This is a genomic window from Mesorhizobium sp. M1329, assembly GCF_040318035.1.
GTDB lineage: Bacteria > Pseudomonadota > Alphaproteobacteria > Rhizobiales > Rhizobiaceae > Mesorhizobium.
The window spans coordinates 1-57,225 of the sequence record NZ_JAMYLN010000002.1 but is presented as its reverse complement, the minus strand read 5'-3'; the positions used below and the strand labels follow the sequence as shown (position 1 = coordinate 57,225).

The following is a 57,225-nucleotide window of genomic DNA, read 5'->3' as shown; positions in this document are numbered from 1 at the left end:
CTGATCGCCCTGGTCTGCGGCATCCAGTGGGCCGGCGACCGGCTGGTCGCGAGGCTGGACCACCGCAACTGATCGTTGGCCGCAAATGACGGAAATCCAGGGCCGCGCCGTCAGCCGGCGCGCCTCTTTTCCGTGGCGGTCGATCCCCAATCCATCCGCCGAGAGAGCGACGCCGAACTTTTCGGCGGCTTCTGCGGGCGTGTAATAGCCCAGCGCGACATCCCTCGACACCAGATCGGCGTCCCGTTGCAACGGATCGCCGTAGCCGCCGCCGCCCGGCGTGCCGACGCGCACGCGGTCGCCTGCCTTCAGCGTGATGTCCTGCTCCTTGGAGAGATGCGCAGGCACATGCGCCTCGCCGTCGCGGAACACGGTCACCGTGTTGACCGCACCGTCCTTGCCGCCGAGCGCGCCTTGCGGGCCGAAGCGGCCGTGATCCATGACGAAGGAGGCGCGGGCGTCGCCGCGCAGGATCTCGACCTCATAGGCAAGTCCGAAACCGCCGCGATGCTTGCCGGCGCCGCCCGAGCCTTCGCGCAGGGCGTAGTGGCGGTAGAGCACCGGGAAGGCCTGCTCCATGATTTCGACCGGTGGCGACTTGGAAATGCCGATGGTCGAGCAGCCATTGGTCAGGCCGTCGTGACCGGCATTGCCGCCATAGCCGCCGCCGGAGATCTGGTACATGACATAATCGCGGCCGCGGGCCGGATCGTTGCCGCCGAGCGCGAAATTGCCGCTGGAGCCGGCCGGAGCCGCCGTCACTTTGTCCGGCAGCGCCTGTACCATCGCCGCGAACACCGCCTCGGCGATGCGCTGCGAGACTTCGGCCGCGCAGCCCGACACCGGACGCGGATATTTGGCGTCGAGGAAAGTGCCTTCCGGCCGCTTGACGATCAGCGGCTCGAATGCGCCGGCGCTGATCGGCACGTCGGGGAAAATATGGCGCATGGCGAGATACACCGAGGACAAGGTCGTCGCCAGCACGCTGTTCATCGGCCCGGCACAAGGCTTTGACGACCCCGAGAAGTCGAAGCTGAGCGTGTCGCCCTGTTTTTCGACCGCCAGCGCGATAGTCAGCGGCTCGTTGACCACGCCGTCGGAATCAACAAAAGCCCGCGACCGATAAATGCCGTTGGGAATGGCTGATATGTTCGCGCGCATCTGTTCGGCGGCGCGGCGGCGCAGTTCGGCGATCGCATCGACGACCGTTTCATCCCCGTAACGATCCAGGATTCCGTTCAGTCGATCTTGACCGATCAGCAGTGCCGCGGCCTGCGCCCGGATGTCGCCGATGCGCTGGTCGGCAACCCTGATGTTCGAGCAGATGATGGCGTAGATTTCGCGATCGAGCACGCCCTTCTTGAACAGCTTCACCGGCGGCAGCCGCAAACCTTCCTGCTCGACCGCCGTTGCCGAGGCGGAGAAGCCGCCCGGCACCGAACCGCCGATGTCGGGCCAGTGGCCGGTGTTCGACAGCCAGCAGAATATCTTGCCGTCCCGGTAGACCGGCATGGCGAAGCGCACATCCATCAGATGGGTGCCGCCGAGATAGGGGTCATTGACGATGTAGATATCGCCCGGCTCGGGCGGCAGGCAGCGTCCGTCGGCGATCATCTCGATCACGGTTTTGGTCGAATACTGCATGACGCCGACGAACACCGGCAGGCCCTGGCTGCCTTGCGCGATCAGCGAACCATCGAGCGCCGAATAGATGCCATCCGAACGGTCATTGGCCTCGGCGATGACAGGCGAGAACGCGGCGCGCGAAAACGTCAGGTCCATTTCGTCGCAGACCTGCTGCAGGGCCGCCTGGATGACCGAAAGGGTGATCGCGTCGAGTTTTTCCATCTCAGGCCTCACCGATATCGATGATGATGTTGCCATCGGCATCCGATCGCGCCCGGTCGCCCGGCTCCAGCACGGTGGTGGCGTCCATCTGCTCGAGGATCGCCGGCCCCATGATGACGGCGTCGAGCGGCAGTTTTTCCCTGCTGTAGACCGGCGTGTCGTACCAGCGCCCGCCATACCAGACCGGCCGGATTTCGCGCCGCGCCTCTTCGAGCGTCTTGGCGCGGCCAGCCGGGTCGATCAGCCGCGACAGATCGATCGCCGCCCGCACGCCGGTGACCGAGGTGTTGAGGTTGACCAGATTGGCGCGGATTTCCGGCAGCTGGACCTTGAAGCGGGCGAAATAGGCCTTCTCGAACAGTTGCTGCAGTACCTCGCGCGTCACCGCAGACGACGGCAGCGGCACGTTGATGATATGCGTCTGGCCGACGAACTGCATGTCGGCGGAATGCGTGACGCGGATCGTTTCCGGCTTCACCGCTTCCTTGCCGATCAGCTCTTCGCCTTCGTTTCGGTGCCGTTCCAATGTGTCGTGGAGTTGGGTTTCATCGAGACTGGCCACCGGCTGGTTGACCGTGTTGACGAAGTCGTGCCTGAGGTCGGCGACGACGCAGCCGAGCGCATTGGTAATGCCCGGCCGCGCCGGCACCAGCACCTTGGGCAGGCCGAGCTCGCGCGCCAATGCCGTCGCATGCAGCGGCCCGGCGCCGCCGAAGGCGAACAGCGCGAAATCGCGCGGGTCGTGGCCGCGTGATACCGAAACCATGCGGATGGCGCCGGCCATCTTCACGTTGCCGAGCCGCAGCACCGCACCCGCAGCCTCGACGCCGGATAGGCCGGTGGCGCGGCCGATCCTGTCCTCGAATATGCCGGTGACGCGTTCGACGGTGACCGGGTTTTCCACCGCAAGCAGCTTTTTCGGCGCTAGCCGACCGAGCACCAGATTGGCGTCGGTGATGGTCGGCTCCAAGCCGCCGCGTCCGTAGCAGATCGGCCCGGGATTGGCGCCGGCGCTTTCCGGGCCGATCTGGATCAGGCCGGCCGCATCGACGCGGGCGATCGAGCCGCCGCCGGCGCCGACCGTATGCACCGCCACCATCGGCACATGGATCGGCATGGCATATTCGATCTCGATCTCGTTCGACACCGCCGGCTCGGCGTTGCGGATCAGCGCCACGTCGGTCGAGGTGCCGCCCATGTCGTAGGTGACCAGGTTTTCGAAGCCGGCGCGTTTTCCCGTATAGGCGGCGGCAATGACGCCGGAAGCGGGGCCGGACATGACGGTCTTGGCCGACTCACGTGTGACAAAACGGGCAGAGATCATGCCGCCATTGCCGTTCATGATCAGGAAGTCGCGGGCGTAGCCTTTTGATGCCAGCTCCTTACGCAGCCGCTCGACATAACGTTCGAGGATCGGTTGCACCGAAGCGTTGACCGAAGCGGTCACCCCGCGCTCGAATTCGCGCGCTTCCGAAAGCAGCGCGTGGCCCGTCGTGATGTAGCCGTTCGGCCAAAGCTCGGCGGCGATCTCGGCGGCGCGCCGCTCATGCGCCGGATTGGCGTAGGAATGCAGGAAATGGATGACGAGGGATTCACAGCCGGCCGCGATCAGTTGTGAAATCGCTGTCCGCATCTCGGCCTCGTCGAGCGGGATGCGCACCGCGCCCGAGGCTTCGACCCGCTCCGACACTTCGAGCCGCAGATTGCGCGGAATGATCGGCACGAAGGTGCCTGTCATTCCATAGGGTTGCGGCCGTGTCCGCCGGCCTAGCTCGATCACGTCGCGAAAGCCGCGCGTGGTGATCATGCCGGTCTTGGCCAACCGGCGCTCCAGAACGGCGTTGGTCGTGGTCGTCGTGCCGTGCACGATGAGGTCGATGCCGTCGACGGGAAAGCCGGTGGCACCAAGCGCTGCAACGACGCCGAAGGCCTGGTTGTCGACCGTCGTCGGGGTTTTGGCGATATGCACCCGGCCACCATCACGGCCGTCGATCAGAAGCAGGTCGGTAAAGGTTCCGCCGACATCTATGCCGGCGACGACACTGCCCGCCGAATCCAGAGCTTGCGCCGAAAAATTCTGTTCCATTGTCGAAACCCGAAATGCCCGAACTGCTTACATGCCTCAGTTTGGAAAGCTGTTTTACGGCGGCGTCTTGACGCAAATATCGTTTGTATACTAATAAATTCCGGACACAAGAGCTTACCGCTTCGGAGTGTGCAAACGGCACGCTGGAACCTGACCGGTTCGGGCGCGCAGGTGAAGATTTGGCGCGGGCGCTGAGCTGGCCCGGAAGGTTAGGTTTGATGGACACCACATCCGCGTTCAACACTGCCGGCGCCCGGCCGTTGCAGTTCCCGATACCGGCCAATGTCTATGCCGAAACTGTCGTCTCGGTGAAGCACTATACCGACCGGCTGTTTTCGTTCCGCATCACCCGGCCGCAGTCGCTGCGCTTCCGCTCCGGCGAGTTCGTCATGATCGGCCTGCCAAATGCCGAGAAGCCGGTGTTCCGCGCCTATTCGATCGCCAGCCCTGCCTGGGACGACGAACTCGAATTCTTCTCGATCAAAGTGCCGGACGGCCCGCTCACTTCGGAGCTGCAGAAGATCCAGATCGGCGACACCGTCATCATGCGGCAGAAGTCGACCGGTACGCTGGTGGTCGACGCACTGACGCCGGCCAAGCGCTTGTTCATGATCTCGACAGGCACCGGCATCGCGCCCTTCGCCAGCCTGCTGCGCGATCCCGACACCTATGAGAAGTTCGAGCAGGTGGTCCTGACCCATACCTGCCGAGACAATGCTGAACTCACCTACGGCCAGGAGCTGGTGGCCGCACTGGAGAATGATCCGCTGATCGGCGAGCTGACCGGTGGCCGCGTCACGCTCTACAATTCAACGACGCGTGAGACCTCCGAGTGCATGGGCCGCATCACCGCGCTGATCGGCTCGGGCAAATTCTACACCGATCTCGGCATCGACAAGCTCAATCCCGAGACCGACCGCATCATGATCTGCGGCTCGATGCATATGCTGAAGGACGTCAAGGAGCTGGCTGAAAGCCACGGCTTCCAGGAAGGCTCGCTGCATCATCCGGCAAGCTTCGTCGTCGAGCGCGCCTTCGTCGGCTGAGACGCGGCAGCTCAGCGTCCACTGGTTTGCGACCTTGATTTTGATCATACGGTCAAAAATCGGCTGCCTTGACTGCCTTTTTCCGCTATGACCGCTTGAAGGACTCGTGAAGCGCTGCTTCACGGTCTATCTTCGGCATAAGTCGCTGAACAAGGGGCAGGAGATGAGCAGCACAATCCGCGAAACCGATCTCGGCACGTCCAAGATCACGCCGCTGCCGGCGCGCGCCGCCGCCAATGCGCCGGTGCCGCAGGTCCATGGCATTGCCCGCAATCCCGGCATGAGGCTCGATCTCGGCTTCATGGAATCGGTGCGCAGCGTCAACCGTTCGGCGCTGGAACGCCGCGTCGCCAGCCTGACCAAACGACGCTCGATCAAGGCCGATAACCAGGCCGCCTGGCTGCTGCGCGCCGTCGCTTGCATGGACCTGACGACGCTGAACTCGAACGACACGGAAGAGCGCGTGCGCCGGCTCTGTGCCAAGGCAGTCAACCCGTTCCGCCGCGACATTGCCGAGGGGCTCGGCATTACCGGTGAACAGATCCGCCCGGCGGCGGTCTGCGTCTATCATCCCTTCGTCGCCACTGCCGTCGAGGCGCTGCGCGGCAGCGGCGTCCATGTCGCCGCCGTTTCGACGGCTTTCCCGCATGGCCTTGCCCCACTTTCGACGCGCCTGCAGGAGATCGAAGCATCGGTCCGCGACGGCGCCGACGAGATCGACGTCGTCATCCCGCGCGGCCTGGTATTCGGGGCGAAATGGCAAGAGCTCTATAACGAGATTGTCTCGATGCGCGCCGCTTGCGGCGAGGCGCATCTGAAGGTGATCCTCGGCACCGGCGACCTCGCGACGCTGCGCAACGTCATGCTCGCCTCGATGGTGGCGATGATGGCGGGCGCAGATTTCATCAAGACCTCCACGGGCAAGGAAAGCGTCAACGCGACGCTGCCGGTTGGCCTTGCCATGGTGCGCGCCATCCGCGCCTATTTCGAGGAAACCGGCTATCTCATCGGCTTCAAGCCGGCCGGTGGCATTTCCACGGCAAAAGCCTCGCTCGATTGGCTGGTGCTGATGAAAGAAGAACTGGGCCGGCCGTGGCTGGAGCCGGAGCTGTTTCGCTTCGGAGCATCAAGCCTTTTGACCGACATCGAGCGCCAACTCGAGCATCATCTGACAGGCCACTACTCGGCCAATCATCGCCACGCGATGGCGTGATTCGGAGCGCTTCATGAACATTCTCGAACGCTATCACGCCATGGATTACGGGCCGGCGCCGGAAGCCCGCAACGAGGCCGATGGGTGGCTTGCCGCGCGGGATTTCGGCAAAGCGCTGTTCATCGGCGGCGACTGGAAGGCAGCCAGCGGAGGCAAGACCTTCGACACCAGCGATCCCGCCTCCGGCAAATTGCTGGCCAAGGTGTCGGACGCTGGTGCCGCCGATATCGACGCTGCGGTTTCGGCCGCCACAAAAGCGCTGCCGAAATGGAGCGCCAGCACCGGCTACAGCCGAGCCAAAGTGCTCTATGCCATCGGCCGCGCCATGCAACGTCACCAACGGCTGTTCGCGGTGCTGGAATCGATCGACAACGGCAAGCCGATCCGCGAAAGCCGCGACATCGACGTGCCGCTCGCCATCCGCCATTTCATCCATCATGCCGGCTGGGCGCAGGCGCTGGACAGGGATTTTCCAGGCCATAAGGGCGTCGGCGTCGTCGGCCAGATCATCCCGTGGAACTTCCCGCTCTTGATGCTCGCCTGGAAGATCGCGCCGGCGCTCGCCGCGGGCTGCACCGTGGTGCTCAAACCCGCGGAATTCACGCCGCTCACCGCCATCCTCTTTGCCGAGATCTGCGGACGCGCCGGCGTGCCGAAGGGCGTCGTCAACATCGTCCAGGGCGGGCCGGAGGCGGGCGCGGCCATCGTCAACCATCCCGGCATCCAGAAGATTGCCTTCACCGGTTCGTCCGAGGTAGGCAAGATCATCCGCAAGGCCACTGCCGGTTCGGGCAAGAAACTGTCGCTGGAGCTTGGCGGCAAGTCGGCCTTTGTCGTTTTCGAGGATGCCGACCTCGACAGCGCCGTCGAAGGTCTGGTCGACGGCATCTGGTTCAACCAGGGCCAGGTCTGCTGTGCCGGCTCGCGCCTGCTGGTGCAGGAAGGCATCGCCGACGCCTTCATCGCCAAGGTCAAGACGCGGATGAGCCGGCTGCGCGTCGGCAGCCCGCTCGACAAGAACACCGACATCGGCCCGCTGGTCGATTTGACCCAGCTCGATCGCGTCAAGGGCCTGATCGCCGAAGGCGCCAAGCAGGGCGCGATCTGCTGGCAGCCGGACTCGGCACTGCCCGCCTCGGGCTATTACCATCTGCCAACGCTGGCGACAGGTGTTTCGCCGACTAACATTCTGGCACAGGAAGAGGTGTTCGGGCCGGTGCTCGCCACCATGACCTTCCGCAACACCGAGGAAGCGGTCGAGCTTGCCAACAACACGCGCTATGGCCTGGCCGCTTCGGTGTGGAGCGAGAACATCAATCTTGCGCTGCACGTCGCGCCGCAATTGAAGGCCGGCGTCGTCTGGGTCAACGGCACCAATATGTTCGACGCCGCCTGCGGTTTCGGCGGCTATCGCGAGAGCGGCTTTGGCCGCGAAGGCGGGCGCGAGGGCATGTTCGAATATCTCTCGGCAAAACTGCCGCTCAGCCCGACCATCAAACCGGCAACGTCTTCGGCCCAACCTGTCGAGCAGCCGGAAGGCGACGCCATCGACCGCACGGCAAAACTGTTCATCGGCGGCAAGCAGGTCCGGCCGGACGGAAATTATTCCTTCGCCGTCGCCACCGCCAAGGGCAAGCTTGCCGGCGAGGCCGGGCTCGGCAACCGCAAGGATATCCGTGACGCCGTCGCGGCCGCGCGCGCCTGCAAGGCCTGGCCGGAGGCGACCGCCTACAACCGCAGCCAGGTGCTCTACTACCTGGCCGAAAACCTTTCCGGCCGCGCCGACGAGTTTGCCGCCCGTTTGACCCAGCTCACCGGCGCGACCGCCAAGGCGGCGCGCGACGAGGTCGAGCTGTCGATCGAGCGCCTGTTCCTCTATGCCGGCTTGGCCGACAAATTCGAGGGCCGCGTCCACCAGCCGCCAGCCCGCGCCGTCACACTGGCACTGCACGAACCGGTCGGCGTCGTCGGTATCGTCGCGCCGGACAATGCGCCTTTGCTCGGCCTGATCTCGCTGGTGGCGCCTGCGCTCGCCATGGGCAACACCGTGGTCGCCGTGCCGTCCGAAAAATACCCGCTGCTTGCCACCGACCTCTACCAGGTCATCGAATATTCCGACGTTCCGGCGGGCGCCATCAATATCGTCACCGGCCGTAGCGCCGAGCTGGCCGGCGTACTGGCCAAGCATGACGATGTTGACGGGCTCTGGGTGTTCGCCGATGCCGAGACTTGCGCCAAGGCCGAGGCCGAGTCCATCGGCAATCTCAAACGCGTCTGGACCGGCAACGGCCACAGCCTCGACTGGGCGTTGAACGAAGCAGCCGGCGATACCCTGCTGCGCCGTGCGATCGAGGTCAAGAACGTCTGGGTGCCCTACGGCGACTGAATGTCCCGGAAGGACGTCCGGGCTTGACGAGCCAAAAGATGTTCTTTACCGAGAAAAAACATTTGGCTGGCAGGCGAATATCGAAACAGGCGGGATGGTAGTGCTCCCCTGGCACATTGCGCCCCGGCCTTGTGCCGGTAAAAAGCCGAACGATCATAGACGGGCGAGGAGAAAAGCATGGCGGATCTGACAGGCAAAATCGTTGTCGTCACGGCGGCGGCGCAAGGCATCGGCCGGGCGAGCGCCCTGGCTTTCGCCAAGGCCGGCGCCGTCGTCCATGCCACCGACATCAACGAGGTGGTGCTCGCCGACCTCGGCAAGACGCCCGGCATCAAGACCCGCAAGCTGGATGTGCTGAACGACGAGGCGGTGAACGCCGCTTTTGCCGAGATCGGCGCCGTCGACGTGCTGTTCAATTGCGCCGGCTTCGTCCATTCCGGGTCGATCCTCGAGATGAAGGACGGCGATCTCGACTTTGCCTATGACCTCAATGTTCGCTCGATGATCCGCACCATCCGCGCCGTGCTGCCCGGCATGCTGGAGCGCGGCGACGGCTCGATCATCAACATGGCATCGCTGGCCAGTTCGACCAAGGGCGTGCCGAACCGCTTCGTTTACGGGCTGACCAAGGCAGCCGTCATCGGCCTGACCAAATCGGTCGCGGCCGACTATGTCGGCAAGGGCATACGCTGCAATGCGATCTGTCCGGGCACGGTCGAAAGCCCGTCGCTGCAGGACCGCATGCATGCGCAGGGCGATTACGAAGCAGCTCGCGCGGCCTTCATCGCCCGCCAGCCGATGGGCCGCCTCGGCACACCCGAGGAAATCGCCGATCTCGCCGTCTATCTCGCTGGCGCCACCTATACGTCGGGGCAGGCTTATAATATCGACGGTGGCTGGTCGATCTAAGCTCATCTCAAATCAAGGAGAGGAATTCTATGAAACTGCTGCGCTATGGCGAGGCGGGGAGCGAACGCCCCGGCCTGCTCGATGCCGATGGAACGATCCGCGACCTCTCCGCCCATGTCACCGACATTGCCGGCAAGGCGCTTGACCCGGCATCGCTTGAGACATTGTCGAAGCTCGATGTGAAATCTTTGCCGGCGGTTTCCGGCAAGCCGCGGATCGGCGCCTGCGTCGCCGGCACCGGCAAATTCATCTGCATCGGCCTCAACTATTCCGACCACGCCGCCGAAACCGGCGCCACCGTGCCGCCGGAGCCGATCATCTTCATGAAGGCAAGCTCGGCCATTGTCGGGCCGAATGACGACGTGCTGATCCCCCGCGGCTCGGTGAAGACCGACTGGGAAGTTGAGCTCGGCGTGGTCATCGGCAAGACCGCAAAATATGTCACCGAAGCCGAGGCGCTGGACTATGTCGCCGGTTACTGCGTCGCGCATGACGTCTCCGAGCGCGCCTTCCAGGCCGAGCGCCAGGGCCAGTGGACCAAGGGCAAGAGCTGCGACACGTTCGGGCCGATCGGTCCGTGGCTGGTGACCAAGGACGAGGTCAAGGACCCGCAGAACATCCCTATGTGGCTGACGGTCAACGGCAAGACGATGCAGAACGGCTCGACCAAGACCATGGTCTTCGGCGTCGCTTATCTCGTCTCCTATCTCAGCCAGTTCATGTCGCTGCACCCGGGCGATATCATCTCGACCGGCACGCCGCCCGGCGTCGGCCTCGGCATGAAGCCGCCGGTGTTCCTGAAGCCCGGCGATGTGGTCGAGCTCGGTATCGAAGGGCTTGGTATACAGAAGCAGACGTTCAAGGCGGATTTGTAGAAACCTTCCCTTCTCCCCTTGTTGTGGGAGAAGGTGGATCGGCGCGCAGCGCCGAGACGGTTGAGGGGTGTTGGAAGAAACGAGGCATGAAAACATCAGGGGATTTTAGGCACGTACGCTTTCAGGGCAGCGATCCTTCCAGCACCCCTCATCCGACCGAGCTTCGCTCGGCCACCTTCTCCCACAAGGGGAGAAGGGGAGTCGGCGCCTACTCCAGCACCTTGCCATCGGCTCCAAACCGGTATGTCTTCGCCGGATCCGGCGTCGCATAGAGCGTGGCGCCGGGTTCGGCGTTGTAGACGCCGAAGATGCGCACGGTGATCAAACCGGCCTTCTCGCAGTCGAGATAGAGATTGGTGTCGGCGCCAAGGTGCTCGGCGTGGACGACCGTGCCTTTCCAGGCGCCGGCTTTGGGATCCACCGTCAAATGTTCGGGACGGACGCCGATGGTCTTTGCCGTTTCGCCAAGCCTGGCACCGTCGACGAAATTCATCTTTGGTGAGCCGATAAAGCCGGCCACGAACTCGTTAGCCGGCGAATTGTATAGCTCCATCGGGCCGCCGATCTGCTCGATTTTTCCGGCGTTGAGGACGACGATCTTGTCGGCGAGCGTCATCGCCTCGACCTGGTCGTGAGTGACATAGATCATCGTTGCCTTCAGCCGGCGATGCAATTGCGCGATCTCCAGCCTGGTGTTGACGCGCAGCGCGGCATCGAGGTTCGACAGCGGCTCGTCGAACAGGAAAAGCTTGGGTTCGCGCACCACGGCGCGGCCGATGGCGACGCGCTGGCGCTGGCCGCCGGACAATTCGGCCGGCCGCCTCTCGAGATAGGGCTCTAGCGACAGCATCGAGGAAGCGATGCCGATGCGGCGGTCGATCTCGGCCGTCGGCGTGCCCGCCTGCTTGAGGCCGAGGCCCATATTGTTCTTCACCGTCAGATGCGGGTAGAGCGCGTAGGTCTGGAACACCATGGCGATGCCGCGCTTGGCCGGCGGCGTTGCGGAGACGTCCGCCCCGTCGATGACCACGCGGCCCGAGGTCGAGTCCTCCAGTCCGGCGATGACCCTCAGCAACGTCGACTTCCCGCAGCCGGATGGACCGACGAAGACGACGAACTCGCCATCGGTCACTTCGAGGTTGATGCCCTTCAGCACCTCGACCGGCCCGAAGGCCTTTTTCACGTTCTCGATGTTCAGCGAGCCCACGGCTTAGTCCCTGTTCTAGAGTTTCACGGCGAGGCCGCTGCGTACGCTCTCGTCGGCGGCCAGGCAGACGGCGAGCGACTTCACCGCGTCATCCATGTGGCGGGTCAAGTCTAGATCCTCGCGGATCGCCTTCAGCACAAACGCCTGTTCCAGGTCGCAGAGGTCCTGATGGCCGGGCTCGCCTTGCATTGACAGCATCTCATCCGGTTTGGCGAACTTGCCGTCCGCGCCGGTTGCCGCACTGTGCAGGCGGATGGTCGAGGTCTTGGTGTGGGTATCGATGTCGTCGGACCTGGCGCCCTCCTTCATGACGATCGACACGGAGCCATTGGGCGAGATCACGTCTTTCACGAAGAAAGCCGTCTCCGAAATCATCGGCCCCCAGCCGGCCTCGTACCAGCCGACCGAGCCGTCGTCGAACAGCACCTGCAGGTGCCCGTAATTGTACATCGACGTTGCGATCTCGTCGCTCAGCCGCAGCCCCATGCCACGCACCTCGACCGGCCTGGCGTCGGTGATCTGCAGCATCACGTCGAGATAATGCACGCCGCAATCGACGATCGGCGACGTCGTCTGCATCAGCTGCTTGTGCGTCTCCCAGGTATGTCCTGAGGATTGCTGGTTGAGGTTCATGCGGAACACGTAAGGGCCGCCGAGCTTCCGCGCCTCGGCGATCAGCCTGATCCAGGACGGGTGGTGGCGCAGGATATAGCCGATCACCAGTTTCTTGCCGTTGGCCTTGGCTGCTGCGACGACGCGTTCTGCATCGGCGACCGTCGTTGCCAGCGGCTTTTCGACGAAGACATGGCAGCCGGCCTCGAATGCCTTGACGGCATAGTCGGCATGGCTGTCGGAATAGGTGGCGATGCAGGCGACGTCTGGCTTTTCATCGCGCAGCGCCTCGTCGAAGGAACGCCGGATGGCGTAGGTCGAAAGCCCTTCCGGCAGCGGCACATCGGAGCGGTTGACCAGCGCGGCGATCTGAAACCCCGGATTAGTGTGATAGGCCAGCGCATGGCTGCGCCCCATATTGCCGAGGCCGGCGACGACAACGCGAAGGGGTGTTTGCGAATTCACTTGACCGCTCCCGAAGTGATACCGCGGATCAGCTGCCGCGAGAAGATGACGTAGAGGATCAGCACCGGCATGATCGCCAGCGACAGGGCGGCCAGGATGGCGTTCCAGTTGGTGACGAACTGGCCGAGGAACAATTGTGCGCCCAGCGTCACCGTCTTGGTCTCCTCCGACGGCGCCAGGATCAGCGGGAACCACAGATCGTTCCAGATCGGGATCATGGTGAAGACCGCGACCGTCGCCATCGATGGCCGCACAAGCGGCAGCACCAGCCGGAAAAAGATCGTGTATTCGGACAGGCCATCGATCCTGCCCGCATTCTTCAGATCGTCGGAGACCTGCTTCATGAATTCCGACAGGATGAAAACGGCCAGCGGCAGGCCCTGCGCCGTGTAGACCAGGATCAGCGCCGTCAGCGTGTTGACCAGTCCACTCGCCACCATCAACTGCAGGATGGCGACGGTGCCGAGGCGGATCGGGATCATGATGCCGAGCGCCAGGTAAAGCCCCATCAGCGAATTGCCACGAAAGCGGTATTCCGACAGCGCGAACGCAGCCATGGCGCCGAACAAAAGCACGAAGAACAGCGAGGCGACGGTGACGACAAGGCTGTTCTGGAAATAGTGGATGAAGTCGCCCTGGCCGATCACCGTGGTGTAGCCGATCAGGTCGAAGGTCCCCGGCGTCGGCGGCGTCAGCGGCGCACCGAAGATACCGGCACGCGATTTGAACGAATTCATGATCACGAGGATCACCGGAAACAGCGCGATCGCGGTGTAGGTCAATAGGATCGCGTGGGCGCCGATGGTGCGGGGCAGCGAGCGGGTTGCGGTGCTCATGGTCACGCTCCCCTAAAACTGGTAGCGACGCAAGCGCGTCTGCACGAGGAACAGATAGACGCAGACGCCGCCGAGGATGATCAGGAACATCATCGTGGCGATCGCCGCGCCCATGTTGGGATCGCCGACCTGGAGCTGGAAGCCGAAGAAAGCGCGGTAGAGGAAGGTGCCGAGAATATCCGTTGAATAGTTCGGTCCGGCCAGCGCGCCTTGCGCGGTGTAGATCAGGTCGAAAGCGTTGAAATTGCCGACGAACGTCAGGATCGAGATGATGCCGATCGACGGCAGGATCAGCGGCAGCTTGATCTTCCAGAACTGCGCCATACCGGTGATCCCGTCGCATTCGGCAGCCTCGATCACCTCTTCGGGGATGGACAGCAATGCCGCATAGATCAGCATCATCGGGATGCCGACGAACTGCCAGACCGAAATCAGGCTGAGCGCGGTCAGCGCGTATTGCGCCTTGCCTAGCCAGGGCGTGAACAGGCTTTTCAGGCCGACAAGGTCCATCATATGCGGCGCCACGCCCCATAGCGGCGACAGGATCAGCTTCCAGGCGAAGCCGACGATGACGAAGGACAGGATCGTCGGCACGAAGATCGCCGTGCGGTAGAAGGCGGAAAACCGCAGCCTGGGGCTGGACAGAAGTGCTGCCAAAAGGACGCCGATCGGATTCTGCACCAGCATGTGGATGATGAAGAACCAGACATTGTTCCTGAGCGCATTCCAGAAATTGACCGACCAGTTGGGATCGCCGAACAGCATGCGGAAATTTTCCAGTCCGACGAAGACCTGCGACTGATTGATGTTGCGGAACAAGGAAAGCTGCAGCGTGCCGGCCAGCGGCAGGATCATGATCGCCGTATAGACCAGCAACGCCGGCGCCAGGAAAACGCCGATATGCCAACGGAATGGTCTTTTCGGTGCTGCGGCCATGCGTTCGGTCCCCGCCGATCAGGTCTTGCAATTGCCGTCAAAGGGCACGGCGCCTCCCTCCCCCTCGAGGGGAGGGTGCCTCGCGAAGCGAGGCAGGTGGGGTCGGCCGAGGCAGCGCGCCATCGTCGTTCGACCGCGCCTTTCAGCAACGATCAAGCCGCGGCCTGCCTCGACCGACCCCCTCTGTCGCCTTCGGCGACATCTCCCCCTCGAGGGGGGAGACAACGCTTCGCCGCGCTCTTACTTCGCCGGCTTGTACCAGCTGTCGAGGCCGTCCTGCAGCTTCTTGGCGGCCGCTTCCGGCGTGTCGGTGCCGTTGATGACGTTGGCCGATTCAACCCACGTCTCGTTTTCGAGGTTCGGCGTGCCGCGCGACAGGATCTGGTAGGTCGAGCGGATCGTCGACTTGCACTTGCCGCGCCAGGAGACGAATTCCTGGGCCAGCGGGTCTTCCATCTTCACCGGGGTGTTGTTCAGGCTGAAGAAGCCTGGCAGCGCGTTGGCGTAGATGGTGGCGAAATCCGGCGAGGCCACCCAGGACAGGAAGGTCTTGGCCGCATCCGCATTCTTCGAGGCCGCATTGAGGCCCATGCCGATATCGGTGTGGTCGGAGATGTAGCAGGTGTCGCCGGCCTTCTGCACCGGCGGCGGGAAGGCGCCCATCTTGAACTGCGCCTGCGTGTTGAACAGGCCGATCTCCCACGAACCGGCCGGGTAGATGGCGGCGCGGCCGAGCGTGAACAGGTTCTGGCTGTCCGGATAGGTCTGCGCCTCGAAGCCGTCGCCGAGATAGTCCTTCCACTTGGCCAGTTCCTTGAAGGGCTCGACCCACTGCGGATCGGTCAGCTTCTGCTCGCCCTTGATCAGCGCCAGGCGGCCTTCCTCGCCCTTCCAGTAGTTCGGGCCGATGTTCTGGTAGCCCATGGTCGCGGCTTCCCAGAGATCCTTGGTGCCCATTGCCATAGGGATGTAGGTGCCGTCGGCCTTGATCTTGTCGAGCGCGGCGTAGAACTCCTCATTGGTCTCCGGCACTTTGAGGCCGAGCTTGTCGAAGGCGTCCTTGTTGTAGATGAAGCCATGGATGACCGAGGCCATCGGCACGCAGAAGCTCACCTTGCCGTCGTCGGTCTGCCAGGCCGCCTTGGCCACTGGCGAGAAGTTCTCCATGCCGGGCAATGTCGAGATATCGGCAAGATTGCCCTTCTTGAAGAGTTCCAGCGACTTGTCGAACGGGCGGCAGGTGATCAGGTCGCCGGCCGAGCCGGCGGCGAGCTTGGCGCCGAGGGCGGCGTCATATTCGGTTGGCGCCGACGGCGCGAACACCACCTTGATGCCCGGGTTCTTGGCTTCGAAGGCCGGGATCAGCTTGTCCTTCCAGATGGCAAGGTCGTCGCCTCGCCAGCTTTCGATGTTGAGCGTTACGTCGTCGGCATAAGCCACCCCGGCGGAGCCGAGAATGCTGGTGCCGAGAAGAAGTGCCGTCAGTAGCTTCGTTGTCATGCTCAGTCTCCCTGTTGACCTTTTTCAGGTTCGGTTTTGATGAGAACAGAGGCATTGCGCCCCTTGCTCCCCTCGATCGCGGAAAGGGCTGGCCGCAGCTTGTGGCCGGTCCCTTCCAATATCTTCTCGGCTGCATCGGCGCTGGCGGCGCCGGCGGCGAGCAGAATGGCGGTCTTGACGACGCCGCCGCTCTTTTCGAGCAGGCGGGCTGCCTCGTCCTTGTCGCGCCCGCTTACGGCGGCAACGATGCGTGCGGCGCGGTCGCGCAGCTTGATGTTGTCGGCCATGAGGTTGACCATGTAGCCGTCATGGACATGGCCGAGATGGATGGCGGCGAGCGTCGACAGCATGTTGAGCGCGATCTTCTGGGCGGTACCGGCGCCCATGCGCGTCGAGCCGGCAATCAGCTCCGGCGGCGTTTCGAGCAGGATGGCGATGTCGGCCAGCCGCAGCAGCGGCGCATCCCTGTTGTTGGCGATGGCAATGGTCGCCGCGCCGCGGCGCCTGGCGTCCTCGATCGCCCTGACAGCATAGGGTGTCGAGCCGCTGGCCGAGACGGCGATCAGGCAGTCGCCCTTGCCGATGCGGGCGGCGGCAACTGCTGCCGAAGCTTCCTCGGTGTCGTCCTCCGGCCCGCCGGCCAGTGTCTTGAAGGCCTCCTCGCCGCCGGCGATCAGTATGGCGATGCGGTCGCGCTGGATGCCGAAAGTGCCCGGCAGCTCAAGCGCATCGGCCAGTGCCATCAGGCCCGAACTGCCAGCAGCCGCATAGGCGAGCTTGCCGCCGCTTTTCAGTCTGCTTGCGATGATTTCGGCTGCCGCGGCAATGGCAGGAATGGCGCCGTGCACGGCCTTGGCGGCCTCGATCTGTGCGTTGGCCAAGGAGGAAAGGACGGCTTCCGGGGCCTGGATATCCAGTCCCTCGGCATTGTGGTGAAGCGCTTCGGTGCGCGTTTCGGCCATCCGCTTTCCTCCAATCGAGAAAACCATACCAAAAAAATACCACTTGTCCACACGCATTAATGAAATCGTTGCGGCGGTGCAGGCTTGCGGACGAAATTGGCTGATTTTCCAACAAACTACGCCTTAACTTTTTTGAAACAGAAATTAATCCTTGGCTATTGGTATTTTATTGGTATTATCCGCCCGGAGGAGAAATCGCGTGAAATTCGTGCTCGGCATCGATGGCGGCGGCACCAGCTGCAGGGCGGCCCTTGCAACGGCCGACGGCAGCCTCCTCGGCCGCGCCAAAAGCGGTGCCGCCAACATCCGCACCGATCTCACCGGCGCCAGGGCCAATATCGTCGATGCAGCGCACCAGGCCTTTGTCGCCGCGGGCAGAGATCCCGGACTGATCCCGCAAACTCCGGCCGTTCTCGGCCTTGCCGGCGCCAATGTCGGCACCTATCGGCAGCAGCTGGAAGCGATCCTGCCGTTCCGCAGCAGCCGTGTCGAGACCGACGCCGAGATCGCACTTGAAGGCGCGGTCGGCTCCGGCGACGGCGCCATGGCCATACTCGGCACCGGCACCGCCTATATGGCGCGCAAACAAGGCAAGTCGCGCGCCATCGGCGGCTGGGGGTTCCAGGTCGGCGACCAGGGCAGCGGCGCCCGTATCGGCCGCGACCTGCTCGAACAGACGCTGCTCGCCTATGACGGCATCCGCCAGGGATCGCCGCTGACAGAGGCCATGCTCGCCATCTTCCGCAACAATCCCGAGGATGTGGTCGAGTTCACCACCAATGCCAAGCCCGGCGACTTCGGCGGCTTCGCGCCCAAGGTGTTCGAACATGCCGAAAAAGGCGACGCCGTCGCTATCTCGATCCTCGACAAGGCGGTCGCCGATGTCGAGGCAGCGCTTGGCGTGCTCGACCTGGGTGGCGACGATCCGCTCTGCCTGCTCGGCGGGCTGGCGCCGCTTTACGCGCCGCGCCTGTCGGCCCGCTACCGGGCGCTGCTGAAACCGCCGCTCGACGACGCGCTGGGCGGCGCGGTGCAGATGGCGGTTCGGATTTTTGCGAACACGGCGGAGGCAGCGCGATGAGCGAGGCCGCCGACCAGATATTCGCGGCGCTGAGACAATCGTCGCAGAGCGGCGCACCGCTCTATCTGCAGCTGAGGAAAAGCATCGAGGATGCGGTCAAACGCGGGCTGATCGGACCGGGCGATGCGCTGCCATCGGAGCGCGACATCGCCAGCAAGGCCGATATTTCGCGCGTCACCGTGCGCAAGGCGGTGCAAGACCTGGTCAAGGGCGGCATCCTCGTCCAGCGGCATGGTTCCGGCACCTTCGTTGCGCCGCGCATGGAGCGCGTCGAGCAGTCGCTGTCGATGCTGACCTCGTTTACTGAAGACATGGCGCGGCGCGGCATGGCGGTGCGTTCGGCCTGGCTCGACCGCGGCCTCTATCCGCCGTCGCCCGACGAGATGATGGTGCTCGGCCTGGCGTCGAACGAACTGGTGGCGCGCGTGGCGCGCCTTCGCATCGCCAACGACACGCCGCTGGCGATCGAGCGCGCCTCGCTATCGACAAGCGTGCTGCCCGATCCGGCGGCGATCGGTTCGTCTCTCTACGCCGCGCTGGAAAAGACCGGCAACAGGCCGGTGCGGGCGGTGCAGCGCATTTCCGCCACCAATCTCGGCGATAGCGACGCGCATCTGCTGGAAGTGCCGCCGGGCATTGCCGGCCTGCACATCGAGCGTATCTCCTATCTGGCGAGCGGCAAGGTGATCGAGTTCACCCGCTCCATCTACAGGGGCGACGCCTATGATTTTGTCGCCGAACTCCGGCTGAGCGGGCCGGGCGAAGAGGGCCGGCCATGAGCGCAACAATTACCCATATGCGGCGCGAGATCGAGGAGATCCCGGAGGCCACCGCCCGCCTGCTCGACGGTTCGGCCGCGGTGCTGACGGAAGCCGGACGCGGCATTCGCGAGCGCGACCCGAATTTCGTCGTCACCGTGGCGCGCGGCTCGTCCGACCATGCCGCGACCTTCATGAAATATGCCGTGGAGCTGACCGCCGGGCTGGCGGTTGCATCGGTCGGCCCGTCGATCGCCTCGATCTATGGCGCCAAGCTGAAGCTGGGCGGCTCGGCCTGCCTGGCGATCTCGCAGTCCGGCAAGAGCCCGGACATCGTCGCAATGGCTCAAGCGGCGCGGGCCGGCGGATCGCTGACCGTCGCCATCACCAACACCGCCGATTCGCCGCTCGCGCGCGCCTCGGATTACGCCATCGATATCTTGGCCGGACCGGAGCTCAGCGTCGCGGCGACCAAGACCTTCGTCAATTCGGCGGTCGCCGGCCTCGCCTTGATGGCGCACAGCACCGGCGACGACAAGTTGCTCGCCGCACTCGCCCGCCTGCCGGAGCATTTTCGCAAGGCGATCGCCTGCGACTGGATGGCGCTGGCCGGGGCACTCGAGACGCAAAAATCTCTGTTCATCCTTGGCCGTGGCCCGTCGGCGGCGATCGCCAACGAGGCGGCGCTGAAATTCAAGGAAACCTGCGGCATGCATGCGGAAGCCTATAGTGCCGCCGAGGTCATGCACGGCCCACTGGCGCTGGTCGGTCCCGGCTTCCCTGTGCTGGCTCTGGCTGCTCGCGACGCCTCAGAGCCTTCGGTTGCCGAGACCGCCGACAGCCTGGCCGGCAAGGGCGCCGCCGTCTTTGTGACGTCGAACAAGGCAAAGGGCGCGCGGCCGCTGCCGCATGTCGCCACCGGTCATCCGCTGACCGACCCGCTGACGCTGATCGTGTCGTTCTATGGTTTCGTCGAGGCTTTTGCCCGCCATCGCGGCCTCGACCCCGACACGCCGCCCAATCTGCGCAAGGTGACGGAAACCCTATGAGCGATCGCTTTGCCCTGACTGGCGCCCGGATTTTCGATGGCGACGACTGGCACGACAATGCGGCGCTTGTCGTGCGCGACGGGCTCGTCGAGGCCATCGTTGCCGCCGGCGCCATTCCATCCAATGTTGCGCGTATCGAGACCGGCGGCGGCATGCTGGCGCCTGGCTTCGTCGATCTGCAGGTCAATGGCGGCGGCGGCGTTATGCTCAACGACCATCCCGACCTCGCCTCGATCGAGGCCATCTGCCGGGCGCACGCACCCTTCGGCACGACGGCGCTGTTGCCGACGCTGATTACCGACACGTCCGGGATCACCGCCGCGGCGGTTGCGGCCGGAGCCGAGGCGGCACGGAGGAAGGTGCCGGGGTTCCTGGGCCTGCATCTCGAAGGGCCACATCTGTCGATCGCCCGCAAGGGCGCGCATGACCCGGCTTTGATCCGGCCGATGCTAGACTCCGACCAGGCGATGCTGATCGCCGCACGGAAAAACCTGCCCGTGCTGCTGACGACGGTGGCGCCCGAATCCGTCGAGCCCGGCCAGGTGTCGGCACTTAGCAAGGCCGGCATTGTCGTCAGCATCGGCCATTCCGATACCGGCTATGCCGCGGCTCGCGCCTTTGCCGAGGCCGGCGCAACGGTGGTCACCCATCTGTTCAACGCAATGAGCCAGATCGGCAATCGCGAGCCGGGGCTGGCGGGCGCCGCAATCGATACCGGCACATTCTATGCCGGGATCATCGCCGACGGTATCCATGTCGATCCGGCCACCATGGCCATCGCCTTGCGCGCCAAGCAGGGGCCGGGCAAGATCCTGCTCGTCACCGACGCCATGGCGACGATCGGCACAGACATGACCTCGTTCACGTTGAACGGCCGCACCATCCACCGCAAGGATGGCAGGCTGACACTTGCCGACGGCACGCTGGCGGGCGCTGATCTCGACATGATTTCCGCGGTGCGCTTCGTGCACCGCGTCGTCGGCCTCGGCCTCGACGAAGCCTTGCGCATGGCCTCGCTCTATCCGGCGCAAGCGATCGGCCAGTCGCACCGGCACGGGCGCTTCGCCAAGGGAACCGCCGCCAACATCGTTTCGCTGTCAGACGATCTGGACATTAAAAGCGTCTGGATCGATGGCGCCAAGGTTTTTGCAGCTAACGCTATCCATCCGGCCTAGCCCGGTTTGGACGTATAGAGGTCCTTGTAGGCTTCGCGCAGCAGGTTCTTCTGCACCTTGCCCATCGTGTTGCGCGGCAGTTCGTCGACGAAGACCACCCGTTTCGGATGCTTGTACCTGGCGAGGCGCCCGGCGATGGCCTCGATGATCCCTGCGGCGCTGATGGTCGAGCCCGGCGCCCGCACCACGACAGCGGTGACGCCTTCGCCGAAATCCGGATGGACAACGCCGATGACAGCGCTTTCGGCGACACCAGGCAGCGCGTCGATCTCGCTCTCGACTTCCTTTGGATAGATATTGTAGCCGCCGGAAATGATCAGGTCCTTGCCGCGGCCGACGATGTGGACATAGCCGTCGGCATCGATCAGCCCGAGATCGCCGGTGATGAAGAACCCATCGTCACGGAATTCGGCCCTGGTCTTTTCCGGCATGCGCCAGTAGCCGCAAAAGACGTTCGGGCCCTTGACCTCGATCATGCCGACCTCGCCCCGGGCAAGTGTTTCGCCGCCATGGGGATCGGCGATGCGCAGGGAGACGCCGGGCAGGGGAAACCCGACTGTGCCTGCTCGCCGCTCGCCCTCATACGGGTTCGACGTGTTCATGTTGGTCTCGGTCATGCCGTAGCGCTCGAGGATGGCGTGGCCGGTGCGCTCTCGCCAGGTTCTGTGCGTCTCGGCCAAAAGCGGCGCCGAGCCGGAAATGAACAGGCGGATGTTTTTCGCCGCTTGCCGGTTCAAACCGTCCTGCTGCAGCAGGCGGACGTAGAAGGTCGGCACGCCCATCAGGACGGTGGCGCGCGGCAGCAGCGAGACGATGCAGGCCGGGTCGAATTTGGTTTCAAACAGCATCGAGGCGCCGGCCATCAGGACGACATTGGTGGCGACGAAAAGGCCATGCGTGTGGAAAACCGGCAGCGCGTGAATCAGCACGTCTGCGGCAGTGAAGCGCCAGAGGTCGACGAGCACCCGCGCATTCGAGGCGAGGTTTTCGTGGCTGAGCATGGCGCCTTTCGAACGGCCGGTGGTCCCGGACGTATAGAGGATCGCAGCAAGGTCGTCCGGTCCGCGCGCCACATCGTGGAAGTCCACGGCCGCCTCAGAGGCGCGATCGGTCAACGAACCCTCGCCCTTGCTGCCGAGTGTCGCGACCGCAGCGCCCGAGGCCTGCGCCAAAGCGCCTATCTCGGTCAGTCGCGCCGGGTCGCAGACGACCAGTCGCGGCTCGGCATCCCTGAAGAAATAGTCGAGCTCGGCCAGTGTATAGGCGGTGTTGAGCGGCAGGAAGATCGCGCCGGCACGCAGGCAGGCGAGATAAAGGAAAATGGCCTCGGGGCTCTTCTCGACCTGAACGGCGACGCGGTCGCCGGCTTCGACGCCCAGCTGCGACAGCGCATGTGCCAGTTGAGCGGAGCGCGCCAGCATTTCGCCATAGCTGATCGAGCGCCGATCCTCTGCCTCCATCAAAAGGCGTTCGGGCGCGGGCATCCGGGCACGGAAAGCATCGAACAGATGGTTGCTCATAAGTCCCCCGAGCCGCGGTTTCCGGGCCAGGCGGCAGCGGTCAGCCGGCCGCCTTGTCCGCCGCCGCCCTGATTGCCTCGATATTTGCCCGGTAGGCCTCGACGCTGCCGCCCTTGAAGATGGCCGCACCGGCGACCAGCACGCTGGCGCCGGCGGCGGTGACCAGGGGCGCAGTTTCAGGCGAAATGCCGCCGTCGATCTCGATCCTGATCGGCCTGCCACCGATCAGCGCCTTCACCCGCTTCACCTTGTCGACGATCGCCGGAATGAAGGCCTGGCCGCCGAAGCCCGGATTGACCGTCATGATCAGGACCAGATCAAGCCGGTCGAGCACGTATTCGATCATCGTTTCCGGTGTCGCCGGGTTGAGCGACACGCCGGCCTTCTTGCCAAGGTTTTTGATCGTCTGCAGCGACCGGTCGAGATGCGGCCCGGCCTCGGCATGCACCGTCATGCCGTCGCAGCCGGCCTCGGCGAAGGCCTCCAGATACGGATCGGCCGGCGCGATCATCAGATGGCAGTCGAAGAAGGCCTTGGTGCGGTTGCGGATCGCCTTGATCACCGGTGGCCCGAAGGTGATGTTGGGGACGAAATGCCCGTCCATGACGTCGAGATGTATCCAGTCGGCGCCGGCCGCCGCCACCGCCTCGACCTCGTCGCCGAGCTTCGAGAAATCGGAAGCCAGCACCGATGGCGCGATCAGGGTTTTTTTGCTCATGGTGCGGCCTTCCTGAACGCCTCAGTTTACAGACCCTCTGTATCGACTGCCTAGACCATGAGTGCGGAAAGTGGAAGCCGGTTTGTCCTTCCGCCGACGCCACGGCTTCAGGTTTGCGCTGCCCTTTCATCTGCCCGCCAAAGAAAAAACCCGCCGGACCGCTCCGGCGGGTTTGGGTGACGCGAACCATCACCGTTTGAAGTTCCGTGCGCGATCCTATTGCTCGAGCTGCGGCTTGCGCCTTGGCACGACCTGCTGAAGAACCTTTGGATTCAGCAGCAGGTTCGGGTTGCGGATCGGCTGGCACTGGCCATTGATCGGCCGCGCGCCAGGTGCGCATTCCAGCCGTGGTTTGCGGCAGGCGCCGTCGCGCAGCTCTGTCCCACGCGGGCAGACGCAGACGCCACGCTTGTTGTGGACCTGACCAGGTATCGGGCACTCCACCACAACAGGCTTCTTGCGCCTGCAGGCATTGCCTTGCACTTCCGTGCCCTTCGGGCAGACGCAATCGCCGTTGGCGTCGTGGATCTGGCCACGGATGGTGCACTGCTCGGGTTTCGGCTCGATTGGCCGGCAGGCACTACCCCTGACTTCGGTGCCCTTCGGGCAGACGCAATCGCCACCGGCGTCGTGGATCTGGCCACGGATCGTGCACTGCTCGGGCCTTGGCTGGATTGGCCGGCAGGCATTGCCTCTGATTTCCGTACCCCTCGGGCAGACGCAATCGCCAACAGCGTTGCGGATCTGGCCAGGAATGGTGCACTGCTCAGGCTTCGGCTGGATTGGCCGGCAGGCACTAGCCCTGACTTCGGTGCCCCGCGGGCAGACGCAATCGCCGGCAGCGTCGTGGATCTGGCCGCGGATCGTGCACTGCTCGGGCTTGGGCTCTTTCCCCACGCAAGCGCCGTTTTCCAGTTCGGTTCCGCGCGGGCAGACGCAGCGTCCGTCTTCGGTACGGATCTGGCCTTTGAGCAGAACGCAAGGTCTTGGCTTCGGCACGATGACCGTGCCGCCGCCGGACGAGCATTGGCCGTTGCGGAAGGTGGTGCCTGGCGGGCAGACGCAGTTGCCGGCGTCGTTCATGACGAAGCCTGCTGAGCATTCCTTCTTCACCTCATTCCTGATGGTGAAGGGATGACAGGCATAGGCCTTGCCGCGATCGCCCTGCACGTTGGCCGCACCGCGGGACAACACGTCGCCCGCGCCTTGCACCGGCGTGTTCGGAGAAAGCACGCCGACGCAGTTCTGGCCATTGACCGTGCCCTGCAGAGTGGCCAGGCGGCCGTCGTCAGGAATGGTCACGATCACATTGTGCACGTGGCTTTCCCCGGCGCCGAGCGTCAAGTTGGCGATGCAGGATAGCGGCAAGGTTGCCGGCTCCGGCGAGCAGCCGAAGGGCGGATCGATCGAGGTGATCGCGACGCCTTCCAGCCGGCCGAGGCCTTCGACGCCGATGGCATCGCCGATGCGAACCGGGCCGGCGAAGGCGCTCGCGCCATCGTTCGTGATGGTGATCTCGAACGAGCAGGGCTGGCCGGGCTTGCACTCGGCGTCGCCGGTCTTCTCGACGCGGATAGTCGAGGCGCCGCCGCCCTTGGCGCAGGCCTGGCCGATCGGATAGACGATGTCGTCTCCTGGAGCCGGGCCGTAGGAGCCGCGTGCGCAGTTCTCGAATTCGCCACCCGCGGCAACCGTCACGTCGAAATGGCGGCTGGTTCCGGGCGTCATAACGGCGCCGGGAATCTGGCAGGACAGTGTGTTGGCCGGTACCGGTCCGCAAGCCCATTCCGGCCCGTCTGGGGCGACGGTCTGGATCTGGACCGGCGCTCCGCCGGCCATCAGCGTCGCGGCATCGTTGACCCGCACCGGACCGGTCGGGGCAGTGGTGCCGAGGCTGATGACGGTAATGCGGCAGGAAACGACCGCAGCGCCGGCCAGCGAACCATTGCACACCTTGGTGATGCGCAGGGCCGGCTGGCCGCCATTGGGATGACGGATGCGTTCCTTGGCGCAGGTCCTGTTGTTGGTGAGGTCGTCCTCACCGGGAATAGCCTTCACCTCGGCGCAGTTCTCGACGGTATCGGGCCGGTAGTTGGCCGGCATCACCGCCTTGACGAAGATCGGCGTCGAGGCGCCAGGCAACAGCACGATGCCGGCATTGTCGCAGTGGAACTGGCCGGGGCCGTTCGGTCCGCATGTCCATGGCGGCGTCGGGCCGAAGGTCGAGGATGCCGGCACGCCGCCCGGATAGGTATCGACGACCGTCAGCGGCCCGTTATAGGGGACGCTGCCGTTGTTGATAATGTCGATCACGAAGGTGCAGACGCCATCGGCCGAACAGAATTCGGTGCGGGCGCGCTTCTTCAGAATCATGTCGACCTTCTTCTCCACCGGCGGCCGGCAGTCACGGTCACGATCGCCACGCCGGCAGACCGGGATCGAAGCACAGCCGCGATCGTTTTGCTGGCTGCCGAAAAGCGGCTTGCCGCTGGCGCCATAATTGTAGGTGGCGCAGTTGCGCAAGACGCTGCCTCGCCAGCCTGCGGCCGGCTTGAAGCCGAGCTCGAGGTCGACAGAGGCACCCGGATTGAGCGTGGTCACCGGATGAGTGCAAATCATCGGGGTGGTTCCAGGCGCGCAGACCCAAGGCGGGTTCGGCCCTGAATCGAGGGTGGAGCCGGCCGGCAGGGTAACTTCGTCGAGCACGATCTTGCCGTGGTAGGGTGCATCGCCGACATTGGTGACCCTGATGGTGAAGTCGCAGCCGCCGCCCATCGTGCAACGTTGCACGTCGGCGTGCTTTTCGACTTTCAGATCCGGTTCCTTGTCCTTCGGCGGGCAGCGCTGACCACGCGGGATGACGATATCGATGGTCTGCGTGCAGCACAGGCCCCAGCCCTCCTTCGGGCCGGCATAGGTTTCGATACCGGTGACGATGATGTGGATGACGTCGCCGGGTGAAGCGCCGACGATCTTCCAATTGAGCACACCGCCGCCGACCGGCACCAATTGCGTGTCGGGAATGATGGTGATGCCGGGTGTCGTCGTCGAAAGCTGCACCCATTTGCCGGCCATCTCTGGGCCGACCGGCATGTGGTAGATGAAGGCGCCGCCGCCGGGCACGCAATCAACCGTGCCGCGCTCCACCTTGAAGCATTCCTTGCCGGGAGGTGGGGGCGGCGGGTTGCACCTGGTGACGTTGATCTTGATCGAGGTCTTTGCACCCGTGAGATAATTGCCGTCGTCCGGCTTGCCCGGATCCTGCGACGGGATTTCCATGCCGGCGCCGCGTTCGCGGCTCACCTTGACCATGCCCTGGTTGTGAACGATCGTCGGCGACGGAAACGCCGCATGGTCGATCTTGGCGGTGATCTGGAACGTGATGACGCGCTCGTTCGCAGCGCCGATGCCGTCGAGGTCGCTGGCGGAAATCCGGAAATCGGACACCGTCGCGGTATCGTCCGGGCCAGCCGAACTGCTGATCGCAGCGCCGGGCAGCGGTCCGCCGGACGCATCGGTGCCGTCGCCGGTCACATGTACGCCGACGATGCGCAGGCCGTGCGGGAGCTGGTCCCTGAAATCGAGCCTGGCCTTTTTCAGCATGGCCGCGAGGCCGGGGCTGGCAAAACCCTGCGGATTGCCGCGCAAGCCAAAGCTCAGCGAATATACGACATAGTCGCAGCCTCGCTGGGTGCCTTTCTTGGTGAAGAAGGGCACGATCCGGCCCGGCTCCGGATTGACGATGCGAGGATTGTCGAAATCGAGCTTGGTATCTGGAATGACAGCACCCGCATCGGCAGGCTTGATCTTGGCCGGAGCGAGGTCTTCAGCGAAGCCTTGCAGCGGACTCAGCATGGCGACCGCGATACCGGCCGCCATCAGCCAGCGCGCGCCGCGCCTGGCGAGTGACAGGGGTTTCATGATGGTCTCCATGACGAATGATTGTTTGCCGGTTGATTGGCTGCTCGTCGCAGGCGGGAAAAGTGCAAGATTGCTCATCTTCCCCTCCTCACGGTTCGCAGCTGACGGCTGGGGTTCTGAGCGGCAAGGTCATCTTGCAGCAAGGGTAGTAGCCACCCTTGTCGCGGTCGGACTGCCTGTAGAAGCAGAGCCCGACATCGACCCTGTCGCCAGGATAATGGCCGGTGATGCCGATCGTGAATGGCGCGCCGGGTGCATGCGACAGAGGTGAAGTCACCCCGACGCCAGGCGTCCTGGACAGAGCCTTGATCGAATCGCCGCCGAAGCCGGCATGGTCATGGAGATAGAGATCGGCCTCGAGGCCGGAAGGCGTGCAGAAATACCTGACATCCTCGACGTCGAGGCAAGGAGGCAGATTGCCGGGAGGCGGGAAGTCCGGCGGATAGAACGGTGGCAGATAGCCGCCCGGCACCTGCTCGTAATAGCCGGCACGGCCTTCGCAGGGGCGCCAGACCTCGACGTCGCCGACATGGCCCTCGACTTCCGGGTCTTCGAAATAAGTGTCGAAGTCGACGAACCACGAGCCGAAAGGCGGCACGTTGGCCGGCTTGACCAGCGCCGTCGGCGTGATCTGCACGCCGTGCACGGCAAGCGGCCCGCCGGCAGCGAGTTGTTCGGCAAGCTCCGGGTTGTCGCGTAACTTGTCACCGGTATCGACCAGCGTGTCGGTGCAGACGCCGGTATCGAGATTGCCTTCGGCATCGTAGCCATATTGCAGGTCGAGGCCGCCGGCCGACTGCCGGTTGTCTTGCGGGAAGCCGACCGCATATTCCTGTGGCACTTCCGCCCAGGCCGATTCCGTCGCCGCATCGTCCGGATTTTCGCGCCAGTAGCGGATGACCTCACCCTTGCCGGAATCGGCGAACTGGCTGTAGTCGTAGCGGTTCTCCACCGGGCCGCGCTGGGCCAGATACATGAAGCCCTTGTTGTCGAAGGCGATGTCGGTGACCGCGTAATCCTTGTCGGCCTTGACCGTCAGTTCCCAGCGCGGGTCGCCGGCGAAACTGCCGTCGCCGGCAATGCCCACGGACCAGATCTCCGCCTTTTCCCCGACCGAGTAATAGAGCCGGCCGCCGCGATAGGCGACCGACCAGACGCGACGCTCGTCCTGCGTGTAGCCCCAGCTGTCCGGGTCCTCACTGTCGAAGGCGGCACCCTGTATGTCCATCACCGAGCCGTCGTCGGCAAGGGCAGCAAGCCCGTGCGCCGGGCGGCCGGCTATGCCGTGGTCGAACGTGTCGAGCAGAGCGCCATTGGCGTCGATGCGGTGAATGAGGCCGGTGTCGAGATCGCTGGCGAAGAACTGGCGGTGGATATTGTCGAAAGTGACGTCGCCGATGCCGGGACCGCTATTGGCGTCGATATCGGCGAATTTCGAGACAGCGCCGGTGATGCCGTCGATCTTCCAGATCGTTCCGGGACCGCCGCCGTTTTCGGTGCCGAACTGACCGTCCATGAAGACCGCGTCAGCCGTGCCGCGGCGCTGCCGCTCCGGCCGGCCGTCGGCGTCGCCGTCTGGTGTGACGATGCGGATGCCGTGCAGCGACGTGGCGCCGGCATAGAGGTTTGGAATGGCCGAGGGAACGCCGTCGCGCACGCCGTCGTCGTAGGCGATGCCGAAAACCTGGCCGATTTGTCCGGCCGTGACCTCGAACGGTGGCGGGGTGAAGACCAATTGGCCAGACGCCGGCCCGCCCAGCCTTGAGACGTCGAAGACGCGCAAGGTCGCGCGCGCCGTGTCGATGAAGGTTTCGTCGACGGGATCGACGCCCGGCGGCAGGCCTTGCTCGAAATTGGGAATGATGGTGCCGGAGAATCCGGTCACTGCCATCGAGCCGGGATAGATGATCTGGGTTTCCTGGGCCTGGGCCGAGCCGCCGAGCCAGACCCCAGCGGCGAGTGCCAAGATCGACAATCCGCTGGCAGCCTGGCCGCTGGCAGCCTGGATGGCGCGGCGCAAACGGCCGACACGAGAGCGCACCAACGCGCCATGGTCGCAAGACATGGATCGCCCCCCACAGGTCATGGGAGAAGCGTCCGGTCCCGGCGCGCAAATCAGGGCAAGGCGCGGCGTTCCGGCACGTTCATCCCTGATCGAATTGTCTGCTTTCCTCAACGTCACGATACGCCTGCGTCCGCGCAGGGTCAACGGAACCAGCGAACAGCCCAGCGCATCGACCCGGTCCCGAAGGCGATGGTCGCGCTGAGCTCCTGCTGTTCCCGCAGACCATGGAGCCTCTGGATCTGTGGTCATGGGGCTGTCCTTTCCGGGGCCGCACGACGCGGCACCTGAGCGTCAGTCGCGGGGCGAGGCGGAAAGGTTCATGGGCCGGAGGTCGGGCCGGCTGGATCACCACCGGAAAATACCGGCCTGCCGGTCCCGAATCCGATCAACCGCGATGAATGGTGAACGCCTTGCGCAGAATGCTTGCGCGCCACGCAGCCTGTTCTTATATACGCGCCAAGCCGTCCAGCGCCGAATGCCGGTTGCCGGAGCGGAATTTCTTGTGAACAGGGGCTTTCGTCGGAACGCCTGTACGGGTCCTGAGAGCCTGCTTAGCGGAGAGATTAGAACAATGGCAAAAGTAATCGGTATCGATCTGGGAACAACCAACTCCTGTGTCGCCATCATGGATGGCAAGGAATCCAAGGTCATCGAGAATGCGGAAGGCGCCCGCACGACCCCTTCCATCGTCGCCATCAACAGCGACGGTGAGCGCCTCGTCGGCCAGCCGGCCAAGCGCCAGGCCGTTACCAATCCTGAAAACACCATTTTCGCGGTCAAGCGCCTGATCGGCCGCCGCTACGACGATCCGGTGACGGAGAAGGACAAGAAGCTTGTCCCCTACAAGATCGTCAAGGGCGACAATGGCGACGCCTGGGTCGAGGCCGGCGGCAAAAAGCAGTCGCCCAGCCAGATTTCGGCGATGATCCTGCAGAAGATGAAGGAAACGGCGGAGGCCTATCTCGGCGAGAAGGTCGAGAAGGCGGTCATCACCGTTCCGGCCTATTTCAACGACGCCCAGCGCCAGGCGACCAAGGATGCCGGCAAGATCGCCGGCCTGGAAGTGCTGCGCATTATCAACGAGCCGACGGCGGCCGCGCTTGCCTATGGTCTCGACAAGAAGGAAGGCAAGACGATTGCCGTCTATGACCTTGGCGGCGGCACGTTCGATATTTCGGTGCTCGAAATCGGCGACGGCGTGTTCGAGGTGAAGTCGACCAATGGCGACACCTTCCTCGGCGGCGAGGATTTCGACATGCGTCTGGTCGAATATCTGGCGGCCGAGTTCAAGAAGGAACAGGGCATCGACCTGCGCAACGACAAGCTCGCCCTGCAGCGCCTCAAGGAAGCGGCTGAAAAGGCCAAGATCGAGCTGTCGTCCACCACGCAGACCGAAATCAACCTGCCCTTCATTACCGCCGATGCCACCGGCCCCAAGCATCTGACGCTGAAGCTGACGCGGGCGAAGTTTGAGAGCCTGGTCGAGGATCTTGTCCAGCGCACGATCGATCCCTGCAAGGCGGCGCTCAAGGATGCCGGCCTGAAGGCCGGCGAAATCGACGAAGTCGTCCTGGTCGGCGGCATGACCCGCATGCCCAAGATCCAGGAGATCGTGAAGCAGTTCTTCGGCAAGGAGCCGCACAAGGGCGTCAACCCGGATGAAGTCGTCGCACTGGGCGCCGCCATCCAGGCCGGCGTGCTGCAGGGCGACGTCAAGGACGTGCTGCTGCTCGACGTGACCCCGCTGTCGCTCGGCATCGAGACGCTGGGCGGCGTGTTCACGCGGCTGATCGAGCGCAACACGACGATCCCGACGAAGAAGAGCCAGGTGTTCTCCACGGCCGAGGATTCGCAGTCGGCGGTGACCATCCGCGTCTTCCAGGGCGAGCGTGAAATGGCCGCCGACAACAAGGCGCTCGGCCAGTTCGATCTGGTCGGCATCCCGCCTGCGCCGCGCGGCGTGCCGCAGATCGAGGTCACCTTCGACATCGACGCCAACGGCATCGTCAACGTCTCGGCCAAGGACAAGGGTACCGGCAAGGAGCACCAGATCCGCATTCAGGCGTCTGGCGGCCTTTCGGATGCCGACATCGAGAAGATGGTCAAGGACGCCGAGGCCAATGCCGAAGCCGACAAGAAGCGGCGCGCGCTGGTCGAGGCCCGCAACCAGGCCGAGGCGCTGGTGCATTCCTCGGAGAAATCGCTGAAGGAATACGGCGAGAAGGTTTCCGAGGCCGACCGCACGGCGATTGCCGATGCGATCGCGGCGCTGAAGACCGCTGCCGAAGGCGACGACGTGACCGACATCGAGGCCAAGACGCAGACGCTCGCCGAAGTCTCGATGAAGCTCGGCCAGGCCATGTACGAGGCTTCGCAGAAGGAAGCCGCCGAGGCCGACGCCAAGGCTGACGCCGCCAAGGACAGCGACGTCGTCGATGCCGATTTCGAGGAAATCGACGAAGACGACGAGAAGAAGAAGTCGGCCTGAACCGCCTGACGGTACAGGTAAGGGAAAAAGCCCGGTGCGCAGCCGGGCTTTTTTGCAACCCTTTGCCGGAAAAACGCGGAGCTCCCCGAAAAAATGCGGACAAAGCCTCGTAGACACTGGCATCCCGGCTCCATCACACCTAAATCGGAACAGCGTGCCGGCAAACGACGCAACGATGCTTCAAGACGTTGACTATCCGGACTGCGGGAAAACATGAAAGCTGATTTTTACGAAACGCTGGGCGTGCAAAAGGGCGCCGACGAGAAGGAGCTCAAGAGCGCTTTCCGCAAGTTGGCCATGCAGTTCCATCCCGACCGCAACCCAGGCGACCATGCCTGCGAGCACAAGTTCAAGGAAATCAACGAAGCCTACGAGACGCTGAAGGACCCGCAGAAGCGCGCCGCCTATGATCGCTTCGGCCACGCCGCCTTCGAGCATGGCGGTATGAATGGCGCGGCGCAAGGCTTTGGCGCTGGCGGCTTCGCCGACATTTTCGAAGACATTTTCGGCGACATGATGGGCGGGCGCCAGCGCCGCTCGTCCGGCGGCCGCGAGCGCGGCGCCGACCTGCGCTACAATATGGAAATTACGCTGGAAGAGGCATTTTCCGGCAAGACCGCGCAAATTCGCGTGCCGGCCTCGATCTCCTGCTCAGAATGCTCGGGCAGCGGCGCCAAGCCAGGCACCCAGCCCGTCACCTGCTCGATGTGCAACGGCCACGGCAAGGTGCGTGCCACGCAAGGCTTCTTCTCGATCGAGCGCACCTGCCCGCAATGCCAGGGGCGCGGCCAGACCATCAAGGATCCGTGCCCGAAATGCGCCGGCCAGGGCCGTGTCACCGAGGAGCGCTCGCTGTCGGTAAACATCCCTGCCGGCATCGAGGACGGCACCCGCATCCGTCTGGCCAACGAGGGCGAGGCCGGCCTGCGCGGCGGCCCGTCGGGCGATCTCTACATCTTCCTCGCGGTCAAGCCGCACGAATTCTTCCAGCGCGACGGCGCCGATCTTTATTGCAAGGTGCCGATCTCGATGACGACGGCAGCGCTTGGCGGCTCGTTCGAGGTGACGACACTGGACGGTACCCAGACGAAAGTAAAGGTGCCGGAAGGCACCCAGAACGGTCGCCAGTTCCGCCTCAAGGGCAAGGGCATGCCGGTGCTGCGCCAGCCCAACATCGGCGACCTCTACATCCAGACCGTAGTTGAGACGCCGCAGAACCTCTCGCGCCGCCAGCGCGAATTGCTGGAGGAATTCGAGCAGCTTTCCTCAAAGGACAATTCGCCTCAGTCGAGCGGATTTTTCGCACGCATGAAGGACTTTTTCGAAACGTTCGGCGAGCACTGAAGCTGATCCCTGGAAACGCTTCCCGAGCGTCATCAACACCTTATCCGGGGATTCGCCTTGTCTTGCACCTCGTAACTGCTAAGTAGCGTGCGAGGGGCGTTGAGGAGGACTTTCGATGACGCGTAGTCCCGGACTGCGAAAGACGCTGGCAGAAAAGTTCGACGACGAGCTGAAGTTCTTCAAGGGCTGGATCGACAAGCCGAAGGCGGTCGGTTCGATCGTCCCGACCAGTTCCATCACCGCGGGCAAGATGGCCTCGATCGTCGATCCGACATCCGGCCTGCCGGTGCTCGAGGTCGGGCCCGGCACAGGCGTCATCACGCGCGCCATCCTCGCCCAGGGCATAAAGCCTGAAAATCTCTACGCGGTCGAATATTCCACTGATTTCGTGCGCCATCTGCGCCAGCTTTATCCAGGCGTCAACGTCATCGAGGGCGACGCCTTCAACCTCGACGCGACGCTTGGCGACAAGCGCGACCTGATCTTCGATTCGGTGATATCGGGCGTGCCGTTGCTCAATTTTCCGGTCGCCCAGCGCATCGCCTATGTCGAGAGCCTGCTCGACCGCATCCCGGCAGGCCGGCCAATCGTGCAGCTGACTTACGGGCCGCTGTCGCCGATCCCGCCCGGCCGCGGCGACTATACGGTCGAGCATTTCCATTTCGTCATCCGCAACATTCCGCCGACGCAGCTTTGGATCTATCGGCGCCGGGCCGCATGAATTGAAGCGTTGGGTTTGAATAGCACTTGTCTTAATACCCATCGGGTGACAAGGCAGACCCATGGCTGTGATCCCGAAAATTCTTGTCTTCGCCGGTTCGGTGCGCAGCGGCGCCTATAGCGGCAGGACCGCCGACGTGGCACAGAAGGAACTTGCCATGCAGGGCGCCGAGGTGACCCGCATCTCGCTCGCCGATTATCCGCTGCCGATCCTCGACCAGGATTTGGAAAAGGACGAAGGCATTCCCGAAAACGCAGTCAAGCTCGGCCGGATGATCGCCGCCCATGACGGGCTGCTGATCGCGACGCCCGAATATAACGGCTCCATTCCGCCGCTGCTCAAGAACACCATCGACTGGGTGAGCCAGCTGCGCAAGGATGGCGGCCGGACGTTCAGGCCGTTTGCCGGCAAGGTCGCCGGCCTGTGCTCGTCTTCCAACGGACCCTTCGCCGGGATACGCTGCATCAACCATCTGCGCGCCGTGCTGGTGCGCTGCCGGATGGAGGTGGTGACACCGGAGTGTTCGGTGCCGGAGGGCGGCAACGCCTTCGACGACGAGGGCAACTTCAGGGACGAGAGACTACACCAATCGATGGAGCACCTATGCCGCACGCTGATCGAAACCTCGCGCATGCTGTCGACGCGGATCGAGGCATGATCCCGGACGCCGCGCATGCCGACACAATGCAGGAAAGGCTGATCGTCGGCCTCGACCTGCCGACTTTGAGGGAAGCCGAGAAGGCGGTGCGCGAACTCGACGGAATCGTCTCATTCTACAAGATCGGCTACCAGCTCGCCTTTGCCGGCGGGCTCGACTTCGCCCGCGAGCTGGCCAGCGGCGGCACCAGGATCTTCCTCGACATGAAGCTGCTGGACATCGACAACGCGGTAGCCAAAGGGGTCGACAACATCGTCAAAATGGGCATGAGCATGCTGACCATCCATGCCTATCCGAAGACAATGAAGGCGGCCGTCGAGGCTGCGAAGGGCAGCGACCTTTGCCTGCTGGGGGTCACTGTGCTGACCTCGATGGACGAGCAGGACGTGATCGACGCCGGCTATGAGTATGATCCGCATACGCTGGTGCTGAGGCGCTCCGAGCAGGCGCTGCATGCCGGCATGGGCGGCATCGTCTGCTCGGCCGAGGAAGCGGAGGCGGTGCGCCGCATCGTCGGCCCCGACCTGGCCGTCGTGACGCCGGGAATCCGGCCGAAGGGCAGCGACCATGGCGACCAGAAACGTGTGGTGACGCCGGCCCAGGCGATCCGCAACGGCTCCAGCCACCTCGTAGTCGGCCGGCCGATCGTCGGCGCGGCCGACAGGCGGGCGGCGGCGGAAGCGATCCTGGATGAAATGCGCTCGGCCTGACGCCAGGAATTAACCCGGAGAAAAGCCATGCCCAAGGGATACTGGATCGCTCGCGTCGATGTACGCGATGCGGAAGGCTACAAGGACTATGTCGCAGCTGCCAAGCTGGCCTTCGACCGCTTCGGCGCCAAGTTCCTGGCGCGCGGCGGCGCACATGAGAAGGCAGAGGGGCCGGGCCGCGACCGCAACGTGATCATCGAGTTTCCGTCGCTTGCGGCGGCGCATGACTGCTACCACTCACCCGAATACCAGCGCGCAGTCGCAATCCGCCAGAAGGTTGCTGACGGCGAAATCGTTCTGGTCGAAGGGATTTAGGCGAGAAGCCGGTTCGCCGCTGCCTCCGCCATCGCATCGGCGAGGCTCAGGCCCCATTGCCGGCGACAGTAATCGCGGAAATCGAAGCAGGGCAGGCCGGGACAGACCTCGAACTCGATGAGGTGCACGCTGTCGTCGGCTTCGACCCGGAAGTCGATGGAAAACACATCCCTCAGGCCAAGCCCGACCATCAGGCTTTCGGCGATGCGACGGATTCTGGCATCGGCTCGAGGCTGGCCGTCGGCGACCGGCAGCAGCGCCGGCTCTGTGTATGTTCCCGACGCTTTCGCCGCTTCGCCGGTATTACCGTAAAGCGCCAGGCTGTCCTGCATGGTCTGGAAATCGCCGCCCGAATCGACAAAGGCGATGCCCAACGCCTCGACGCCGGTATCCGGCTTCAATCCGAGAAAACTGGCCCGCGCGTTGCGCCCGGCGACATAGGGCTGGACCACGACATCGTCGCGATAGGCGGCGAATACGCGCCGGCTAAGCTCCAGCGCACGGCCGAGATCGTCGCAGCGCGAATCCGGCCAGATGCCGATCTTGGCGCCGAGCCGGTTCGGCTTGACGAACCAGCCGCCGGGCGAGGTCGGTGGCGCGACAAGCCAGGCACCGTCACGGGCGAGGCCCGCCTGCGGCACCGGCAGGCCAAGCGCGCCGAGCACGGCGCCGGATCGGAACTTGTCCTGACAGAGCGCGAACACCGCATCGTCGGCGCCGATCGCCTTCAGGCCGTTCAGCCGCGCCAGAGCTGGTGCTGCGCCGCCGCGGAAATAGGCAATGCCGTCGGTCAGCGTCCAGACAAGCGTGGTCTTCGGGTCCTCGCCGCTGAGAACGCTTGCGGCGTCGTCGAGCGTCACCGGCGCAAATGACAAGCCGCGCTTCTGGCAAGCGGTGGCAAGTGCGTCGAATTCAGCAGCCATATCGGTCGATTGCGCCAGATAGGAGGCGATTTCGGCGGCACGCTTCGGCACGTGGTTATCGGCGATCAGCCGATCGAAGCAGGCCTTTTCCGGCTCATAAACCAGGATCAGTTTCGGCTTGCGGGTTGACATGGGCGGGACGGCTCCTGGCAGCACGATTGCCTACCATCGCACGGCGAACGCATTCGGCTTGCGCGGAACCGACGTCGATCGGACGCCTGCACGACAGCAAGTGCCCATCTCTTGTTGACCATGATCTTTTCCGAACCAAAGGTTCGGGATCATGGTCAGCCGATCAGCACGCGCGGCTCGAAGCGACCATTGACCGGAATGTCGAGCATGAATGTCATGCCAGCTTGCGGGTCGAGCAGGCGCTGCTTCTCGCTCTTGCCCGACCAGGCGGAGGTGACCGCCAGCCGGTCGGCATTCCCGCCGACAAAAGCCGGACAGGACGGTTGCGTGACCGGCATCGCCACCGAACGGACAAGCTTGCCGTCGGGCCCATAGGCTTCGACGACGCTGCCGCCCCAGCAGGCGTTCCACAATATGCCGTCGCGGTCGAGCACCGAACCATCGATATAGCCCTTGGCCGAACGGTGATCGACGAAGATCTTCGGTTCGCCAACCGGCAGGCCGGTCGCCGGATCGCAGCCGACGCGCATCAACAGGCCGGTGCTGGTGTCGGTGTAGTAGGCAATGGTCCCATCTTCGGAAAAGCAGATCGAGTTGGGCACAGTAATGTCGGCATAAAGCCGGCGCAGCTCGCCCTTGAAGAACCAGTAGATCGAACCGGCGCCCTTCTCCTCGCCCTTGCCCATTGTGCCGACCCAGAGCGCGCCGCAAGGGTGAACGCGTGAATCGTTCGAGCGGGTAACCGTATTGTCGGCCTCGATGGGAGTGTGCAGCGTCAGCTTGCCGGTCGCGACGTCGCGGACATGCAGGCCAGTCTCGGTGGCGATCAGCTGACGCCGGTCGTCGATGACGGCAATGGCACTGGCCATCTGGTGGAGCTCGTGGATCTTGACGGCACCGCCGGACACACGTTTTTCCAGGAGCTGGCCGTTGACGATGTCGAACCAGTAGAGCGTGTCCGTGGCAGGGTCATAGCTTGGTCCCTCCCCGAGTTGGCAGACATGGTCGGAAAAAACCGAAACGATGGTCTCGCTCATCATGCCACTCCAAACGCCGCGTCCCAGGCCTGAACTGCGGCTTTCGCCCGTGCTGCCACTTCGTCGACGCTCATGCCCGGCTTGAACAGGCTGGAGCCAAGACCGAAGACGCTGACGCCGGCTGCCTTGTAGCCGGCAAAATCCTTATCCGAAACGCCGCCGACGGCGCCGACCAGCACACTGGCCGGCAGCACCGCGCGCATCGCCGAAATGCCTGCCGCGCCAAGCACGCTCGCCGGAAAGAATTTCAGTGCCGAGGCGCCCAGCCGGATGGCCTGGAATGCCTCGGTTGGCGTGAACACGCCGGGCATCGTCACCATGCCGTGCTGCATGGCACGGCCCATGACCTCGGCATCGATATTGGGGCTGACCAGCAGCCGCCCGCCGGCCTTGTGCAGGCCATCGACATCGGCGGCGGTGAGCACCGTGCCGGCGCCGACCAGGGCTGTCGGAGGAAGCGCTTGGACAATGCTGGCGATCGAAACGAAGGGCTCGGGCGAGTTGAGCGGCACCTCGATCGCTTCGATGCCGGCGCCGAAGACCGCCTGGCAGATCGCAACCGCTTCGCTTGGCTTGAGGCCGCGCAGGATCGCGACCAGACCCCGCTCGAGCTTTGGAAAAGGTGCGGTCTTTGTCATGCGGCAACTCCATTTCCGGCGATCATGCCATTTTCGCGCGCGGCTTCGGCAAGGCCGGCGCGCACCGCCTCGTCGGCGTCGACCGCCCTGAAAGCGAGCCCGGCAAGGCCGAGCGCCTCGGCATAGAGCGTGCCAAGTGCGCCCGACGCGATCAGCACGACTGGCACAGCGCTTGCTCCATAACGGCGATTTGCCGAAGCGATCTCGCCGCCGATCAGCAGGCCGGACAGGCAGGCGGCGGCATCCTCCGGCTTCAGGTCCTGCAACAGGCTGGCGGCGCGGATCGAGAACAGTCTTGAAACGATGTCACCGCCCTCGGCCAGCGCCTTCAGGCACCAGTCCCGGAAAAACGGACTTTCGGGGGCAACCGGCTTCGGCGGCTCGCCCAGCGAATGGCGCAAGATCGAGTGCGCGGCGAGCACAGAGAACAGCTCGCCGGTCGGCCAGGTGCCGAAGCCGGCAACGGAGCCGTCCTCGACCAGCACCCATTTCGAATGGGTGCCGGGCATGCATACGAGGTGACGTCCCTTTGCCGGCAAACCGGCGCCGGCTAGCTGGGTTTCCTCGCCGCGCATGACGTCAGGTGCATCGGCAAGACGTTGGGCAAGGCCGGGCACGATGCGGATATCACGGCGCTGGCCGGGGATGTGGGCAGCACCGGCGAGGATAGCGCCGATCGGCGCCGGCACGCTGACATAGGGCGCCTCCAGCCAGCCCTGGCGCGAACCGGCCATGCCGCAAATGATGACCGGCAGCGCCTCGGCTGCACCCATGGCGGCCAGATGCCCTTCGAGAATGGACGAAAATCCTTTGGCCTGGGCGGTGATCAGTCCGTCGTCGCCGCGCCGCTCGGCGAGAACCTTGCCGGTGCCGTCGAGCAGCCAGACCCGCATACGGGTGGTGCCCCAGTCGACGGCCGCGACGGACGCCGCCTTGCTCGGTGAGATCACAGGAACCCCCCGTCGACGATCAGCATCTGCGCAGTCAGCATGCGTGAAGCATCCGACGCCAGGAACAGCACGGTGCCGACGATATCTTCAGGTTGCATCACACGCTTGATGCATTGCTTCGCGACGTGCGCGGCGAGCGCCTCTTCGGTGACCCAGAGCTTTCTCTGCCGCTCGGTGATTACCCAGCCGGGCGCGATCGCGTTGACGCGGATGCCGTCGACGCCGAGCTTGCCGGCAAGACCCTTGGTAAGACCGACGATGCCGGCCTTGGCGGCGGTGTAGGCCGGCATATCGGGATGGTTGATGAGAAACGAGGTCGAGGTGAAGTTGATGATCGAGCCGCCGCCGGCCCGCTTCATGCCCGGGGCCACCGCCTGTGCGCTGAAGAAATGCGGGCGCAGGTTGATGGCATGGTTGTTGTCCCAGAACTCGACCGTGACGTCTTCCACGGCATGACGGTCATCCTGCGCGGCATTGTTGACCAGCACTGTGACGTCGCCATGCGCCTCGGCGGCTTTGGCGACTGATAGCCGCAATGCCTCGATGTCGCGTATGTCGGTCTTGAGATAGAGCGGCCGCCGGCCGAGCTCCTTGTCTAGCCGATCGGCCAGCGCCAGGCTCGGACGGTCGGCGATATCGATGAAGGCGACCTTTGCCCCCTGGCGAGCAAATCCCTCGGTCAACGCAGCACCAATGCCGGAGCCGCCGCCGGTGATCAGCACCGAAGCGTCTTCGAGGTCGGCAAAACGTGCCGATGGCGTCATGAATTCTCTCCCGGTCCAATGATCTCGGTCGGCCGGCGCGCATCCTATCCAGCCGTGTCGGGCGGGCAAGGGCGAAAGAGTGGATTATCAGGACTTATGTCCGACAAAAGGCCGCACGGCCCGCCGATAGATCAACTGCCCGGCCGGACGCGGTACAATTCGACGGCAGCTCCGCTGGTCCCAGCAACCGGCGCTAGCCATTCCGGCACGCTGCCGCGCATCAGCCCGGCAAGAAAGCCTGCCGGCGCCTTGGCGGCGAGGAGCTTGCTTTCGGCGCTGCCGGGGCACAGCGCGACGAGGCCGACGTGATGATCCGCCAGGATCGTCCTGGCATCGGCATCGGACCCAAGGAAGGCATCGAGCACCAGGAGGTTGCCGGCGACGTTGCGATGATAAGGCCCGGCGAAAACGCGATGCCCGGAATAGGCCAGGATCGGCGATCCGAGATTGGAAATTGCCAGCACCGTGGTGCCGGGCAGGCGGCCAAGTGCCGCAAAGGAGGCCATGCGGTGGCAAGCGACATCGGTGCCATTATCGGCCGTGGCTTTGCTGTCGTCGAAGGCTACCGAGGTCGCCGCGGCAGCCCCAGTCCAGACCGCATTCACCGAAACCAGCCAGGCGGCAGCCATGCGCAGCGCCACGCCACGCGACGGGCTGGCCTCGGCCCGTTGACGCCATTTGGCAATCCAGGCGGCAAGCGGGATGACAGCGAAGGCGATCGAGAATGTCGAACCGCGCACCTGCCAGGCGCTGACGATGAACGCCACGACAAGCAGCGCACCGACAAGGCTGTCCTGCCGTCGCCAGCCGCCACGGCCAAGGCGAAGCGCCATCAGCACGAGCGCAATGAGCGGCGTGGCATAGCGCGCGACCACCTCGGCCGGATCCTCGGCGAGCAGTTTGAACAGCGACTGCGCCTCGTCGATGTGATCAAGCCATAGCTCCTTGAGGCGCGGATCGAGATTGGCATAGGGCACTGCCAGGCATTGCGGAAACAAAAGGACGACGACAGTGCCCAATGCCAGTGCAAGCAGGCCAAGCGAGGCGAACCGCCGCCCACGCGTGCGGCCGGCGGGCTCGATCGACGCTATCGCCGCAAGGCCGGTTCCGGCAATCGCTGCGACGACGAACTGCACGGTCGAGAAGGCGTCGCATTGCGCCTGGCCCCAGGCGGATGGCGCAATGGTGGCGACAAAGACGAGAGCGGACACGCCGGCAAAGCCGAGGCCGAAATCCCTGGCGATCAGCCTCTCGCCATTGGCCTCGAGGGCAAACAGCGTGGCGACAGAGGCGCCGACGGTGGCGACATAAGGCGCGGTTTCCATGCCGACGGCCAGCATCAATCCGGCGCACAGGCCGGAGAGCAATGCCGCCGCCCTGCGCGACGGCGCTTCAAGCAGAAGGCTCAGGCTGGCCATGCTCAGCATCAGCTGGACATTGTGGTGATCGAGTGCGCCAGGCGAAAAAATGCCGAGGAAATACAGTGCGGCGGCACCGACGACGACAGCCGGCAGCACGGCGCCGTCACCGGCAAAGCTGCGCGCGGCGCGGGCGGTGAAAAACACGGTCAGGCAGAAGAGCAGCGCCGGCCACAGCACTTGAGCCACATTCTCGGCAAGGGCCGCGCTGCCGGTCAGGGCCGATACGGCGATGACGATGGCGGCGATCGGCGCATCGACCAGCCGCGACCAGTGCATGACGAAGCCGCCTTCCAGGCCCATCCGGTACTGGTGCAGATCGAACCAGCCCTGGCCGGCCAGCACGTCGCGAACTTCGACGAGGCGCAGCAGATTGTCGTTGTCGCCGCCGGCATTGGTCAATTCCGGGAAGCCGGCAAAGGCATTGACGGCCAGCGCCAGCAATGTGGCAAGCAGCGCCAGCGCGATCTCGGACCTCCAACTGGAGGCGCCATCGTCGGCTGTGCTCATATCAGGACCTTTGGAAGGAATACGGGGCGGTTTAAACCTAGCCTTAACAGCTTCAATAAATAGTAAAGCCGCCCGAGCGAGGCCGGCGTTTGAGCGGTCAGGGGCCTCACAGGGCATCCGGAGACGAAAATGCCACAAGAAGTGCGCCATGAGCCGAGCATCGCCGTGCTGCTGCCTTGCTACAATGAGGAGCTGACGATCGGCGAAGTGGTGCGGCGCTTTCGCGAAACGCTGCCTTCCGCCGCGATCTATGTCTACGACAACAATTCGCGCGACCTGACGGCGCTCCGAGCCCGCGCCGCCGGCGCCATCGTGGTGCGCGAGCCGCGCCAGGGCAAAGGCAATGTCGTGCGCCGCATGTTCGCCGACATCGAGGCCGACATCTACCTGATGGCCGACGGCGACGGCACCTATGCGCCGGAGGACGCGCCGCAACTGATCAACATGCTGCTGACCGAGCGCTCCGACATGGTGGTGGGCACAAGGCGCGGCGTCGCCAACGATGCCGGCAGGACGGGCCACGCCTTCGGCAACCGCATCTTCAACAGCCTTTACAAGCGGCTGTTCGGCTCGGACTTTACCGATATCTTCTCGGGTTACCGCGCCTTCACCAGGCGCTTCGTCAAGAGTTTTCCCGCCGTTTCCGGCGGCTTCGAGATCGAGACCGAAATGTCGGTGCACGCCTCGCAGCTGAAATTGCCGGTCAGCGAGATCGGGCTCGACTACGGCCGCCGGCCGAAAGGCTCCTCGTCGAAGCTGTCGACCTTTCGCGACGGCGCGAAGATCCTGTGGATGTTCGCCATGCTGATGAAGGAGACGCAGCCGCTGCGTTTCTTCGGCGCTTTTTCCGTGTTTTTCCTGGCATCGAGCCTGTTCCTGATGGCGCCGGTGCTGATCGAGTTCGCCGAAACCGGGCTCGTGCCGCGCATGCCGACCTGGGTACTGTCGGTCGGGCTGCTGCTGCTGTCGATGCTGGCGGCGGTGACCGGGGTAATCCTCGATTCGGTGTCGCGCGGCCGGGCCGAGCAGAAGCGCATCTTCTATCTGTCGATGCCTTCCGGTCGTGTCGAACGTGAACGTGCAAGCGCGCTCGCGACTTTGAAGGCCGGACCGCGCAAGACCCCGCGGGCGGCTTAGATTTCTAAATGGGACGCCTCGCCCGCTTCATTGTCGCCGGCGGCATCGGCTTCGTCGCCGACGCGGCGGTGCTTTGGCTGGTGCTGACGATAGCGCCGCTTGGCCCCTTCGCGGCTCGCATCATCTCGATCGGTTTTGCCCTGTCCGTCACCTGGCTGATCAACCGCCATCTGACCTTCTCGCCTTCCAGCCGCGGCATCGCGCAAGAGGGCGCACGCTACGGCGGCGTCGGCATCGCCACCAGCATCGTCAATTATCTCGTCTATTGCGCCATCCTGTTCGCGCTGCCGATGGTGTCGCCGCTGATAGCTCTTGCGGCCGCCTCGCTGGTTGCCATGGCGCTGTCCTTCCTCGGCTATTCCAAGCTGGTCTTCGACCGCTGAAGGCATCGCATTGGATCTGCGCCAAGCGAAGCGCAGCCTCATCATGACCTTGGCCGATTGGCAGAAGCCGCCGATTTCCTTATATCGCTGTCGTCGATGCATCGGCCCTAAAATCGGAATCGATTTTCCGACAGCACGATGCATGGATTCAAAAGTGTTGGAGCGTACTTTGTGCATCCAAGTGGATCGCCCCAAGTGCGCCGGAGAGCTGCCATGCCCCTGAAAGTCGCCGTCCAGATGGACCATATCTCCACCGTGTCGATTGCCGGCGACACGTCGTTTGCGCTGTCGCTGGAAGCGCAGCGGCGCGGCCACCAGCTGTTCCACTACACGCCCGACCGGCTGTCGCTGCGCGACGGCAAGGTGTTCGCCCGTATCGAGGAGATGCAGGTCCGCGACGAGAAGGGCAACCATTATTCGCTGGGCGAAGAAGTCCGCACCGACCTATCGGAGATGGACGTCATCCTTTTGCGGCAGGATCCGCCGTTCGACATGAACTACATCACCACCACGCATATCCTCGAGTGCATCCATCCGAAAACGCTGGTGGTCAACGATCCGGCCTGGGTGCGCAACAGCCCGGAAAAGATCTTCGTCACCGAATTTCCCGACCTGATGCCGGACACGCTGATCACCAAGGACCCGCTCGAGGTCGCGGCGTTCCGCAAGGAGTTCGGCGATATCATCGTCAAACCGCTCTACGGCAATGGCGGCGCCGGCATCTTCCATCTGCATGAGGCCGACCGCAACCTAGCCTCGCTGCTCGAAATGTTCGGCCAGATGTTCCGCGAACCGTACATCGTGCAGCGCTACCTCAAGGAGGTGCGCTCCGGCGACAAGCGCATCATCCTGATCGACGGTGAGCCGGTCGGCGCCATCAACCGCGTGCCGGCCGAGCATGATTCGCGCTCCAACATGCATGTCGGCGGCCGCGCCGAAAAAACCGAGCTGACGGAACGCGAACGCGAGATCTGCGCCCGCATCGGCCCCTCGTTGAAGGAGCGCGGCTTCATCCTTGTCGGCATTGACGTCATCGGCGACTACATGACCGAGATCAACGTGACCTCACCGACCGGCATACGCGAAGTGCGGCGCTTCGGCGGCGCCGACATCGCCAGCCTGTTCTGGGATGCGGTGGAGGACAAGCGTAACTAGTCGCTTCGGGAGCGCCGCGTTGCAAACATTGCAGCCGTTGCGTTCAGCATGTTCCCCAAATGTTCTTGCCTTCGCCGGGCGATTATATATTTGACAAACCCGGAACCATGTAGGAATATAATCCTGACAGGCCGGCAACCCAAAAGGAGTACCAGCTAATGAAAACTGCATCTGAGATGGCAGGGAAAAGACCGGCTTACGGTCTGGCTTCCGAGGCAGGAGTTATTTTCGCCGAGCCTGCACCTGAAGAAGACCATCTATCTTCGTCGTCATCACTTCCAAGTTATGATCGATTGCAGAAAGCGCTATTGCGATATGCTCTAAGGCTTCGGCGATTTTTTCGTCGGCCGCCATTGACCCGTTGAGATCTGGAGTTGGGCTAAAAGGACGGATAACGCCTTGCGGGCCTGTCTTACGGATACGTTGCATTGTGTTCCTCCCTCAAAGAGGCAGGAGAGCACGGATACTGAAATTTAGAAAGAAAAAGCGGCCCCGTGTCAGAATCGAACTGACGTCTCCGATTTAGAAGAAAGGCATCCTAACCACTAGACGAACGGGGGAGACATGCTCCCCTGCGGGCCGCACGGGCCTAATGACTGTCTATTGACGTAAAGTCAACCTGATCCGTAGGGGAATGTGCGGAATTCAGCTTGGAGATATTTTAGCGGATCATAACAAGAACGCTCTGGTCGTGTTACGTTGCGTAATTCGAATCGGAGAGAATCGTTTATGGCAATCCCACCGAAGAAGACCATTGCGCAGAAAACCAAAGAAGCGGCGAAACAGTTGGAGCTTGAACTAGTGCAGTTCAAGCTCGGCAAAACCGCGATCAGCTTCAACCTTGACGTTGACCACGAAACTATCTGGGCAACACAGGACCAGATCGCTTCGCTTTTTGAGCGCGAGCGCAGCGTCATTTCGAAGCATGTTGGTAACATTATCGAGGAAGGCGAACTGGAGGAAAGCGCAGTTTGTGCAAAATTTGCACAAATTGGTCCAAGCGGGAAACCCAGCCAAGTCACCCATTATAATCTCGATATGATCCTGTCGGTCGGCTACCGCGTCAGTTCGCCAAAGGCCACAGAGTTCCGCAAATGGGCCACAGCTACCCTGCGCTCCTATATCGTTGATGGCTATGCGATCAACGAAGCCCGTCTCAAGGACAGCCCGGCAGCGCTGCGCAAGCTGGCCGCCAGAATCCGTGAGCTTCGTTCCGACGAAAAGAACATATATGCTGCTGTCCGCGACTGCTTCAAAGAGGCTTCCTCTGACTACGACAACCAGTCTTCGGCCTGTCGCTCGTTCTTCGCGTTGATGCAGGACAAGTTCCTGTATGCGATCACTCAGAGCACCGCGTCTCAGCTGATTTTAGGTCGGGCAGACCGCAAGACAGCGAACATGGGCATTGTCCATTTCGCTGGTAACATGCCGTCCGTCACAGAGGCGCAGATCGGCAAGAATTATCTCGACAGCGACGAACTCTACATCCTGCACATTCTTTGCGAGCAGTTTCTGCTCTACGCCGAATCCAGCGCCATCCGGGGCAAAACGCTCAAGATGGCAGACCTAACGGCCAAGCTGGATAGCCTTCTGTCGGTCAACGATTACCCTGTCTTTAAGGGTTACAAGGACTTCCTGAGAGATAAGGCGATAAACCACGCAAAGGCTGAATACGCCATGTGGCAGCGCCGTCTATCGAAAGACGACCCGAAGAAGCTCACCCCGGCTTAGAAGCCTTTTTGGGCTTCTCTTCCTTCTGTGGCGGGGCCTTCGCCACCTTCTTCAACACGCGGTCAAAGGCTTCCTCTGACTGGTCGGTTTCCAGTTCGCGGGCGGCCTCGCGAAACTTGTCCACTTGGGACTCTGCTTTCTTTTGAGAATCGGCCATTGTCGCCTCATGTATCGGATGTATTTGGATGAAGTAGGCGTCGAGGCCATGAAGCGCCTGAACGACGACAACTTCCGCTATCTGAGCCTAACCGGCGCGATAATGAAAAAGGATCACGCCAGAGACTATCTGGTACCTGCGTTTGACCGGATCAAGGCCGACATTTTAAGCCAAGATCCGGACGCGCCGATATGCTTCCATCGCGTCGACATTAGGAATTCGCGCGGTCCATTTGAGCCACTAAAGGACCGAGACGCCAGAGAAGAATTCGACCGCCGTATTCTACAGGTTATGTCCGACGCCGACTATCGCATAATTACGGCTTTGATAGACAAGCAGTGGATGACGGAACAGGCACATTGGCGCCAGACCCACCCGTATCACTTCCTGATGGAAATCATTGTAGAGAAATTTGCGCACTTCCTCAGGCGTATGAATAGCACCGGCGATATCATGCCAGAGGCGCGCGGCAACAACCAGGACAAGGCCTTACAGCGTGAGTTCTGGACCTGTCGCACGATGGGGACAAGGTTTGCGGAGTTCGCTCTGACAAGGGCACGCATACCGTCTTCAAGCCTGAAATTCAGAACCAAGAAGGATAACATAGCCGGCTTACAATTGTGCGATCTGCTCGCCCACCCGAGCCATTACACAATCCGGCAAAACATGGGCCATAAGGTCCACTTGGGGCAGTTCTGCGAGAAAGTCTCAGAAATGCTTGTCCGCCAAAAATATGACCGGTCCTACTATGGGGACGTTCGAGGGTATGGCTTCAAACATATACCCTAAAACTAGAAAGGGGCTTGCGCCCCCTCCGATGGATTAATGTACCATCAAATACCGACCGCCGAAGCATCGGGTTACTAAGATTATGATCCTTTCCGCCAAAGGAATCAAGCCTTATTCCGCTTCCGAAACGGTTCGCCCCTCCAAAGAGGAAGCTTCAACTGCACCGGTTTCCGGTAATGATCCTTCTTGGCGTCAATAAGCTTGTCGGTAGGTAAGGCGCTTGCCCTTAGCGCCCTTCAAGGCGATCAGCGAACGCACGTTGTCCTCAACGCCCATGGCCGAACGGTTCGAATAGCGGAAATCGAACTCTGCCAGATAGCGGTGCAAATGGTGCTCGGCGCAATGCTGATAGACGCCCTTCATGCCGCGCTTGAAGATCGAATAGAAGCCTTCCACGGTGTTCGTGTGGACGATGCCGCGAACGTATTCCTCGCGACCGTGGTTGACCGTGCCGTGCGCGGCGAATTCAGGGCCGATGTTGTCGTAAACGCGGGTCTCGTCCGACATGAAAACGCTTTCCTTGTGGATGTTCGCGTTAACGATCGGCAGGACGCGGGCAACCGTGGCGCTGTCGATGTGGAACGAACGGGCAATGCCGCCACGCTCGACCAGCGTAAGGACGGTGTTCTTGTGAGCCGCGCCGGTCTTCTGCTTCGGAACGCCAGCGAGACGGCCAATGTAGGTTTCGTCCACCTCCACGAACTTGCCAGCGCCGCCCATGGGCGTGAAATCATCCGAGCGCATGGCCTCGCGAATGCGGTGCGACAGGAACCAAGCCGTCTTGTAGGTGCATTCCAGAACGCGGTGCAGCTGGTGCGAGGATATGCCCTTCTTTGACGAGCACATGAGGTGGATGGCCTGCAACCACTTGTGGAGCGGCAAATGGCTTTCCTCGAAGATCGTGCCCATGCGAACCGTGAACTGGGCACGGCAGGCGGCGCACTTGTACAGGCCGTGGCGCTCAACGCCGTTCGGGTTCTTCTTCGAAGCCTTGGAGCGAACGCCAGCCAGCGTGTAGTGCTTATCCATTGATCCGCACTTGGGACAGACCGGACCCTGCGGCCACAGCATGCCCTCGACATGCTCAAATGCGGCAGCTTCGTTATGGAAATAGGGGCGGGACAGAACTGACATGGCGATAACTCCTTGGAATCGTTATCGCTCATCCCGTTGGGTTTGTCAAATATATAATCGCCCTTCGCCGGAAATCTGTGGTTGTCTCCGGTGACGCCGTTCGCGGCATGATCGCAAAGGCTTGGGGCAAAAGCCTGCATCCGGGGTGACGACATGGTGGCGCGGGTTCGCACGGTTGCTTTCCAGGGCATCGAGGCCGTGCCGGTCGACGTGCAGGTGATGATCGCGCCGGGCAAGGTCAACATGCACATCGTCGGCCTGGCCGACAAGGCTGTAGCCGAAAGCCGCGAGCGGGTGCAGGCAGCACTTCATGCATCCGGCCTGTCGATGCCATCGAAGAAGGTCACCGTCAATCTGGCGCCCGCCGACCTGCCCAAGGAAGGCAGCCATTACGATCTGCCGATCGCGCTCGGGCTGATGGCGGCGCTCGGCGCCATTCCGGGCGACATGCTGGCCGGCTATGTCGTGCTTGGCGAATTGTCGCTCGACGGCACCATTGCCGCGGTGGCCGGGGCGCTGCCGGCGGCGATCGGCGCCAATGCCGAAGGCAAGGGCCTGATCTGCCCGTTCGCCTGCGGGCCGGAAGCGGCCTGGGCCGGCAAGGATTTCGACATCTTGGCGCCGCGCAGCCTGATCGCCATCGCCAATCATTTTTGCGGCACGCAGGTCCTGTCGCGGCCGGAAGCCGGCATCCATGCTTCGGCGCGCGACCTGCCCGACCTTGCCGACATCAAGGGCCAAGAGACCGCCAAGCGGGCGCTGGAGGTGGCGGCAGCCGGCGGCCACAATCTTTTGATGGTCGGGCCGCCGGGGTCGGGAAAATCGATGCTGGCGCAGCGGCTGCCGTCGATCCTGCCGCCGCTGGCGCCCAGGGAATTGCTCGAAGTCTCGATGATCGCCTCGGTGGCCGGCGAACTCGGCGAAGGAAAGTTGACCGACCGGCGGCCGTTCCGGGCACCACATCATTCGGCCTCGATGGCGGCGATGGTCGGCGGCGGCCTGCGCGTGCGGCCGGGCGAGGCCTCGCTTGCCCATCACGGCGTGCTGTTCCTCGACGAGTTTCCCGAATTCTCGCCGCAGGCGCTCGATGCGCTGCGCCAGCCGCTGGAGACCGGCGACTGCATGATCGCGCGCGCCAACCACCGCGCCACCTATCCGGCGCGCATTCAGCTGGTCGCGGCGATGAACCCGTGCCGCTGCGGCATGGCCGGCGAGCCGGGCTATCGCTGCCTGCGCGGCGACCGCTGCCGCACCGACTACCAGGCGCGCATTTCCGGCCCGCTGCTCGATCGCATCGATCTCAGGATCGAGGTGCCGGCGGTTTCGGCGAGCGATCTGATCCGGCCGGACCGGGCGGAGAAGAGTGCAGCCGTGGCACTGCGCGTCGCTCGTGCCCGTACGATCCAGCGTGAACGCTTCGAGCGGCTCGGCGCGACCTCCGCCACCACCAACGCGCATTGCTCGCCGTCGGTCATCGAGGAAATCGCCATGCCCGATGCCGCCGGCCTGTCGCTGCTGAGGGATGCCAGCGAAAAGCTCGGCTTTTCCGCGCGGGCCTATCACCGCGTCTTGAAGGTGGCGCGGACGCTGGCCGATCTCGAGGCCAGCGAGACGGTCGGCCGCATCCATCTGGCCGAGGCGATTTCCTACCGCATGAGCTCGGAGCGGATGGCACAAGCGGCGTAGGTTTCCCTCCCCCTCGAGGGGAGGGTGGCCGCGAAGAGCCGGGTGGGGTCGCCGGTGACGTGCTCTGCCTTTAACGTCTCCTCGATATGCGGCAGATCAAGATGGCACCCGTTATCGGTCGCTAAGACAATCCTCGTTCCCGTTCCTGTCGCCGGAATGGGAGTCGGCGCACTTCACGCAGGACTCCACCCAGCCCTTCGGGCCACCCTCCCCTCGAGGGGGAGGGGAACGCTGGCGACTATCGCGCCTGCTCTTTCGCCTTCAGTTCCAATCTCCGCGCGTGCAGCACCGGTTCGGTGTAGCCGTTGGGCTGGACGCGGCCCTTGAAGACGAGATCGCAGGCGGCGAGGAAGGCGATGGACTTGTCGAAATCCGGTGCCATCGGCCGGTAGAGCGGATCGCCTTCGTTCTGGCGGTCGACGATCGCCGCCATGCGCTTCATCGTCTCCATCACTTGCTCGCGGGTGCAGACGCCGTGATGCAGCCAGTTGGCGATGTGCTGCGAAGAGATGCGCAGCGTGGCGCGGTCCTCCATCAGGCCGACGTCGTTTATATCTGGCACTTTCGAGCAGCCGACGCCCTGGTCGATCCAGCGCACGACATAGCCCAGAATGCCTTGCGCGTTGTTGTCGAGCTCCTTCTGGATCTCTTCAGGCGACCAGTTCGGCCGCCTTGCTACCGGCACCGACAGGATGTCGTCGAGCCTGGCCTTGGGCCGGCTTTTCAGCGCCTTCTGGACGGCGTGGACATCGACCTTGTGGTAGTGCGTGGCGTGCAGGGTCGCCGCCGTCGGCGATGGCACCCAGGCGGTGTTGGCGCCGGCCTTGGGGTGCGCGATTTTCTCGGCCAGCATCGCCGCCATCAGGTCGGGCATCGCCCACATGCCCTTGCCGATCTGGGCGTGGCCGGCCAATCCGCATTCCAGCCCGATGTCGACGTTCCAGGCTTCGTAGGCGGCAATCCAGGCGGCCTGCTTCATGTCGCCCTTGCGGATCATCGGGCCGGCTTCCATCGAGGTGTGGATCTCGTCACCGGTGCGGTCGAGGAAGCCGGTGTTGATGAAGACGACGCGGTCTTTCGCGGCGCGGATCGCCTCCTTGAGGTTGACGGTGGTGCGCCGCTCTTCGTCCATGATGCCCATCTTGATGGTATTTTTGGCCATGCCGAGCAGCGCCTCGACGCGGTCGAAAATCTCGACGGCGAAGGCGACTTCGTCGGGCCCGTGCATCTTGGGCTTTACGATATACATCGAGCCGGCGCGGGAGTTGGCGCGGCGCCCGTTCACGCCGATGTCATGCAGCGCGATCAGCGCTGTCAGCGCCGCATCCATGATGCCTTCCGGTACCTCGTTGCCGTCGCGGTCTGATATCGCCGGATTGGTCATGACGTGGCCGACATTCCTGACCAGCATCAGCGAGCGGCCGGGCAAGGTCAGCGTGCCGCCATCGGGCGCGGTATAGGTGCGGTCGGGATTGAGCCTTCGGACAAAGCTCTTGCCGGCCTTGGTGATCTCTTCCGCCAAGTCGCCCTTCATCAGGCCGAGCCAGTTGCGGTAGACCAGCACCTTATCCTCGGCATCGACGGCCGCCACCGAATCCTCGCAGTCCTGGATGGTGGTCAGCGCCGATTCCAGCACGACATCGGCAATGCCGGCCGGATCGGTGCGGCCGATCTGGTTGTTGTGGTCGACAATGATTTCGATGTGCAGGCCGTTCTTGACCAAAAGGACGGCTTCTGGGTTGGCGGCATCGCCGCGATAGCCGGCAAACTGCTTGAGGTCGGCAAGCGTGGTGGCGCCGGCACCCTCGCCCAGCCGCAACAGGCCGTTGGCGACCGAAAGCCCGTTCACCCCCGCCCATTTGCCTGTCGTGAGCGGCACCGCCTCGTCGAAGAAGCTTTTCACCCAGGCGACCACCTTGGCGCCGCGCGCCGGATTGAATTTGTTGCCCTTCTCGGCGCCGTCCGTCTCCGGAATGGCGTCGGTGCCATAGAGCGCATCGTACAGCGAGCCCCAGCGCGCATTGGCGGCATTCAGCGCATAACGCGCGTTCATCACCGGCACCACCAGCTGCGGCCCGGCGACCAGCGCGATTTCCGGGTCGACATTTTCGGTGGTCACGCTGAAAGCCGGCCCCTCGGGCAGGAGATAGCCGATCTCGCGGAGGAAGCTCTTGTAGGCCTCCATGTCGACGGGCGCGCCATTGTCGCGATACCAGCGGTCGAGCTTGTCCTGCATGGCATCGCGCTTTTCGAGCAGCGCCCGGTTTTTTGGCGAGAGTTCATGGACGATCGCCGAAAAGCCGCCCCAGAATGCCTCCGCCTCGATGCCGGTGCCCGGCAGCGCCTCGTTCGCGACGAAATCATGAAGCTCGCGGGCAATCCGCAATCCGGCGATCTCGACGCGATCGGTCATCAGGGCTTCTCCAGGGCTTGGCCGGGTTGCCGGCACCGGGCGTTTGACATGCCATGGCTACAGGGTCAATTCGCTTAGGCCGAAGGTAGGGCATTTTCGCCGCCGGCCAAAGCTGCCGATCTCCCCCCTCGTGGGGGAGATGCCCGGTAGGGCAGAGGGGGGCGTGAAGGATCGCGGACCTTGCCATTTACGACCAGCCGCAAGTCTGAGGGCACAACAGCAAACGACCGAGACGTTGGCGGGACAGCGCCCCCCTCTGTCCTGCCGGACATCTCCCCCACAAGGGGGGAGATCAGCTAGTTACACCGCAATCCTTGGCCGTCCCGACGCCACCGCTACGACATGCGCCTCGATGAACATGCGCTGGCCCTCTACGGTGGAGACGCGGAACTCGCTGGCGATTTCGATCTCGGCGCTGTCGGTGCCGGCGTCCTTCGCCCGCCCGGCGGCAATCGCCCGCACATCTTTTTCCGCCGCGGCGATCGCCGCGGCCTCGTCATTGAAGTCGCGCACGATTTCGCCTGAAGCGACGCGGAACAGCCCTTCCTTGGGCTGGCTGACCCGCGCCTCGGCCGAGACCCGGACCTGGCCGACGACGGCGCCGAGCGCATTGGCGACGTCGGTATCCTGCGGCACCACGCAGTCATTGCCGACCAGCTCGGCCAGCCCGGCATAGTGCAGCGGCGCCGAGGCGCCGAGGCCGATGACCGGACGGTCGAGCGCGACGCTGAGACGGGCGATGCCGGGATGCGCGTCGACGGCGCGCTGGACCAGGGCATGGGCGACGGTCGCCGCGCCATCCAGCCCGTCTTCGGCAAAGGCCGTTTCCAGGATGACTTCCGCCGACAGGCGGGTCAGCGTGGTCAGCACCCGTTCCGAGATCGCCTCCGGCGAGGCGGCGATGAACTGGCCGCGGCCGTCACGCCTGCGCGCGAACAGCTCGGCACCCAGACGCGCCGCGGCCGGATCCCAATTGGCCTGCCTGCCCAGCACATGCGCGGCGTCCGACGGCGTGAAGCCAGCGATATGCACCAGCCCGCGCGACACCAGCCGGTTCAAGGTGGCGTTCTGGGCATTCGAGGTCAGCAATCTGTCGAGAGCCAGCGGCACGGCACCAATCAGCTCATAGAGTTTCGCCTCTGCGCCGGTCAGGCCAGCCGCCAGACGCTCCGGCACCCCGGTGCGCACCGCCAGGCGGCCATCCATGCGGCCGGGGTTGGGCGCGCGCAGCTGGCGTTCGAGCTCCGCCGTGACGGCCTCGCCATGCATCATGCCGGCCAGCGCCAGCGGCACCAGGCGGCGCGGCCCGAGCAGGATCTTCGGGCTGAGCACGCCGTCCTCCAGCGCCACTTCGGAATCGCCGCCGAGGCCAAAGGTGCGCATGGCGACCGCTTCGACCATGGTGCGGAACCCGCCGACGGTGGCGCCTTCCGGATCGAGCCGCGGCCGGCCCTTGTCGAGCACGGCGACGTCGGTGGTGGTGCCGCCGATATCGGAGACCACCGCATCGTCGAGGCCGGTCATGTGGCGGGCGCCGACGAGGCTGGCAGCGGGGCCGGACAGGATGGTCTCGATCGGCCGCTGGCGGGCGAAGGCGGCGGAAACCAGTGCGCCGTCGCCGCGCACCACCATCAGCGGGGCGGCAATGTTGCGTGCGGCCAAAAAGCCTTCGGTTGCCGCGACCAGCCTGTCGATCATCGAGATCAGCCTGGCGTTGAGCAATGTCGTCAGCGCCCGGCGCGGGCCGCCGAGCTTGGCCGAAAGTTCATGGCTGGCGGTAACCGGCAGGCCGGTCCTGTCGCGGATCAAATCGCGCGCGCTTAGCTCGTGCGCCGGATTGCGGGTGGCGAAATAGGCGCAGACGGCAAAGCCGGAGACCGACTTTTCCAATTCCGGCAAAGCTGCCTCCAGCCCGGACAGATCGAGGCTCGCGGCGTTGCCGTGCACATCGTGGCCGCCGGGGCAGAACACCACCGGGTCGGAGCCGAGCGCCGCCTTCAGCCCGTCGCGCGCAAGGTCGCCCTCGGCAAAGCCGATCATCACCAGCGCGACCCGGCCGCCCTGCCCTTCGACCAGCGCATTGGTGGCGAGCGTCGTCGACATCGACACCAGTTTTATCGCGGTCGGGTCGGTGCCGGCTTTTTGCAGCACGGCATCGACCGCGCCAGATATGCCGACCGCCAGGTCATGGCGCGTTGTCAGCGCCTTGGCCTTGGCCAGCACTTTTCCGTCGGGGCCGCCGGCTTCCGACCAAAGCACGGCGTCGGTATAGGTGCCGCCGGTGTCTATGCCGAGGAACAGGAGTGAGGGTTTGGTCTTGGCGGTCATATTCTGGCGGCGGTCCGGAGATTTTGTTCCCCGCCCTTAGCCGATACGGGCCGGCCGATAAAGCCGCGAGCGCTGGGCCACGACGAATATGCTGCAGGCTCGCCCAATGCCGGCAGGACAGAGGGGGGTGGGAAGGATCGCCGCCCTAACAGGTGCGAGCCGCGCCTAACGACCGCCTACCCCACAAACCCCACGCGCTTGTGCGATCCATCGCAGAACGGCTTGTTCGCGGAGTGGCCGCAGCGGCAGAGGAAGGCGCGTTGCGTACGGTCGACCGTGTGGCCGGTGCCGGTGACGATTTCGACATTGCCTTCGAGCTTGAGCGGGCCGTTGGTCGTCGGCGTGACGGTGAGCGGGCCATTCCGCGCTTCCAGCGCCGGCGTATCCTTCAGCGCCGGCTCGCCGGTGGCGGTGAAGCCTGCCTTGGCGTGGCTGCCGTCGCAGAACGGCTTGTTTTCCGAGGCGCCGCAGCGGCACAGCGTGGCGCGGAAGAACGTCTCGCCGCCCAGCACGATCTCGGCATGGACGGCCAGCGGACCGTTTTCCCTTATGCGCACGGTGTTGACCACCGGCGGCTGTTCCTGCGGCCCGCCATCCTTGCGGACATAGGTGATGGCGCCGGACGGACAGGCTTCGGCGAGCGCCACGATCTTCTCGACGCTGGCCGCCTCAGGGTGGATCCACTGGCCCGGCGCATTGGGCACGAAGACACGCGGATCGCCAAGCACGCAATTGCGCGAATGGATGCAGCGGCGCCCGGAAAAGCCGATATCGATCTTCTCGCCTTCGACCATGCCGGCCATTAGCTGTACTCCTCGCTGAAGGCATCACGTTATGGCGGCGGCCCTGACAGCGTCAAGCTGGCCGAGAGGCTGGGCTATCTCCCCCCTCGAGGGGGAGATGGCCGCATAGCGGCCAGAGGGGGTCGGCCCGACGGGGCTCGGCCTGCTGCTGCAGAACAGGTTGGCGCTCTACGCGCGGCTACCCCCTCTGTCGCCTTTGGCGACATCTCCCCCTCAAGGGGGGAGATTTGCCACATCACGGAACCAGATCGATTTCCTCGGTCTCGCCGCCACTGCAGGTGTAGCAGCAATCGTCGCACTTTTCCGTGTTGCCGGGGCCGACACCCCAATAGGTATTCTGGTCGCCATCGACCCAGGCACCGTAGCAAATCGATTCGCCGTCCTTGCAGGACAGCGGGATCGACTTGGTCTCGCCGTCGTTGAGATAATAATCCTGATTGTTGCCCGGCCAGACATGGTCGCGGTCCTGGCTGTAGAGCTCGACGCGCATGGCGTTGGGATGGCTGTTCCTGATCTCGAAAGTGACATCGCCGGCATGTGCGGCCGGCGCAAACAACGCGGCTATGAAGAGCGCCGCGGCAGCGCGGCGCGCGAAAGCGTAAGACAACATGATGATTCCCCCCGGAATGAAGCGGCCTGCCCGGCCGCGAGGGGGAACATGGCATGGTGGCGGGATGGGTGGAAGGGGTGCGCCATTTGCGCATCGCGAAAGGCGCAGCGTTGCTAAGCAAGACCCCTCTCCGGTTTGCTTCGCAAACCACCTCTCCCCACGCCGTGGGGCGAGGAATGCCAACCGCCGAAGCCTCACAGGACCTGGGTTCCTCGCCCCCACAAAGTGGGGGAGAGGTGGCCGCGAAGCGGCCGGAGAGGGGGCGGTCCGACCGGGCTCAACGCCCGGGCTTCAGCAGCGTCCAGATCCAGCCGATGAATGTGAGCACCAGGAAGGGATATCCGGCAGCGGGCAGCGGCGCCGAGGTCGGCAGCAAAGGCGCGCCCCACAGGATCAGGCCCACTGAGACGACAAACAGCAGGGCGGCCACGACAGCGGTGAGCCGCATCCACAGCGCGAAGGTTTTCGGCGCGCTGATCATGACCAGCGCTGCCGCCCAGAGCGAGATGCCGCCGACATAGGAGGGCACGCTGGCCTCAAGCCCCGCCGCATTGGCGGCGAGCAGCAGGCTTTCGCCGGCAAGGAAGGTCAGAAAACCGGCCGCCACCCAATCATTGCCCAGCCGCTGATACTTCATCGTCAACAGCGCGGTCGCCACCACGAGTCCGACGCCGTCGATCGTCCAGAATGTTTCGCGAAGGGACGCGCTCTCGACGAAGGTGCCGGCGAGGCCCAGAGCGCCGCCGATGGCAAGGCCGATCGCGGCGGTGATGTCGAAGGTGGAGCGCATGTTATGTCTCCCCAAGCCTAGGAGAGGATACGCCAATGCGGTAGGATGGTGAAGGACAGGGTTCAAGCGGAATGGTTGGAGCGTCCTATGCAAACCGGTTCCGTCGTCTTGGTCCCCGGTGACCTTGCCCCTCTGATCTAATCCGGTTTGAAGTTCGTTCTGGCCATCGAGAGGACCAGGACATGAAACGCAGCCGCTTCTCTGAAGAGCAGATCATCGGAATTTTGAAGGAACACGAGGCCGGGGTATCGGTTGCCGATCTGTGCCGCAAGCACGGGGTCAGCGACGCCTCGATCTACAACTGGAAGGCCCGCTTCGGCGGGATGGATATCT

49 protein-coding genes and 1 tRNA gene (2 of these 50 cut by a window edge) are annotated in these 57,225 nt (G+C 63.8%); 23 read left to right on the top strand and 27 right to left on the bottom strand.

What is annotated here, in order from left to right; translation table 11 throughout:
- Positions 1–72, top strand: the end of a protein-coding gene (locus tag NKH21_RS02055) for a methionine ABC transporter permease (RefSeq protein ID WP_352663849.1). It extends 585 nt beyond the left edge of the window; the window shows 72 of its 657 coding nt (coding positions 586–657); its start codon lies beyond the left edge, outside the window; its stop codon occupies positions 70–72.
- Here the strand turns inward: NKH21_RS02055 and NKH21_RS02050 are convergent.
- Both NKH21_RS02050 and NKH21_RS02045 read right to left on the bottom strand, forming a co-directional pair.
- Positions 1–1,848 carry the 5' portion of a hydantoinase B/oxoprolinase family protein gene (locus NKH21_RS02050; protein WP_352862920.1) on the bottom strand. 27 nt of this gene lie to the left of the window's left edge, so the window shows 1,848 of its 1,875 coding nt (coding positions 1–1,848); its start codon is at positions 1,846–1,848; its stop codon lies beyond the left edge, outside the window. The two genes, NKH21_RS02055 and NKH21_RS02050, sit on opposite strands and share 99 nt — an antisense overlap.
- A gap of 1 nt (position 1,849) precedes the next feature.
- Complete coding sequence (locus NKH21_RS02045; protein WP_352663853.1) at positions 1,850–3,934, bottom strand: hydantoinase/oxoprolinase family protein; 2,085 nt, start codon at positions 3,932–3,934, stop codon at positions 1,850–1,852.
- Between the two features lie 218 nt (positions 3,935–4,152).
- On the opposite strand from NKH21_RS02045, the gene NKH21_RS02040 reads away from it, so the two are divergent.
- The 5 genes from NKH21_RS02040 to NKH21_RS02020 all read left to right on the top strand — a co-directional run bounded on the left by NKH21_RS02040 (position 4,153) and on the right by NKH21_RS02020 (position 10,363).
- Positions 4,153–4,980 (top strand): ferredoxin--NADP reductase, encoded by an 828-nt coding sequence (locus tag NKH21_RS02040; RefSeq protein WP_352862919.1) that lies wholly within the window; start codon positions 4,153–4,155, stop codon positions 4,978–4,980.
- Positions 4,981–5,143: 163 nt separating this feature from the next.
- Positions 5,144–6,193, top strand: a complete 1,050-nt coding sequence (gene deoC / locus NKH21_RS02035) for a deoxyribose-phosphate aldolase (RefSeq protein ID WP_352663857.1) — start codon at positions 5,144–5,146, stop codon at positions 6,191–6,193.
- 13 nt (positions 6,194–6,206) lie between these two features.
- Entirely contained in the window at positions 6,207–8,579 is a 2,373-nt protein-coding gene (locus NKH21_RS02030) for an aldehyde dehydrogenase family protein (protein WP_352862918.1), read from the top strand.
- A 177-nt stretch (positions 8,580–8,756) separates the two neighbouring features.
- A complete protein-coding gene (locus NKH21_RS02025) occupies positions 8,757–9,488 on the top strand; it encodes an SDR family oxidoreductase (RefSeq protein ID WP_254815741.1) in 732 nt (243 codons plus the stop codon).
- A gap of 29 nt (positions 9,489–9,517) precedes the next feature.
- Positions 9,518–10,363 carry a fumarylacetoacetate hydrolase family protein gene (locus tag NKH21_RS02020; protein WP_352663861.1) on the top strand — a complete coding sequence of 282 codons (846 nt, stop codon included), beginning with the start codon at positions 9,518–9,520 and terminating at the stop codon, positions 10,361–10,363.
- 208 nt (positions 10,364–10,571) lie between these two features.
- Here NKH21_RS02020 and NKH21_RS02015 read toward each other — a convergent pair whose 3' ends face one another.
- The 6 genes from NKH21_RS02015 to NKH21_RS01990 all read right to left on the bottom strand — a co-directional run bounded on the left by NKH21_RS02015 (position 10,572) and on the right by NKH21_RS01990 (position 16,881).
- Entirely contained in the window at positions 10,572–11,570 is a 999-nt protein-coding gene (locus NKH21_RS02015; protein ID WP_352862917.1) for an ABC transporter ATP-binding protein, read from the bottom strand.
- Positions 11,571–11,585: 15 nt separating this feature from the next.
- Positions 11,586–12,647, bottom strand: a complete 1,062-nt coding sequence (locus tag NKH21_RS02010; RefSeq protein ID WP_352663865.1) for a Gfo/Idh/MocA family protein — start codon at positions 12,645–12,647, stop codon at positions 11,586–11,588.
- Entirely contained in the window at positions 12,644–13,483 is an 840-nt protein-coding gene (locus tag NKH21_RS02005; RefSeq protein WP_023718923.1) for a carbohydrate ABC transporter permease, read from the bottom strand. The genes NKH21_RS02010 and NKH21_RS02005 overlap by 4 nt, the downstream gene beginning before the upstream one ends.
- A 12-nt stretch (positions 13,484–13,495) precedes the next feature.
- Positions 13,496–14,419 carry a carbohydrate ABC transporter permease gene (locus tag NKH21_RS02000; protein WP_023718922.1) on the bottom strand — a complete coding sequence of 308 codons (924 nt, stop codon included), beginning with the start codon at positions 14,417–14,419 and terminating at the stop codon, positions 13,496–13,498.
- 240 nt (positions 14,420–14,659) lie between these two features.
- Positions 14,660–15,919: an ABC transporter substrate-binding protein gene (locus NKH21_RS01995; RefSeq protein WP_352862916.1), complete on the bottom strand. Its 1,260-nt coding sequence runs from the start codon at positions 15,917–15,919 to the stop codon at positions 14,660–14,662.
- Positions 15,920–15,921: 2 nt separating this feature from the next.
- A complete protein-coding gene (locus NKH21_RS01990; RefSeq protein ID WP_352862915.1) occupies positions 15,922–16,881 on the bottom strand; it encodes an N-acetylmuramic acid 6-phosphate etherase in 960 nt (319 codons plus the stop codon).
- Between the two features lie 199 nt (positions 16,882–17,080).
- Between NKH21_RS01990 and NKH21_RS01985 the strand changes: the two genes are divergently transcribed.
- From NKH21_RS01985 to nagA, 4 genes are read left to right on the top strand one after another with little or no spacing between them, the layout of a single operon-like run.
- A complete protein-coding gene (locus tag NKH21_RS01985) occupies positions 17,081–17,962 on the top strand; it encodes a glucosamine kinase nucleotide-binding domain-containing protein (protein ID WP_352663871.1) in 882 nt (293 codons plus the stop codon).
- Positions 17,959–18,741 (top strand): GntR family transcriptional regulator, encoded by a 783-nt coding sequence (locus NKH21_RS01980; protein ID WP_352663873.1) that lies wholly within the window; start codon positions 17,959–17,961, stop codon positions 18,739–18,741. Before NKH21_RS01985 ends, NKH21_RS01980 begins: the two co-directional genes overlap by 4 nt.
- Complete coding sequence (locus NKH21_RS01975) at positions 18,738–19,769, top strand: SIS domain-containing protein (RefSeq protein WP_352663875.1); 1,032 nt, start codon at positions 18,738–18,740, stop codon at positions 19,767–19,769. Before NKH21_RS01980 ends, NKH21_RS01975 begins: the two co-directional genes overlap by 4 nt.
- Positions 19,766–20,944: an N-acetylglucosamine-6-phosphate deacetylase gene (gene nagA, locus NKH21_RS01970; protein WP_352663877.1), complete on the top strand. Its 1,179-nt coding sequence runs from the start codon at positions 19,766–19,768 to the stop codon at positions 20,942–20,944. The genes NKH21_RS01975 and nagA overlap by 4 nt, the downstream gene beginning before the upstream one ends.
- Here nagA and NKH21_RS01965 read toward each other — a convergent pair.
- The 4 genes from NKH21_RS01965 to NKH21_RS01950 form a co-directional block, all read right to left on the bottom strand.
- Positions 20,941–22,464 (bottom strand): malonate--CoA ligase, encoded by a 1,524-nt coding sequence (locus tag NKH21_RS01965; protein ID WP_352862914.1) that lies wholly within the window; start codon positions 22,462–22,464, stop codon positions 20,941–20,943. The two genes, nagA and NKH21_RS01965, sit on opposite strands and share 4 nt — an antisense overlap.
- A gap of 40 nt (positions 22,465–22,504) precedes the next feature.
- Positions 22,505–23,182, bottom strand: coding sequence for a ribulose-phosphate 3-epimerase (rpe, locus tag NKH21_RS01960; protein ID WP_352663881.1), 678 nt, complete (start codon positions 23,180–23,182; stop codon positions 22,505–22,507).
- A 216-nt stretch (positions 23,183–23,398) separates the two neighbouring features.
- On the bottom strand, positions 23,399–27,181 hold the full coding sequence (locus tag NKH21_RS01955) for a DUF7929 domain-containing protein (protein ID WP_352862913.1): 3,783 nt from the start codon (positions 27,179–27,181) through the stop codon (positions 23,399–23,401).
- A gap of 10 nt (positions 27,182–27,191) precedes the next feature.
- Entirely contained in the window at positions 27,192–29,168 is a 1,977-nt protein-coding gene (locus NKH21_RS01950) for a hypothetical protein (protein ID WP_352663885.1), read from the bottom strand.
- Positions 29,169–29,739: 571 nt separating this feature from the next.
- Between NKH21_RS01950 and dnaK the strand changes: the two genes are divergently transcribed.
- The 6 genes from dnaK to NKH21_RS01920 all read left to right on the top strand — a co-directional run bounded on the left by dnaK (position 29,740) and on the right by NKH21_RS01920 (position 35,404).
- Positions 29,740–31,656 (top strand): molecular chaperone DnaK, encoded by a 1,917-nt coding sequence (gene dnaK / locus NKH21_RS01945; protein ID WP_352663887.1) that lies wholly within the window; start codon positions 29,740–29,742, stop codon positions 31,654–31,656.
- Between the two features lie 213 nt (positions 31,657–31,869).
- On the top strand, positions 31,870–33,000 hold the full coding sequence (dnaJ, locus tag NKH21_RS01940; RefSeq protein ID WP_352663889.1) for a molecular chaperone DnaJ: 1,131 nt from the start codon (positions 31,870–31,872) through the stop codon (positions 32,998–33,000).
- A gap of 115 nt (positions 33,001–33,115) precedes the next feature.
- Complete coding sequence (gene pmtA, locus NKH21_RS01935) at positions 33,116–33,721, top strand: phospholipid N-methyltransferase PmtA (RefSeq protein ID WP_352663891.1); 606 nt, start codon at positions 33,116–33,118, stop codon at positions 33,719–33,721.
- A gap of 61 nt (positions 33,722–33,782) precedes the next feature.
- Positions 33,783–34,379 (top strand): NADPH-dependent FMN reductase, encoded by a 597-nt coding sequence (locus NKH21_RS01930; protein WP_352663893.1) that lies wholly within the window; start codon positions 33,783–33,785, stop codon positions 34,377–34,379.
- Positions 34,376–35,089, top strand: a complete 714-nt coding sequence (gene pyrF / locus NKH21_RS01925; protein WP_352663895.1) for an orotidine-5'-phosphate decarboxylase — start codon at positions 34,376–34,378, stop codon at positions 35,087–35,089. The genes NKH21_RS01930 and pyrF overlap by 4 nt, the downstream gene beginning before the upstream one ends.
- Before the next feature lie 27 nt (positions 35,090–35,116).
- A complete protein-coding gene (locus NKH21_RS01920) occupies positions 35,117–35,404 on the top strand; it encodes a DUF1330 domain-containing protein (protein WP_023718908.1) in 288 nt (95 codons plus the stop codon).
- Here NKH21_RS01920 and NKH21_RS01915 read toward each other — a convergent pair.
- The 6 genes from NKH21_RS01915 to NKH21_RS01890 form a co-directional block, all read right to left on the bottom strand.
- Entirely contained in the window at positions 35,401–36,459 is a 1,059-nt protein-coding gene (locus tag NKH21_RS01915) for a D-alanine--D-alanine ligase family protein (RefSeq protein ID WP_352663897.1), read from the bottom strand. The genes NKH21_RS01920 and NKH21_RS01915 overlap by 4 nt on opposite strands.
- A 155-nt stretch (positions 36,460–36,614) precedes the next feature.
- Positions 36,615–37,496: an SMP-30/gluconolactonase/LRE family protein gene (locus tag NKH21_RS01910; protein ID WP_352663899.1), complete on the bottom strand. Its 882-nt coding sequence runs from the start codon at positions 37,494–37,496 to the stop codon at positions 36,615–36,617.
- A complete protein-coding gene (locus NKH21_RS01905; RefSeq protein ID WP_352663901.1) occupies positions 37,496–38,134 on the bottom strand; it encodes a 2-dehydro-3-deoxy-6-phosphogalactonate aldolase in 639 nt (212 codons plus the stop codon). Before NKH21_RS01905 ends, NKH21_RS01910 begins: the two co-directional genes overlap by 1 nt.
- A complete protein-coding gene (locus NKH21_RS01900) occupies positions 38,131–39,081 on the bottom strand; it encodes a 2-dehydro-3-deoxygalactonokinase (RefSeq protein ID WP_352863086.1) in 951 nt (316 codons plus the stop codon). The genes NKH21_RS01905 and NKH21_RS01900 overlap by 4 nt, the downstream gene beginning before the upstream one ends.
- Positions 39,081–39,848, bottom strand: coding sequence for an SDR family NAD(P)-dependent oxidoreductase (locus NKH21_RS01895; RefSeq protein ID WP_352862912.1), 768 nt, complete (start codon positions 39,846–39,848; stop codon positions 39,081–39,083). The genes NKH21_RS01900 and NKH21_RS01895 overlap by 1 nt, the downstream gene beginning before the upstream one ends.
- Before the next feature lie 131 nt (positions 39,849–39,979).
- On the bottom strand, positions 39,980–41,776 hold the full coding sequence (locus tag NKH21_RS01890) for a GtrA family protein (RefSeq protein ID WP_352862911.1): 1,797 nt from the start codon (positions 41,774–41,776) through the stop codon (positions 39,980–39,982).
- A gap of 129 nt (positions 41,777–41,905) precedes the next feature.
- On the opposite strand from NKH21_RS01890, the gene NKH21_RS01885 reads away from it, so the two are divergent.
- The 3 genes from NKH21_RS01885 to gshB all read left to right on the top strand — a co-directional run bounded on the left by NKH21_RS01885 (position 41,906) and on the right by gshB (position 44,451).
- Positions 41,906–42,913, top strand: coding sequence for a glycosyltransferase (locus tag NKH21_RS01885; protein WP_352862910.1), 1,008 nt, complete (start codon positions 41,906–41,908; stop codon positions 42,911–42,913).
- 8 nt (positions 42,914–42,921) lie between these two features.
- Entirely contained in the window at positions 42,922–43,296 is a 375-nt protein-coding gene (locus tag NKH21_RS01880; RefSeq protein ID WP_352862909.1) for a GtrA family protein, read from the top strand.
- Positions 43,297–43,509: 213 nt separating this feature from the next.
- Complete coding sequence (gene gshB / locus NKH21_RS01875; RefSeq protein WP_352862908.1) at positions 43,510–44,451, top strand: glutathione synthase; 942 nt, start codon at positions 43,510–43,512, stop codon at positions 44,449–44,451.
- 222 nt (positions 44,452–44,673) lie between these two features.
- Here gshB and NKH21_RS01870 read toward each other — a convergent pair whose 3' ends face one another.
- Both NKH21_RS01870 and NKH21_RS01865 read right to left on the bottom strand, forming a co-directional pair.
- Positions 44,674–44,880, bottom strand: a complete 207-nt coding sequence (locus NKH21_RS01870; RefSeq protein WP_352862907.1) for a hypothetical protein — start codon at positions 44,878–44,880, stop codon at positions 44,674–44,676.
- A 59-nt stretch (positions 44,881–44,939) separates the two neighbouring features.
- Positions 44,940–45,010 (bottom strand) — tRNA-Arg (locus NKH21_RS01865).
- 170 nt (positions 45,011–45,180) lie between these two features.
- On the opposite strand from NKH21_RS01865, the gene rhuM reads away from it, so the two are divergent.
- The gene (gene rhuM, locus NKH21_RS01860; RefSeq protein ID WP_352862906.1) at positions 45,181–46,182 is read left to right on the top strand and encodes a RhuM family protein; all 1,002 of its coding nucleotides are present in this window, start codon (positions 45,181–45,183) and stop codon (positions 46,180–46,182) included.
- Here the strand turns inward: rhuM and NKH21_RS01855 are convergent.
- Positions 46,169–46,339, bottom strand: a complete 171-nt coding sequence (locus NKH21_RS01855; protein ID WP_352862905.1) for a DNA-binding protein — start codon at positions 46,337–46,339, stop codon at positions 46,169–46,171. The two genes, rhuM and NKH21_RS01855, sit on opposite strands and share 14 nt — an antisense overlap.
- 9 nt (positions 46,340–46,348) lie before the next feature.
- Between NKH21_RS01855 and NKH21_RS01850 the strand changes: the two genes are divergently transcribed.
- Entirely contained in the window at positions 46,349–47,128 is a 780-nt protein-coding gene (locus tag NKH21_RS01850; protein ID WP_352862904.1) for a DUF3800 domain-containing protein, read from the top strand.
- A 192-nt stretch (positions 47,129–47,320) separates the two neighbouring features.
- Here NKH21_RS01850 and NKH21_RS01845 read toward each other — a convergent pair whose 3' ends face one another.
- Positions 47,321–48,262, bottom strand: a complete 942-nt coding sequence (locus tag NKH21_RS01845) for an IS1595 family transposase (protein ID WP_352862903.1) — start codon at positions 48,260–48,262, stop codon at positions 47,321–47,323.
- 153 nt (positions 48,263–48,415) lie between these two features.
- Here NKH21_RS01845 and NKH21_RS01840 point away from each other — a divergent pair, with 153 nt between their 5' ends.
- Entirely contained in the window at positions 48,416–49,948 is a 1,533-nt protein-coding gene (locus tag NKH21_RS01840) for a YifB family Mg chelatase-like AAA ATPase (RefSeq protein WP_352862902.1), read from the top strand.
- Positions 49,949–50,186: 238 nt separating this feature from the next.
- Here NKH21_RS01840 and NKH21_RS01835 read toward each other — a convergent pair whose 3' ends face one another.
- From NKH21_RS01835 to NKH21_RS01815, 5 genes are all read right to left on the bottom strand, one after another.
- A complete protein-coding gene (locus tag NKH21_RS01835) occupies positions 50,187–52,361 on the bottom strand; it encodes a malate synthase G (protein ID WP_352862901.1) in 2,175 nt (724 codons plus the stop codon).
- A gap of 300 nt (positions 52,362–52,661) precedes the next feature.
- Positions 52,662–54,689 (bottom strand): hydantoinase/oxoprolinase N-terminal domain-containing protein, encoded by a 2,028-nt coding sequence (locus NKH21_RS01830; RefSeq protein WP_352862900.1) that lies wholly within the window; start codon positions 54,687–54,689, stop codon positions 52,662–52,664.
- A 176-nt stretch (positions 54,690–54,865) separates the two neighbouring features.
- Positions 54,866–55,492, bottom strand: a complete 627-nt coding sequence (locus NKH21_RS01825) for a CDGSH iron-sulfur domain-containing protein (protein WP_352862899.1) — start codon at positions 55,490–55,492, stop codon at positions 54,866–54,868.
- A 235-nt stretch (positions 55,493–55,727) separates the two neighbouring features.
- Positions 55,728–56,099: a hypothetical protein gene (locus NKH21_RS01820; RefSeq protein ID WP_352863084.1), complete on the bottom strand. Its 372-nt coding sequence runs from the start codon at positions 56,097–56,099 to the stop codon at positions 55,728–55,730.
- A 280-nt stretch (positions 56,100–56,379) separates the two neighbouring features.
- Positions 56,380–56,892 carry a hypothetical protein gene (locus NKH21_RS01815; protein ID WP_352862898.1) on the bottom strand — a complete coding sequence of 171 codons (513 nt, stop codon included), beginning with the start codon at positions 56,890–56,892 and terminating at the stop codon, positions 56,380–56,382.
- Between the two features lie 182 nt (positions 56,893–57,074).
- Here NKH21_RS01815 and NKH21_RS01810 point away from each other — a divergent pair.
- A partial coding sequence (locus NKH21_RS01810) for a transposase (protein ID WP_352862881.1) occupies positions 57,075–57,225 on the top strand: 151 nt, incomplete at its 3' end.

What these genes read in the sequence shown, in the direction of transcription:
- NKH21_RS02045 (WP_352663853.1), bottom strand. Translation starts at nt 3,934, where the DNA reads ATGGAACAGAATTTTTCGGCGCAAGCTCTGGATTCGGCGGGCAGTGTC.
- NKH21_RS02040 (WP_352862919.1), top strand. Translation starts at nt 4,153, where the DNA reads ATGGACACCACATCCGCGTTCAACACTGCCGGCGCCCGGCCGTTGCAG.
- deoC (WP_352663857.1), top strand. Translation starts at nt 5,144, where the DNA reads ATGAGCAGCACAATCCGCGAAACCGATCTCGGCACGTCCAAGATCACG.
- NKH21_RS02030 (WP_352862918.1), top strand. Translation starts at nt 6,207, where the DNA reads ATGAACATTCTCGAACGCTATCACGCCATGGATTACGGGCCGGCGCCG.
- NKH21_RS02025 (WP_254815741.1), top strand. Translation starts at nt 8,757, where the DNA reads ATGGCGGATCTGACAGGCAAAATCGTTGTCGTCACGGCGGCGGCGCAA.
- NKH21_RS02020 (WP_352663861.1), top strand. Translation starts at nt 9,518, where the DNA reads ATGAAACTGCTGCGCTATGGCGAGGCGGGGAGCGAACGCCCCGGCCTG.
- NKH21_RS02005 (WP_023718923.1), bottom strand. Translation starts at nt 13,483, where the DNA reads ATGAGCACCGCAACCCGCTCGCTGCCCCGCACCATCGGCGCCCACGCG.
- NKH21_RS02000 (WP_023718922.1), bottom strand. Translation starts at nt 14,419, where the DNA reads ATGGCCGCAGCACCGAAAAGACCATTCCGTTGGCATATCGGCGTTTTC.
- NKH21_RS01995 (WP_352862916.1), bottom strand. Translation starts at nt 15,919, where the DNA reads ATGACAACGAAGCTACTGACGGCACTTCTTCTCGGCACCAGCATTCTC.
- NKH21_RS01990 (WP_352862915.1), bottom strand. Translation starts at nt 16,881, where the DNA reads ATGGCCGAAACGCGCACCGAAGCGCTTCACCACAATGCCGAGGGACTG.
- NKH21_RS01980 (WP_352663873.1), top strand. Translation starts at nt 17,959, where the DNA reads ATGAGCGAGGCCGCCGACCAGATATTCGCGGCGCTGAGACAATCGTCG.
- NKH21_RS01975 (WP_352663875.1), top strand. Translation starts at nt 18,738, where the DNA reads ATGAGCGCAACAATTACCCATATGCGGCGCGAGATCGAGGAGATCCCG.
- nagA (WP_352663877.1), top strand. Translation starts at nt 19,766, where the DNA reads ATGAGCGATCGCTTTGCCCTGACTGGCGCCCGGATTTTCGATGGCGAC.
- NKH21_RS01965 (WP_352862914.1), bottom strand. Translation starts at nt 22,464, where the DNA reads ATGAGCAACCATCTGTTCGATGCTTTCCGTGCCCGGATGCCCGCGCCC.
- rpe (WP_352663881.1), bottom strand. Translation starts at nt 23,182, where the DNA reads ATGAGCAAAAAAACCCTGATCGCGCCATCGGTGCTGGCTTCCGATTTC.
- NKH21_RS01955 (WP_352862913.1), bottom strand. Translation starts at nt 27,181, where the DNA reads ATGAGCAATCTTGCACTTTTCCCGCCTGCGACGAGCAGCCAATCAACC.
- NKH21_RS01950 (WP_352663885.1), bottom strand. Translation starts at nt 29,168, where the DNA reads ATGTCTTGCGACCATGGCGCGTTGGTGCGCTCTCGTGTCGGCCGTTTG.
- dnaK (WP_352663887.1), top strand. Translation starts at nt 29,740, where the DNA reads ATGGCAAAAGTAATCGGTATCGATCTGGGAACAACCAACTCCTGTGTC.
- dnaJ (WP_352663889.1), top strand. Translation starts at nt 31,870, where the DNA reads ATGAAAGCTGATTTTTACGAAACGCTGGGCGTGCAAAAGGGCGCCGAC.
- pmtA (WP_352663891.1), top strand. Translation starts at nt 33,116, where the DNA reads ATGACGCGTAGTCCCGGACTGCGAAAGACGCTGGCAGAAAAGTTCGAC.
- NKH21_RS01930 (WP_352663893.1), top strand. Translation starts at nt 33,783, where the DNA reads ATGGCTGTGATCCCGAAAATTCTTGTCTTCGCCGGTTCGGTGCGCAGC.
- pyrF (WP_352663895.1), top strand. Translation starts at nt 34,376, where the DNA reads ATGATCCCGGACGCCGCGCATGCCGACACAATGCAGGAAAGGCTGATC.
- NKH21_RS01920 (WP_023718908.1), top strand. Translation starts at nt 35,117, where the DNA reads ATGCCCAAGGGATACTGGATCGCTCGCGTCGATGTACGCGATGCGGAA.
- NKH21_RS01915 (WP_352663897.1), bottom strand. Translation starts at nt 36,459, where the DNA reads ATGTCAACCCGCAAGCCGAAACTGATCCTGGTTTATGAGCCGGAAAAG.
- NKH21_RS01910 (WP_352663899.1), bottom strand. Translation starts at nt 37,496, where the DNA reads ATGAGCGAGACCATCGTTTCGGTTTTTTCCGACCATGTCTGCCAACTC.
- NKH21_RS01905 (WP_352663901.1), bottom strand. Translation starts at nt 38,134, where the DNA reads ATGACAAAGACCGCACCTTTTCCAAAGCTCGAGCGGGGTCTGGTCGCG.
- NKH21_RS01895 (WP_352862912.1), bottom strand. Translation starts at nt 39,848, where the DNA reads ATGACGCCATCGGCACGTTTTGCCGACCTCGAAGACGCTTCGGTGCTG.
- NKH21_RS01890 (WP_352862911.1), bottom strand. Translation starts at nt 41,776, where the DNA reads ATGAGCACAGCCGACGATGGCGCCTCCAGTTGGAGGTCCGAGATCGCG.
- NKH21_RS01885 (WP_352862910.1), top strand. Translation starts at nt 41,906, where the DNA reads ATGCCACAAGAAGTGCGCCATGAGCCGAGCATCGCCGTGCTGCTGCCT.
- NKH21_RS01880 (WP_352862909.1), top strand. Translation starts at nt 42,922, where the DNA reads ATGGGACGCCTCGCCCGCTTCATTGTCGCCGGCGGCATCGGCTTCGTC.
- gshB (WP_352862908.1), top strand. Translation starts at nt 43,510, where the DNA reads ATGCCCCTGAAAGTCGCCGTCCAGATGGACCATATCTCCACCGTGTCG.
- NKH21_RS01870 (WP_352862907.1), bottom strand. Translation starts at nt 44,880, where the DNA reads ATGCAACGTATCCGTAAGACAGGCCCGCAAGGCGTTATCCGTCCTTTT.
- rhuM (WP_352862906.1), top strand. Translation starts at nt 45,181, where the DNA reads ATGGCAATCCCACCGAAGAAGACCATTGCGCAGAAAACCAAAGAAGCG.
- NKH21_RS01855 (WP_352862905.1), bottom strand. Translation starts at nt 46,339, where the DNA reads ATGGCCGATTCTCAAAAGAAAGCAGAGTCCCAAGTGGACAAGTTTCGC.
- NKH21_RS01850 (WP_352862904.1), top strand. Translation starts at nt 46,349, where the DNA reads ATGTATCGGATGTATTTGGATGAAGTAGGCGTCGAGGCCATGAAGCGC.
- NKH21_RS01845 (WP_352862903.1), bottom strand. Translation starts at nt 48,262, where the DNA reads ATGTCAGTTCTGTCCCGCCCCTATTTCCATAACGAAGCTGCCGCATTT.
- NKH21_RS01840 (WP_352862902.1), top strand. Translation starts at nt 48,416, where the DNA reads ATGGTGGCGCGGGTTCGCACGGTTGCTTTCCAGGGCATCGAGGCCGTG.
- NKH21_RS01835 (WP_352862901.1), bottom strand. Translation starts at nt 52,361, where the DNA reads ATGACCGATCGCGTCGAGATCGCCGGATTGCGGATTGCCCGCGAGCTT.
- NKH21_RS01830 (WP_352862900.1), bottom strand. Translation starts at nt 54,689, where the DNA reads ATGACCGCCAAGACCAAACCCTCACTCCTGTTCCTCGGCATAGACACC.
- NKH21_RS01825 (WP_352862899.1), bottom strand. Translation starts at nt 55,492, where the DNA reads ATGGCCGGCATGGTCGAAGGCGAGAAGATCGATATCGGCTTTTCCGGG.
- NKH21_RS01815 (WP_352862898.1), bottom strand. Translation starts at nt 56,892, where the DNA reads ATGCGCTCCACCTTCGACATCACCGCCGCGATCGGCCTTGCCATCGGC.